The sequence below is a fragment of the Ferrimonas futtsuensis DSM 18154 genome (assembly GCF_000422645.1).
Lineage (GTDB): Bacteria > Pseudomonadota > Gammaproteobacteria > Enterobacterales > Shewanellaceae > Ferrimonas > Ferrimonas futtsuensis.
This window is the reverse complement of the sequence record NZ_AUGL01000009.1, coordinates 169873-218137: the sequence shown is the minus strand read 5'-3', so window position 1 is coordinate 218137 and position 48265 is coordinate 169873. Positions and strand designations below refer to the sequence as shown.

Annotated in this window: 49 protein-coding genes (1 of these 49 cut by a window edge); 35 read left to right on the top strand and 14 right to left on the bottom strand. The window is 58.3% G+C overall.

Annotated elements, in window-relative coordinates; translation table 11 throughout:
- The 18 genes from G505_RS23025 to G505_RS0108195 form a co-directional block, all read left to right on the top strand.
- Positions 1-335: hypothetical protein (locus G505_RS23025; protein WP_028109141.1), on the top strand; the 335-nt coding region annotated here is incomplete at its 5' end.
- Between the two features lie 483 nt (positions 336-818).
- The gene (locus tag G505_RS0108285) at positions 819-1052 is read left to right on the top strand and encodes a hypothetical protein (RefSeq protein ID WP_157509124.1); all 234 of its coding nucleotides are present in this window, start codon (positions 819-821) and stop codon (positions 1050-1052) included.
- A gap of 421 nt (positions 1053-1473) precedes the next feature.
- The gene (locus tag G505_RS0108275; protein ID WP_028109137.1) at positions 1474-1773 is read left to right on the top strand and encodes a hypothetical protein; all 300 of its coding nucleotides are present in this window, start codon (positions 1474-1476) and stop codon (positions 1771-1773) included.
- Positions 1774-1890: 117 nt separating this feature from the next.
- Positions 1891-2268: a hypothetical protein gene (locus G505_RS0108270; RefSeq protein ID WP_028109136.1), complete on the top strand. Its 378-nt coding sequence runs from the start codon at positions 1891-1893 to the stop codon at positions 2266-2268.
- 103 nt (positions 2269-2371) lie between these two features.
- Positions 2372-2737, top strand: a complete 366-nt coding sequence (locus G505_RS0108265) for a hypothetical protein (RefSeq protein WP_157509122.1) — start codon at positions 2372-2374, stop codon at positions 2735-2737.
- A 495-nt stretch (positions 2738-3232) separates the two neighbouring features.
- Entirely contained in the window at positions 3233-3700 is a 468-nt protein-coding gene (locus G505_RS0108260; RefSeq protein ID WP_028109134.1) for a hypothetical protein, read from the top strand.
- Positions 3701-4328: 628 nt separating this feature from the next.
- The gene (locus G505_RS0108255; RefSeq protein ID WP_028109133.1) at positions 4329-4694 is read left to right on the top strand and encodes a hypothetical protein; all 366 of its coding nucleotides are present in this window, start codon (positions 4329-4331) and stop codon (positions 4692-4694) included.
- A gap of 104 nt (positions 4695-4798) precedes the next feature.
- Positions 4799-5101, top strand: coding sequence for a hypothetical protein (locus tag G505_RS0108250; RefSeq protein ID WP_028109132.1), 303 nt, complete (start codon positions 4799-4801; stop codon positions 5099-5101).
- Between the two features lie 81 nt (positions 5102-5182).
- Entirely contained in the window at positions 5183-5623 is a 441-nt protein-coding gene (locus G505_RS0108245) for an energy transducer TonB (RefSeq protein ID WP_169628202.1), read from the top strand.
- 75 nt (positions 5624-5698) lie between these two features.
- Positions 5699-6130, top strand: coding sequence for a hypothetical protein (locus tag G505_RS0108240; RefSeq protein ID WP_028109130.1), 432 nt, complete (start codon positions 5699-5701; stop codon positions 6128-6130).
- 54 nt (positions 6131-6184) lie between these two features.
- Complete coding sequence (locus tag G505_RS0108235; RefSeq protein ID WP_028109129.1) at positions 6185-6427, top strand: hypothetical protein; 243 nt, start codon at positions 6185-6187, stop codon at positions 6425-6427.
- Positions 6428-6477: 50 nt separating this feature from the next.
- Positions 6478-6861 carry a hypothetical protein gene (locus tag G505_RS0108230; protein ID WP_028109128.1) on the top strand — a complete coding sequence of 128 codons (384 nt, stop codon included), beginning with the start codon at positions 6478-6480 and terminating at the stop codon, positions 6859-6861.
- 34 nt (positions 6862-6895) lie between these two features.
- Entirely contained in the window at positions 6896-7360 is a 465-nt protein-coding gene (locus tag G505_RS0108225; RefSeq protein ID WP_211219945.1) for a GNAT family N-acetyltransferase, read from the top strand.
- Between the two features lie 269 nt (positions 7361-7629).
- The gene (locus tag G505_RS0108215) at positions 7630-7845 is read left to right on the top strand and encodes a hypothetical protein (RefSeq protein ID WP_028109125.1); all 216 of its coding nucleotides are present in this window, start codon (positions 7630-7632) and stop codon (positions 7843-7845) included.
- A 135-nt stretch (positions 7846-7980) separates the two neighbouring features.
- Positions 7981-8616 carry a hypothetical protein gene (locus G505_RS23245; RefSeq protein ID WP_028109124.1) on the top strand — a complete coding sequence of 212 codons (636 nt, stop codon included), beginning with the start codon at positions 7981-7983 and terminating at the stop codon, positions 8614-8616.
- Between the two features lie 37 nt (positions 8617-8653).
- Positions 8654-9661, top strand: a complete 1008-nt coding sequence (locus tag G505_RS0108205) for a serine hydrolase domain-containing protein (RefSeq protein WP_157509117.1) — start codon at positions 8654-8656, stop codon at positions 9659-9661.
- 61 nt (positions 9662-9722) lie between these two features.
- The gene (locus G505_RS0108200; RefSeq protein ID WP_028109122.1) at positions 9723-10082 is read left to right on the top strand and encodes a hypothetical protein; all 360 of its coding nucleotides are present in this window, start codon (positions 9723-9725) and stop codon (positions 10080-10082) included.
- Complete coding sequence (locus G505_RS0108195) at positions 10069-10593, top strand: GrpB family protein (RefSeq protein WP_028109121.1); 525 nt, start codon at positions 10069-10071, stop codon at positions 10591-10593. Before G505_RS0108200 ends, G505_RS0108195 begins: the two co-directional genes overlap by 14 nt.
- 19 nt (positions 10594-10612) lie before the next feature.
- Here G505_RS0108195 and ppk2 read toward each other — a convergent pair whose 3' ends face one another.
- Positions 10613-11440 carry a polyphosphate kinase 2 gene (ppk2, locus tag G505_RS0108190; protein ID WP_028109120.1) on the bottom strand — a complete coding sequence of 276 codons (828 nt, stop codon included), beginning with the start codon at positions 11438-11440 and terminating at the stop codon, positions 10613-10615.
- 163 nt (positions 11441-11603) lie between these two features.
- On the opposite strand from ppk2, the gene G505_RS0108185 reads away from it, so the two are divergent.
- Positions 11604-12362 carry a TIGR01458 family HAD-type hydrolase gene (locus G505_RS0108185; protein ID WP_028109119.1) on the top strand — a complete coding sequence of 253 codons (759 nt, stop codon included), beginning with the start codon at positions 11604-11606 and terminating at the stop codon, positions 12360-12362.
- A gap of 55 nt (positions 12363-12417) precedes the next feature.
- Here the strand turns inward: G505_RS0108185 and G505_RS0108180 are convergent, their stop codons facing one another.
- Entirely contained in the window at positions 12418-12903 is a 486-nt protein-coding gene (locus G505_RS0108180) for a DUF1097 domain-containing protein (RefSeq protein ID WP_028109118.1), read from the bottom strand.
- Between the two features lie 315 nt (positions 12904-13218).
- Here G505_RS0108180 and G505_RS0108175 point away from each other — a divergent pair, with 315 nt between their 5' ends.
- The 3 genes from G505_RS0108175 to G505_RS20990 are packed head-to-tail and all read left to right on the top strand — an operon-like array spanning position 13219 to position 15092.
- Positions 13219-14277: a hypothetical protein gene (locus G505_RS0108175; RefSeq protein ID WP_157509115.1), complete on the top strand. Its 1059-nt coding sequence runs from the start codon at positions 13219-13221 to the stop codon at positions 14275-14277.
- Between the two features lie 16 nt (positions 14278-14293).
- On the top strand, positions 14294-14701 hold the full coding sequence (locus G505_RS0108170; RefSeq protein WP_028109116.1) for a hypothetical protein: 408 nt from the start codon (positions 14294-14296) through the stop codon (positions 14699-14701).
- Positions 14702-14717: 16 nt separating this feature from the next.
- Complete coding sequence (locus G505_RS20990) at positions 14718-15092, top strand: hypothetical protein (protein ID WP_051215995.1); 375 nt, start codon at positions 14718-14720, stop codon at positions 15090-15092.
- Here G505_RS20990 and G505_RS0108160 read toward each other — a convergent pair.
- Positions 15089-15790, bottom strand: a complete 702-nt coding sequence (locus G505_RS0108160; RefSeq protein ID WP_028109115.1) for a pseudouridine synthase — start codon at positions 15788-15790, stop codon at positions 15089-15091. The genes G505_RS20990 and G505_RS0108160 overlap by 4 nt on opposite strands.
- Before the next feature lie 155 nt (positions 15791-15945).
- Here G505_RS0108160 and G505_RS22400 point away from each other — a divergent pair, with 155 nt between their 5' ends.
- Positions 15946-17487, top strand: a complete 1542-nt coding sequence (locus G505_RS22400) for a hypothetical protein (protein ID WP_028109114.1) — start codon at positions 15946-15948, stop codon at positions 17485-17487.
- 107 nt (positions 17488-17594) lie between these two features.
- Here G505_RS22400 and G505_RS20980 read toward each other — a convergent pair whose 3' ends face one another.
- The 6 genes from G505_RS20980 to G505_RS0108125 all read right to left on the bottom strand — a co-directional run bounded on the left by G505_RS20980 (position 17595) and on the right by G505_RS0108125 (position 25233).
- Complete coding sequence (locus G505_RS20980) at positions 17595-18107, bottom strand: GNAT family N-acetyltransferase (protein ID WP_051215994.1); 513 nt, start codon at positions 18105-18107, stop codon at positions 17595-17597.
- Between the two features lie 39 nt (positions 18108-18146).
- A complete protein-coding gene (locus G505_RS22395) occupies positions 18147-18905 on the bottom strand; it encodes a helix-turn-helix transcriptional regulator (protein ID WP_028109113.1) in 759 nt (252 codons plus the stop codon).
- A 153-nt stretch (positions 18906-19058) separates the two neighbouring features.
- Positions 19059-22238: an efflux RND transporter permease subunit gene (locus tag G505_RS0108140; protein ID WP_028109112.1), complete on the bottom strand. Its 3180-nt coding sequence runs from the start codon at positions 22236-22238 to the stop codon at positions 19059-19061.
- 11 nt (positions 22239-22249) lie between these two features.
- Entirely contained in the window at positions 22250-23497 is a 1248-nt protein-coding gene (locus G505_RS20970) for an efflux RND transporter periplasmic adaptor subunit (RefSeq protein ID WP_169628201.1), read from the bottom strand.
- Positions 23498-23514: 17 nt separating this feature from the next.
- A complete protein-coding gene (locus G505_RS0108130) occupies positions 23515-24732 on the bottom strand; it encodes a TolC family protein (protein WP_028109111.1) in 1218 nt (405 codons plus the stop codon).
- Between the two features lie 162 nt (positions 24733-24894).
- Complete coding sequence (locus tag G505_RS0108125; RefSeq protein WP_028109110.1) at positions 24895-25233, bottom strand: hypothetical protein; 339 nt, start codon at positions 25231-25233, stop codon at positions 24895-24897.
- Positions 25234-25420: 187 nt separating this feature from the next.
- Here G505_RS0108125 and G505_RS0108120 point away from each other — a divergent pair, with 187 nt between their 5' ends.
- The 5 genes from G505_RS0108120 (at position 25421) to G505_RS0108100 (ending at position 36043) form a co-directional block, all read left to right on the top strand.
- The gene (locus G505_RS0108120) at positions 25421-26206 is read left to right on the top strand and encodes an efflux RND transporter periplasmic adaptor subunit (RefSeq protein WP_028109109.1); all 786 of its coding nucleotides are present in this window, start codon (positions 25421-25423) and stop codon (positions 26204-26206) included.
- Complete coding sequence (locus G505_RS0108115; protein WP_028109108.1) at positions 26203-29187, top strand: efflux RND transporter permease subunit; 2985 nt, start codon at positions 26203-26205, stop codon at positions 29185-29187. Before G505_RS0108120 ends, G505_RS0108115 begins: the two co-directional genes overlap by 4 nt.
- Before the next feature lie 113 nt (positions 29188-29300).
- A complete protein-coding gene (locus G505_RS0108110; protein ID WP_028109107.1) occupies positions 29301-30326 on the top strand; it encodes a DUF2860 family protein in 1026 nt (341 codons plus the stop codon).
- Positions 30327-30334: 8 nt separating this feature from the next.
- Complete coding sequence (locus G505_RS22390) at positions 30335-35026, top strand: response regulator (RefSeq protein ID WP_084643913.1); 4692 nt, start codon at positions 30335-30337, stop codon at positions 35024-35026.
- Positions 35027-36043 (top strand): response regulator, encoded by a 1017-nt coding sequence (locus G505_RS0108100; RefSeq protein ID WP_028109106.1) that lies wholly within the window; start codon positions 35027-35029, stop codon positions 36041-36043.
- On the opposite strand, the gene G505_RS0108095 is transcribed toward G505_RS0108100, so the two are convergent.
- The gene (locus G505_RS0108095) at positions 36033-37292 is read right to left on the bottom strand and encodes a sensor histidine kinase (RefSeq protein ID WP_028109105.1); all 1260 of its coding nucleotides are present in this window, start codon (positions 37290-37292) and stop codon (positions 36033-36035) included. The two genes, G505_RS0108100 and G505_RS0108095, sit on opposite strands and share 11 nt — an antisense overlap.
- On the bottom strand, positions 37289-37981 hold the full coding sequence (locus tag G505_RS0108090) for a response regulator transcription factor (RefSeq protein ID WP_035385183.1): 693 nt from the start codon (positions 37979-37981) through the stop codon (positions 37289-37291). Before G505_RS0108090 ends, G505_RS0108095 begins: the two co-directional genes overlap by 4 nt.
- Positions 37982-38130: 149 nt before the next feature.
- Between G505_RS0108090 and G505_RS20960 the strand changes: the two genes are divergently transcribed.
- From G505_RS20960 to G505_RS0108075, 3 genes are read left to right on the top strand one after another with little or no spacing between them, the layout of a single operon-like run.
- Positions 38131-39135 (top strand): glycosyltransferase family 2 protein, encoded by a 1005-nt coding sequence (locus G505_RS20960; protein ID WP_051215991.1) that lies wholly within the window; start codon positions 38131-38133, stop codon positions 39133-39135.
- Positions 39132-40526 carry an ArnT family glycosyltransferase gene (locus G505_RS0108080; protein WP_051215990.1) on the top strand — a complete coding sequence of 465 codons (1395 nt, stop codon included), beginning with the start codon at positions 39132-39134 and terminating at the stop codon, positions 40524-40526. The genes G505_RS20960 and G505_RS0108080 overlap by 4 nt, the downstream gene beginning before the upstream one ends.
- On the top strand, positions 40510-40917 hold the full coding sequence (locus G505_RS0108075) for a GtrA family protein (RefSeq protein ID WP_028109102.1): 408 nt from the start codon (positions 40510-40512) through the stop codon (positions 40915-40917). The genes G505_RS0108080 and G505_RS0108075 overlap by 17 nt, the downstream gene beginning before the upstream one ends.
- Here G505_RS0108075 and G505_RS0108070 read toward each other — a convergent pair.
- Complete coding sequence (locus G505_RS0108070; RefSeq protein ID WP_245568347.1) at positions 40892-41401, bottom strand: GNAT family N-acetyltransferase; 510 nt, start codon at positions 41399-41401, stop codon at positions 40892-40894. The two genes, G505_RS0108075 and G505_RS0108070, sit on opposite strands and share 26 nt — an antisense overlap.
- 136 nt (positions 41402-41537) lie before the next feature.
- On the opposite strand from G505_RS0108070, the gene G505_RS0108065 reads away from it, so the two are divergent.
- The 4 genes from G505_RS0108065 (at position 41538) to G505_RS20955 (ending at position 46706) form a co-directional block, all read left to right on the top strand.
- Positions 41538-42041 (top strand): GNAT family N-acetyltransferase, encoded by a 504-nt coding sequence (locus G505_RS0108065; RefSeq protein ID WP_035385182.1) that lies wholly within the window; start codon positions 41538-41540, stop codon positions 42039-42041.
- 24 nt (positions 42042-42065) lie between these two features.
- On the top strand, positions 42066-43775 hold the full coding sequence (ggt, locus tag G505_RS0108060) for a gamma-glutamyltransferase (protein WP_035385181.1): 1710 nt from the start codon (positions 42066-42068) through the stop codon (positions 43773-43775).
- A 524-nt stretch (positions 43776-44299) separates the two neighbouring features.
- Positions 44300-44668 carry a diacylglycerol kinase gene (locus G505_RS0108055; protein ID WP_028109098.1) on the top strand — a complete coding sequence of 123 codons (369 nt, stop codon included), beginning with the start codon at positions 44300-44302 and terminating at the stop codon, positions 44666-44668.
- 25 nt (positions 44669-44693) lie between these two features.
- A complete protein-coding gene (locus tag G505_RS20955; protein ID WP_084643912.1) occupies positions 44694-46706 on the top strand; it encodes an LTA synthase family protein in 2013 nt (670 codons plus the stop codon).
- 44 nt (positions 46707-46750) lie between these two features.
- On the opposite strand, the gene G505_RS0108045 is transcribed toward G505_RS20955, so the two are convergent.
- Positions 46751-47548 carry a DUF364 domain-containing protein gene (locus G505_RS0108045; protein WP_028109097.1) on the bottom strand — a complete coding sequence of 266 codons (798 nt, stop codon included), beginning with the start codon at positions 47546-47548 and terminating at the stop codon, positions 46751-46753.
- A gap of 246 nt (positions 47549-47794) precedes the next feature.
- On the bottom strand, positions 47795-48265 hold the 3' portion of the coding sequence (locus G505_RS0108040) for a zinc-dependent alcohol dehydrogenase family protein (RefSeq protein ID WP_028109096.1). 516 nt of this gene lie beyond the right edge of the window; the window shows 471 of its 987 coding nt (coding positions 517-987); its start codon lies off the right edge, out of view — the gene reads right to left on this strand; it ends in the stop codon at positions 47795-47797.

Genomic DNA, 48265 nt, shown 5'->3' with positions numbered 1-48265 from the left:
TGTATTCAGGTGAGTTGATGAAGAACTTCCTAGCTCTGGTGAATGTACTCGCAGTAACTGGTTTGTTGGCGTGGCCTGTAGGGATGTATGCCACTATTTTTATGTTCGATGCACCAGGTTCTATGAGTAATCCGATCACCATTTTGCTTGCGTTATCGACTATCTTTTATCCAGCTCCGGTAATCATTGGAAATATGGCATTTTGGGCAAATAAGGCTAACAACTCACCTTATGAGCTTTCGAAAATGACTATGCTGAGTGCTTCTGGTTACTTAGTGATAATAATTTCCACAGTATTATTGAATGTTATCTGTGCAGGTATGTACGGCTGTTGAATACATAACAAGTCACTGTAGGCGGATTTCAGCCAGCCCGGCTGCGCTCGTGCCTCGCGGAGTATAGCCGGGCAGTCTGCTCCCGCTAAGTGGAGCGTTATAGTTTTTCGGAGGCGTGAGTCGTGACAGCCATCCAGGGTTACTCGCTTATCATTGCATCTGATGTGAGTGAAGAAAGAGACGGTATAGGACTTGAACTCTATAGCGGCAAGGAACTTGTACTTGAGATTTTCAGAGATGACAGGCGACGTGACACAACAATGTCTATCTATCGGGAGTCACTCCCTTTAGAGGTTGTCGAGAGATGCATCATGGTTTTCAAGAAAGAGATTCCGAACAGCTATCAGGGTTAGGCGATTAGAAACTATAACAAGCGCCTGAACACACGGACGCAAAACGCTTGGCTTGCGCTCGTACCTCGCGGATTGTAGCCAAGCATGGTTTTTGCGCCGCTTAGGCGGGGCGTTAGATGTCGAGAGGAATATGGATCGTAAATCCTTGTCCAGAAGAGCTTTAAAGTACGCGGCAATTTCAACAATGGTCATGTTTATCTTTGTTCTCTTGAAAGTGTTGATAAATGGTGCAGTAGGAACTTTTGTAGAAGTCGTTATTCGCACACTAACGAGTCTAATAGCGATTTTTCTAACAATGTGGATGGTGTTTATTGTCTACTTATTCTTTAATCCTGATGCAGATAAGCCTGGCTCTGACATCTAACAAGACACTGTAGGCGGATTTCAGCCAGCCCGGCTGCGCTCGTGCCTCGCGGAGTATAGCCGGGCAGCCTGCTCCCGCTAAGTGGAGCGTTATGTTTCACAGGGTGTTGATATGAGTAGAAGCATTCACAAAACGGTAAGAGGAGTCTTTCGTGGCAAGTCGAAGACAACCGTGGATGAGATGTTTGCCGAAAACGACTCTGATGTCGAAGATCTCATGAAGAAGCGCACATACAAGCGTGAGGAGATATTGCGCCGTAAGGAGTGCAGGCAACCTCAATTTCCTGAAGGTACCGAGTAACCTCTGGAACATAACAAGTGCCTTAAGAGACGGACGCAAAATGCTTGGCTTGTGCTCGTACCTCGCAGATTGTAGCCAAGCACCGTTTTGCGCCGCTTAGGCGGGGCGTTAGGAGTATCAAGTGGAAAACAAGCAAGCGAAGCAGAATGTTAAGGCTGATTACGTCAAGATTCTATGGAAAGCAAAATTGGCTAGCCTCGTGATGATCTTGCTGTCTTTTCCTCGCTTGATTTTGGGCTTCACTGACCTTGATGCATTTCTGGGAATGAGTTACGAAACGGCATTGTTACCGATGATCTTGGGTTTTGTGGCTTACATCATTTTCGCCAAGAAAGTATGGCGTTGCCCGGCCTGCAATCAATTCCCTGGTGGAGGGTGGACCAGGGTTGAGTGCAAGGAATGTAAGGTGGCTCTGAAGTAGAGAACTCCTAACAATTGCCTCAAAACACGGACGCAAAACGCTTGGCTTGCGCTCGTACCTCGCTGATTGTAGCCAAGCATTGTTTTGCGCCGCTTAGGCGGGGCGTTATGTGTACTTATGAGTAGACTGAAGAAACCATTAGTAATAGATAATTTCTACGAGTTGTTATCACTCCATCGTGTGATAGTAGAGGCGAGATTCAATCAGAAACCGCGTGACTTGGATGTTAGGCGTGGTTCGCATGTGGTTGACTTGGCCAATAGAGTTGTCGCCTTGCTCAAAGAAAGTGATGATGAAACAGACTGGGATGAGTGGCTGTTTGCGGATGAGCACCCATACATAGTAGAAACTATAACTAAACGAATCACTGAAGATTACGATGGTATCTGGGCAGAGCTTGAACTTGAAGATAAACCGGACTTTATCAACTATCTGGCAGCGCCATTTAAACCTTCTGAAGAGCTAGTTCAAAGGTTAGTCGATGAAAACACATAACAAGCCGCTACAGGCGGATCGCGATCGTTTGGTTGACTGTTGCTCGTGCCTCGCTGATTTTAGCCAACCAAACTGCTTCCGCTGAGCGGAGCGTTATATTTCTATGGTTGATTTGAAGAGAACACTGCTAGTACTAGCCTCTGAATCGTACATTCAAACAAGCCTTTTTCCTGACTTTGCCTGTAAAGGTGATGAAATGGTGAACGAGTTTGGCGAAGCTTGGGACAGCGCTGATAGGTCTACTTTGAACAAAAAGGCGCTGTTTGCTTTGGAGAAGTTAGATAAATACTTGAGTGACTATAGTGGCGAAAGTTATCGGGAGCATTATACAGATAACGAAATGCTCGGAACTTCAGAGGTGTGGAACAACATCCGGAGTTTAGCGAAAGAATCCTTGTCTGCGTTAAATTGGCCTTATGAAGTACCCAAACAATTTAATGTGATCTACTTAGTAGAAGATGAAATATAACAAGGCGCTGCAGGCGGATTTCAACCAGGCTGGCTCTTGCTCGTGCCTCACAGATTGTAGCCAGCCAAGTTGCTCCCGCTGAGTGGAGCGTTATATTACAAGAGAAGGAGTCAAAATCTTGTTGTTTGAAATAATGTTTCTAGGTGTAGCATTATGGACTTTTCATAAGTTGGAGAAACCACTTTATTCGGTGGCAATTCATGTCGTACCGTTGGCTTTACTTGGTTTTATCTCTGATGCTTCAACCTCTGATGTTGCCTTCGGTAGCTTGATATTGACATGTTTCTCGTTTGGCTACTTTATGCTCTTATCGCACTTGCCATATGGAAAGACCTACTTTACAGCTATGGGAATAGGATTCCTCTTATTTATATTTGTAATATAACAAGTCACTGTAGGCGGATTTCAGTCAGCCCGGCTGCGATCGTGCCTCGCGTAGTATAGTCGGGCAGTCTGCTCCCGCTAAGTAGAGCGTTACGTGTCACGGAAGCATCGATGAAGAAATATAAGTTTGAGTTATTCGCTGACTACTTTCAGGTCTATATCATGGATGCTGAAGCGGATGACGATACTTCGGAAATATGGACTGATGAGGCGCTCGATCTGAAACTAGGAGTATTACCAAATACTCTCGCAGTTGGAACGTTCCGCAATGTTGATGTTCCTGTTGAAGTCGAGATCTACGAAAGTGAGCCCGATATAAATATCCAAGAGTGGGATCATGCATCAAAAGGTTACTTCACTATCAAGTCTGGTAGTTGTGCAGTGTTCGGTTGCACAGACTATCTACCTGATGCTGAAAAGATAGAAATCAAACCGGGTGCCTATGCCGCACTTTCATTAGCCAAAGGCCTCGATTCAATAACCGAGGGATGGGAGGCCGCGGATGATATCTATAGGGTCATTCTTTGGCCTTCATCAATTAAAGAGTACATGGCACTAAAGATCCATGAAAACACGTAACAAGTTTAGGCAGCAATCACGCACAAAAACATGTGCGCTGGGACACCCAACACTCCGTTTGCTTTGTGTTGTCGCTCTGCTGAAAATTAACACAAAGCAAACTACGTGTTAGGCGTCGCTGCTAAAGGCGTTAAGTGCATTTTTGGTGGCAGCCCTTATTGCTATGCAAACTTATATTTAAGGTGCTGATTATCCATGTGCCATTTAAAAAGAGTTTTGCTTGTTATTTCTATATGGCTAGGTGTTTCTGTACAGTCATTTTCTCGTGGTTTCTGTATGTCTGAAGAGTGTCGTCAAATAGCAAGCACTATTTCTGGCGGCAGTACTTTTGCTAGAGATACTGGCATTTGTATTTTTAGTGCTATACATGATGATCAAAATTAACGAATCTCGAAAAAGTGATTAGGCAAAAGCACTTAACAATGCAATGTAGGCGGATTTCAGCCAGCCCGGCTCAGCTCGTGCTTCGCAAGTGTAGCCGGGATCATTAAACCACTACACAACGAGGTCATACCTTAGTGAGGCGATACAGTTTGAGTCCAAACAGAGGTACCGTTTTGAGATTGAGATGGTGTTTGTTCCTTAACTTCTCATTCAGAATAGAGTGTTTCTCTTTTCCTGGGGGCTTATGAAGAAAGTCATTTTCATCGCTGCTCTGATTACTGGATTTTATCTTTTGGGGAATCGTCCAGACGAGCGGTTAAGCGATGCCCAGTTGGCTGGTATTGAGGCTGAGGCCCTGGTGTTGATGCAGACTAGCGACGAGTTGCCAGGCATGCCTATCACCCCCATACCCAAGACAATGTCTGAGTTGGAACCTGAATCCGTCTTTGTAACCGACGAGGGGGTGTACATCGAGTTGTCTAGCTTTTGGGTTACTTCAGAAGGGGTGTTTGTTGTTCGGCCCGGTGCTGAGTCAGTCATCGAAGAGTGGGTTGATCCTCACTTTGAGTTGATAAAGGGACGGGTATACCGCTTTTCCATTGCCGGGTAAGTGTTCAGTTCTTCTAGAGTACTTATCTATCCCAGATACATTGCCAATAGTGTAGTGGCATCGATTAATCTGCGTACCGCAGTCATTCTTTTAAGGAGTATGGAATGAGAAAAGAGTTTAGTTTCAAGGTGAAGGGCCATGATATCAGGGTAACCAACTCATGGTTGCGTGGGGCCAAACTCTATGTGGATGGAGACCTGAGAGACTGCGATAGAAGCTTTATCGCCACTGGCAAGACAGCCCTGATGTCTGCCAACCTCGGGGACGAAGGGGTTCTGGAGGTCTTCCCACTTTCAGGGCTGTTCTCTGTGGAGTTGGATGTTTACCTGATAAAGCAGGAGGTCAGGTTGCAGGTGTACAGCTCTCATGAACGCCTGAGCCTGACCGAAAAGAGGCTGGCTCAATAGCCGGCAGAGAGCAACTTTAGCTCTTGGTATGAGGCAGTGGCCGATTGGTTACTGGCATTGAGTTTTGACATGGAGATGTTGATGAAGTTTTTACTTTTTGCCTTGGCGGCAATGATGAGCTTTGGTGCCGGTGCAGCAAATACTCAAATTTTTCTTGATGTTCAGGTGTCTGATCTGGCGCCCGAGCAAGGCGCCAAATGGATGCGGGATCCGCAGGAGGAAGTGTTGTTCCCCATTGAACTGGCCCGTCTTAAGGGGCGTGGTTGTGCTGTGCTCTCCTTTGATATCTCAGCAGAGGGCAAGGCCGAGAACATCGAGATTGTCGAGTCGATTCCAAAGCGGGAGCTTGGCATCCACGGCAGAAAGATGGTGCGCAGGTGGGAATGGCTTCCCGTCTCCGAGGCAGAGCCAATGGTGGAAAACAAGCGGCTGGTAAGGCTGGACTTCTGCATGGGTGAAGAGTCGGCAGAACAGGTTGAGCAGTACTGTAAACAGCAAACCAAGCTTGATTGCAGACTGTAAGTCACATCAGTAACCGCTTGAGGGCAATCCGTAAGCGGTTCGCACATAGTCCCATATATTTACGCTGAGATCGCTATGAAGACACTTATTCCTATTCTGTTCCTGTTTGTTTCGTTCTCTGGTATCGCCAGCCCGTTAAACACCATTGAGGATACCAAGACGCTGTCCGAAAATATGGTGAAGCACTTCCTAAAAAATGAGTTCGACCAAGGCTTGGCTTTGGTGAAGCCTCTTTGGCCTCTGCCTGAAGTCGAAATTGACGGCCTGGCTAATCAGATTCGTACCCAGTGGCCTATTGTCGAACAGCGCTTTGGTCAGCCTACCGGGTATGAGCACGTACGCACCGAAAAGATTGGCGATTCTTTCGTCAGACATTATTACCTGCACAAGTTTCAAAACCACGCCATCTATTGGCAGGTGAGCTTCTATCGTCCCAATGATAAATGGGTGGTAAACGGTGTCACCTTCAAAGATATGCTGGAGCCGCTGTATCAGGTGGTGGAGTAAGGCCGATCAACAGTCTGTGTTTTTTGCCAATCCTGTAGTCGCAAAAGAGGTGTTATGTGGGATAAAACCATTCCCAAACGAGCGCTCAGAATTTCATGTCTGTTCACTGTGCTCGTCTCATTGATTGCGTTGACCAGAACGGTCATTGGCCCATCCGTCGAGCCTGCCGCTGAGCTGATCACCCGGTTTGCTGTGTTGGTGCCGTTGTTGCTTCTGATATTCTGGGCCTTCTTTTGTATCTATCTCTACTTGAGTCCTGAGGCGGATGGCTTTCTGAACCGCCGTGGGCACCATTAAGCTGCTTTGAGGCAGGGGAGCAATGGGGCGTCGAGTGAGGAGGAATCGTCATGATCAAACTCTATTCCTACTATTTTGAAACCCTGCTGTTTAAGTTCTCCATTGGGCCTGAACAGGGGGCGGACACCCCCGCCTGGGCAGAGGAGGCACCGTTTCCGCCACTGTCCCCCAGGGAGGCGATAGCGGCTTCCGGGCAGGCGCTGGCCGAGATGCTCGCTGATTTCCCTTACGCCGAGCCAAGCTTCAGTGCCTGTGCCCTGAAGCGCTCTGGCCCCAATGGCTGGTGGTACTACCATGTCAGCTGGATGGTGTGGCCCCCAGAGTGCGACGGCGGTGATCGCAGCGAGATTCACCTTCCGGTGATGCTCAACGGCCAGGTTCCGCCCTATCAGGTGTTTGATTTTGAAAACCGCTTTGAAGCATGGTCAGATTGAATTTCTGCCCGTGCTCAGCGAGGTATCCGTTGAAATGAGCAAATTGGACTTGCAGTTCAGGCCCGCCGAGAAGGGCGATCTGGAGTCGCTGGTCGCTCTGCTGGCCGATGACGCCCTGGGGCAACAACGAGAGCACAACGTACATCCCCTGCCTGAGAGTTACCTCAAGGCATTTGAGGCGATAGAGAGGGACGACAATAACCTGCTTCTGGTGGCCACCTGTCAGGGACAGTTGGTGGGGATGCTGCAGCTTACCTTTATTCCCTGTCTGACGCATCGGGGCAGTTGGCGCTGTCTGGTGGAGGGGGTGCGCATCGCCTCTGAGTATCGGGGCAAAGGCTGCGGCGAGCAGATGTTTGAACATGCCATCGTACGGGCGCGTCGGCAGGGGTGTGCCATGGTGCAGTTGACCAGTGATAAGCAGCGGCCGGATGCCATTCGCTTCTACGAGAAGTTGGGATTTGTCGCCAGTCACGAAGGCTTTAAGCTCTCTCTTTGAGCTGGCTTAATGGATTAAGAGAACCATGGAACGGAGGGGCAAAACCAAGGCTGGAGGCTCCTTCAGATACCATCACTGGGGCTATATTGCCCTGTTGATGCAGGGTTACCTGTTGTCCCGCACTCATGCTGGCAGCCGGGCAGGTCGGTGGCTGGTGATTGGGGTAATGGGTCTGATGATTGGTGTTACTGCCAATGCTTGGCTACAGTCACTGATATGATCAAGATTACTGTGGTCTCGCTTCAACTGATTGAATTCAGGATGAATCAATGAAATATCTAGTGCTGTTGCCCAGTCTGTTGTTGGCGGGATGTTCCTCTCAGCCTTTTGAACAGCAAACCCAGGATATGGTGTTAGAGATGGTGACCGGCAAGTCATACTCTCGCAATGCTGGCAGCTGTCAGATCATCAAACATGAGTGTGGAGAGGGTAACTACACCGAGTGGGTGCAGGAAAATGGTCAGCTGGCCTGTGCCTGCAACTGAGTCGTGCTCTGTGACACCGCTGCAGAGGTAAGCGCTTCGCCAGGAAGCTGGAATGACATCAGTGGTTTGGTTCTGGCTAAGAGGCTGCCACAATGACCCTAACCAAAGGTGAATTCCAAGGAACAGGAGAGAAAAGTGAAGGCAATCATTACTTACAGCTCCCTTAAGGAAGCCCTGGCGGACCTGGATAACGGTGGCCGCTTCTACAACATCCTTACCGAGGCCGATGATGGGGTGGTGGAGCAGGCCGAGCTGGCTAAGGTGGCCGGGGTGTTCAGCGATTCCCAGACCATGTTTCTCTATCTGGACATGGCGCTCTCCGAACTGGCACCGGAGGAGGTGGTTGCACTGCGGCGCAGTCTCAGTGAGGAACTGCAGCAAGACTATCAGACGCATAAACCCCATAAATATACTCCGGTGCAGGCCAAAGTGGAGGGTCGGGCCGGAGAGCCCGCCATCATCGGCGGCGTACCCAGGCTGGTGAAGTCCATGGAGAATTTCGGCGGCATGATTCTGGTGCCCATTGCCGCCGGTACGGTGAACACCTTTACCATGATCCCCATAGTCGACCAGTACGATGTTTATCAGGTTCGGGACACTCAGAGTGAGCGGGAGTTCGTAGTGGCTCATGCTCACAGTGAAGAGAAGCTGCCGGAAACTTACACCCTGTTCGGCGGGATTCTCAAAGAGATGCACAACGAAGAGGGCAATAGCGACTCCCTGTTTCTGGAAGCGGTCTATTTTGCCAACCACCAAACCCTGAGTGCCTGATGTGTTAATTGCTCGACTACGATATCGGGCCAGGCGCTTGTCCTGGCTTTTGCTGCTGGTGACCACCGGCAGCCATGCCTCCTCCTGGCTGAGCAGCCGGCCTTTTCATCTTGTGATGCAAACGGAAATTGAGCGCCCCTTTGCTGCCGAAGTGCTGATCAGCCCTACAGGGGCGACTGGACTGATGCTTGCCTCTTCCAACAACGCCAGCCAGCAATTTGTCATCGGCTCATTGAGCAAGCAGATCACCGCCGCATTGCTGCTGCGTCAGGTGGAGCAGGGCAGGGTAAGCCTGACCGATCGCCCAGAGCAGTACCTGCCTGAGCTGCCCGAAGAGTGGCAGGGACGCCTCACCCTGGGACAGATGCTCAATCACACCAGTGGCATTATCGCCCTGAGCAAGCCTTTGGCCGAGCAGCCCGGGCAGTTCCGTTATTCCAACCTGGGATACGATCTGCTGGGGCAGATCATCGAGAAAGTTGGTAAGCGCCCCTATGCCGATCAGGCGATGGCGCTGTTTCGTCTGTGTGAGATGAACCACAGCTTTGCGCCGGATCAGCGGCGCCCGCTGAGCACAGCTGCCAACCTGGCGCCCGGACAGACAGAGCGGCAGGATGGCACCCTGGTGGCGGTGGCGCACTCACTGCCGCGGGCGTCGGTGCCCAGTGGCGGAATCGTATCCAGTGCGCCGGACCTGGCAGCCTGGAATCGCTGCCTGTATCAGTCGGACAGGGTGCTGGCAGAGAATGGGCACATGCTGATTCCCACTTCCACCCGTCAGCACCGTTGGGGCAAGCTGGGCTATGCAGCCGGGCTTCAGGTGGCTGAGACCGACGCGGGCCTCGAGTACAGCCACAGTGGCTATGTGCCAGGGTACATCGCCACCATGAGTTACTACCCGCAGCATCAGGTGACCCTGGTGATCCTGGAGAATGTCTCCTGGTACCCGGGAAACATGCCGCGGGTCTTCGGTATTCATGACCGGCTTCGCAACGAGCTGATTCGTCAGCTGGCCAACAAATTCATATCTGAGGAGCAGGGCTGAGGCAATTGAGTGCTTTAGACACCCCCTGTACCGAGATTTTCCCCTTGGAGCATTAGTATCTATGAGTCGTCTCTATCGAGTGGCTGAAGCGCTGCTCTGTGGTCAAGGCTATCTGCTGGTAGCATGGCTCTATCTGCATATCGTGCTTTCGCCCACGCTGTTATGCCTTCTTCTGTTGCTGCTTGGTGCCTCTGTGGTCGAGCAGCTTCCCTCTATGACCCTGGTGTATGGGGTGGGCGGCGCCGGTGCCTTGGCGGGGTTGTTTTGGGCCGAGCGTATTCGGCGGACTCTGGGCATCATCAATTTTCATGCCTATCTGCTTTCTACTCCGGAGATCGATGGTTGGCGTGATGGTCAGGGACGGAAACTGACCCGGTCATCTTGGTCACATCGCGCTAAGGGGCAGCATGGTCAGCCGTGAGATCATCGTCGTGCCCTATTGCCGGGCCTGGCCGGTGCAGTTTCAGCAGGAAGCTGACAGCATCACCGCGCTTCTGAGGTTGGGTGGGGCCAGGTTGCACCACATTGGCAGTACGGCTGTCCCCGCACTGGCGGCCAAGCCGGTGATCGACATGCTGATGCAGGTGTCCTCTCTTACCGAGCTGGATGAAGTCAGCCACAGGCTGGAGGCGTTGGGATATCTGGCGAAAGGGGAGTTTGGCATTAGCGGACGGCGCTACTTTCAAAAAGGCGGAGCACAGCGCAGTCACCACCTGCACTGCTATCAAGTTGGCAGCCCCGACATTCGTCGTCACCTGGCGTTTCGGGACTACCTGCGGGCTCACCCGGATGTCGCCAGAGAGTATGGCGACATCAAGTTGGAGGGGGCGGCGATGTGCCAACACGACATCCAGCGTTACATGAGCCATAAGAACGACTTTATCCAGCACCATGAAGCCCTGGCGCTCATCTGGTATGGCACGGCCAACTGAGGCTGCCCCGGCTTGACCGTCAGAACGGCTCCTTGATGAAGGGGTAGTCGGCAATGGATGCCTTATCGTCATACTCTCCGTTGAGTAGGCGTTTACCCAGTTTCACCTTGTCTCTGTCCACCTCTTCATAGGGGAACTGGCTGAGGAAGTGGGAGATGCAGTTGAGCCGGGCGCGTTTCTTGTCGTCCGAACGAACGATGTGCCAGGGGGCGTGCTTGTTGTGGGTGGCGGCGAACATGGCGTCGCGGGCTCGGGAGTACTCATACCAGCGATGGTAGGACTCCAGGTCCATCGGGCTCAGCTTCCAGGTTTTTCTGGGGTCCTTGATGCGGGCCTTAAAGCGACGCTCCTGCTCCTCCATGCTGATCTCAAACCAGTATTTGATGAGGATGATCCCCGAGTCGGCGATGGCGCGCTCGAATATGGGGGTGTACTTCAGGAAGGTTTCGTATTGCTCCTGGGTGCAGAACTCCATCACCCGCTCCACCCCGGCCCGGTTGTACCAGCTGCGGTCAAACAGCACCACCTCGCCGGCGGCGGGGAAGTGAGGAACATAGCGCTGGGCAAACCACTCGCTCTTCTCCCGCTCGGTGGGGGCGGGCAGGGCCACCACCCTGAATACCCTGGGGCTGACCCTGTCGGTGAAGCGTTTGATCGCTCCGCCTTTGCCTGCCGCGTCGCGCCCCTCAAACACCACCACCACCTTAAGCCCCTTCTCCTTAATCCAGTACTGAAGCTTCACCAGCTCGGCGTGCAACTGGTACAGCTCCTCTTCGTACTCCTCCCGGCTCATCTTGGGTTTGGGCTCATTATTCGGGGCTTTGCTGGTCGCTTTCTCTGTGGCCATGTTTGCTATCCTTTTCCTGTCTGGGCACTCGCAGCGCTTTCCTACGCCAACCTATTGAGATTAAACCTTAATCAGTTCATTTTTCCACCCCTCTCCGTTTTTGCTTCTGGCCGGCGCTTATACTCATAGAAGGATTTGCCGAGGTAGCTCCGGGGAGGAGTTCATGGTTAGGGGGCTGTTTTTTGACATCAGCGGCGTGCTGTACGACGGCCATCAGGCCATCGACGGTGCCGTGGCGGCGGTGGCCCGGGCTCAGGCCAGCAGCCTGGAGGTGCGCTTTCTCACCAACACCTCTCGCAAGACCCGGATGAAGGTGTTTGACGACCTGACCAAGCTGGGCTTCGACCTGACGCTGAATCAGATCATTACCGCTCCTTCAGCCGCCAAGGCGATGATTCTGGACAGGGGCTGGCGGCCTTTGTGTCTGGTTCACGAGCGGGTGATGGAAGAGTTCAGTGACCTGCCTCAAGATGATCCCAACGCCGTATTGCTGGCGGACGCAGCAGAGGGGTTCACTTATCAGGCCCTGAACCGGGCGTTTCGCCTGTGTCTCGAGGGCGCCCCGCTTATTGGTATAGGTATGAACCGCTATTTCAAACTCGATGGTCAGATGCATCTGGATGCGGGACCCTTTATACGAGCCCTGGAGTATGCGGCGGGCACCCAGGCCCTGATTGTCGGTAAACCTGCTCCCGCTTTCTTCTTGCAAGGGGTCTCGGAAGCGGGGTTGTTGCCCGGGGAAGTGATGATGGTGGGAGACGATGTTCAGGGGGATGTGGAGGGGGCCATGGGGGCGGGCCTGTTGGCTTGCCTGGTTCAGACCGGCAAGTACCGCGACGGCGATGAAGACCGCTCTGATCTGACGTTTCCCTGTGTCCCTTCTGTGGTCGACGCGGTGGATTTGGCACTCAAGCCGGCATAACAAAAAAAGAGGCCGCACGGGGCGGCCTGAAGATGAGAGTCAGGAGAGTTTATAGTTATTTGGATTCTGCTGTTTCGAGTTCAGCACGGCCCTGGTTCACTTTCTGGTGTAACCAGAGGCCAGTAGATTTCATCAGGAAGCCAAACAGGCCGCCGACCAGCAGGGCAGGCACCACGGCCATCCAGTCGCCGCCAGCGGCAAAGGTGGCGCAGCAGCCGACAAAGGTGCCGGGGATGTAACCCAACCAGCTCTGCTTGGCTTGAACACACATCAGGGTGGCAACCACACCAGTAATCACATAACCCACCACTTCGGCTCCTGCGATTGTGGAGAGCTGAATGATCACCATGGCCCAGAACACACCACTCATATTGGTGATCATGCTGGTTGCCAGCCCTTTGACGCCATCCTGGGGGGAGGCGAAGTAGCTGGTACAGCCAAGAAAGCCAGCCCAGGTCAGCAGACCCAGGGTCACGGATACCCAGCCCCATAGGGCAGACAGGATCCCGGTTGTGATTGCGATGGCCACCAATACAGACATGAAAGTTCACTACCTTTATCTAGGAAAGGTAACGCAGTGTAGCGAACCAGGTTCCATTTGCTAGTGATCACGATCACATTAAGCCGCCTTTGTAGCGTTTTTTTGATCCAAGTATTGATGCTTGTGTGACTTTGGTGAAAAAAAATTACATAGGGCGCAGAGGCTTATGAAGTGGCGCCATCTCAATCAGGCCGCGGAATTCTGAAGCCGGGGGAGAGCGCCGATGTGTGAAGCCGGATCGGAAACAAAATCCCCGCCAATGTTAAAATGCTGTTAGTTAATCAAGGGGTTAAAGAGGAATCTATGAGGCTACTTTTGACACTGCTGCTGTCTCTGTTGGTCACCAGCATGGCAGGAACTGCGTCGGCAGCTGATGATGGCATGGCGCCCTTGGAGAAGCCGACAACCCAGGTATTCAACAATAAGCGTAAGTTCAATAAAGAACAGGTGATCTACAAAAATACCTTCTGGCGCTGCAGTCGCTATCGTTCCGATGGCAGTTGTGTGTCGGTGGAGAAGGTGCCCGAGGATGAGGTGACCTTCTTCGATGACTTAAAAAAGACCAACGAGACATCCCAGAAGACTTACGAGACACCCCAAAAGACCAACGAGACATCCAAAAGGGGCAACTACAAGATTGAGAACCCGGATGACGCTCCTTGTGCCTGTGTTTTCAATAATAAGCGAATGTGGAACCCCGAAAAGATCATCTGGAACGACCAATATTGGCGTTGTGTCCACTATCGGGAAGATGGCACCTGCAGCGGCGTGGAAGTGATTCCTCCGAAAGAGTTAGAGCAGATGGAGCTAAAAGAGCAAGCCAGAAAAGCCAAGGAGCTGGCCAGCCAGGACAAACCCATTCCCGGCGTATTCCATAAGAAGAACCGTATATGGACGCCCGAGAAGGTGAGGTTTAAGGAGAAGGAGTGGCAGTGTTCCTCTTATAGCGAAGATGGTCTCTGCCTTGGAGTGGAGGAGGTGGTTGAACAGCCTGAACCGGAATCCGTCTCTTTAGAGTTTGATGGCATCGATTTTGCCAAGTTAAGCCCCTCTTTTAGCTGTGAGGCGTTTGGCGAGCGTCAGATGCGTGAAAAATTGACCCTGGCTGAGTTCGACCGGTTCCTGGCCATGGCCAAAGAGCGCGAGATGTGGAATGAGACTGACATCCAGGCGATCCGGTCAGACAAGATCATGATAGGGATGAGCCCCTGCGGTGTCATGTCCCTGATGGGGTACCCCAAAATGGCGGGTGGTGATGCGATGGGGGGATATGCAGAGGGCTGGTCAGAGTATCACTATAAGGGTGAAGTGATCATTGCGAACTTCCTCGATTACACGATGACAGAATTCCGGGTTGTGGGGAATGTGCAGTGATTGAAGGGGCTGTGCTGTGAGCCATCGAGTGGTGGCCAGGGCTCTGGTGCCGTGTGATTGCGGCAACGACGGGTTGATTCGGGTGGACCTGCTGGATCATGGGGTGAGCCTGGATTGCTACTGCCTGGGCAGCGAAGAGCAGATAAGCCGTGCCTTTCCCCTGGAGCAGGAGCGCCGCGCCCGCCTGACCCTGTGGCACGGTGAGGTGTTGCCGACAGAGGCGCGGGAACGCGCCCTCGGGCCGCACATCACCGGGGTCTATCTGGGTGCCAGGCTGAACAGTGACGGTGATGTGGAGTACCTCATCGATTCCGTCATACCGGTAAAAACCGACAACGAGCTGGGTGATTTCCAGATTCCCGCCGCCGAAGGGGACTGGGTTCAGTGTCGGGGTCAATGGGTGATCGATCCCTGTGAATATTGAATCGGTAAGAAGCGCCGTGCTTGGCCTGGTTTTGTTGAGCTCACCGTCGGTGCTGGCGGACTGGTCCTGCTCCAATGACTTTGAGTCCGGCTGCAGCGGTGACGGCTGTGTACTGCTCCAGGGAGAGGATTTTACCCCCCTTAGCATCAGTGTGTCGGATGCCGGTGAACTGACTGTGTGCGCCTACACAGGTTGCTGGGAGGGGCAGGGCAGGGTGCTGGCGCGCTCTCCATTTCTGGTGGTGTTGGGGGAACAGCTCAAGTGGAACCATCCTGGTCAGGATAATCCGGTGGATCTGCTGCTCAGCATCAATCTTGTTAAGAGCACGGGGGCGCTGAGCTCCCCTCATTTTGATCAGCCTCTCTACTGCAAGGGCCGCCCTGGTCCTTAGACTCCCTCTATCTCCTGTCGGGACAGGGGCCGGCACTGGCCCTCGGCCAGTTGCGGCTCCAGGGCGATGTTGCCCATCCGCTCCCGGTGCAGGGCCACCACAGGGTTGTGGTACAGGGCGAACATACGCTTTACCTGGTGGTGCATCCCCTCGTAGATGGTCAGCCTGGCCTGGTTGCTTGAGAGCTGTTGCAGCTGGGCCGGCGCCGTTGTCACGCCCTCTCTCTCAAACCAGACTCCCTTGGCAAAGCGGTCCCTGGCCTCACCGGGGATGGGCTGCTCCGTGGTCACCAGATAGGTTTTAGGGATCTTCTGCTCCGGACGGGTCAACGCCTTGGACCAGGCGCCGTCGTTGGTCAGCAGCAGCAGGCCGGTGGTGGCCCGGTCCAGGCGTCCCGCCAGGTGAACATCGCTGGTGTCCAGTTGCGGATATTGGGCCTTAACCAGGTCGATGGCGGTGGTGTGTTGCCTGTCCTTGGTGGCACTGAGCACGCCGGCCGGTTTGTGCATCAGCAGGTAGAGCGGGGTGTCGTGGGGCAGCAGCCTGCCGTCAACCCGGATGCGGCTGAAGCGGTTGATCACAACCTCCCCCTGAGCGCAGGGGCTATTGTCCAGGGCAACCTGACCACTCTCCAGCCAGAGTTTCACCTGCTTGTTGCTTACTCTCAGGGTTTTACTGAGGTATCTGTCCAGTCGCATCGTTGACTCCAAATCGTGGCGGACAATGGTACACCCAAGGGAAAAAACGCCCAAATGGATTGATCGGGATCAGGGTTGATTGACCTATCCCCCGGACGGGGGATGAACCTGTTTTTCCTTGCGAGTATCAATGGGGTGACTAGCAGGAGGTAAGTATGAAAAAACAACATGGATTCAACCAATTTCTGATACTGGCCGCCGCCGCAGCCCTGATGGGCGGATGTGGCAGCGATTCCGATTCCGACCCCAAGCCCCCGATTGAGCCCGATGTGCTGACCGGTGTGTTTGTGGACAGCCCGGTTGGCGGGCTGACCTTTGCCACCGACACTCAGGGCGGCACCACCAATGCTGCCGGTGAGTTCCTGTACGTTGCCGGGGAGCAGGTGCAGTTTAGCCTGGGGGGAACCCAGTTCCCGGCGGTGGCCGGTGGCGAGCAGGTAACCCCGCTCGACCTGTTTGATACGGATGACCCCACCACCCAGGCGGTGGTGAATACCCTGAGGTTACTGCAATCTCTGGATGAAGACGGCAACCCGGACAACGGCATCAGCATCCCAGCAGCGGTGGTCACCGCCCTGGGTGAGGTGACCATTGATGTCACCGGCGACCAGTTTGAGACTCAGATGACCGGCGCCATGGAGACGGCGGGTCTGGATGTTGCAGATCTGGTCAGCGAAGAGGAGGCCCTCGACCACTTCGATGAAACCGTTAACCCGGGCTTTAGCGACATGGACCTGAACGGCAACTGGGTCTCCATGGAGTGGCTGACGCCGAGATACGGCTTCTTCAACGCCGACTACATGGACTACCGCCTGGCCAACTGGGCCATCGCCGACGCCACCCTGACCGTGGATGAGTTCACCTTGAGTGGTGAGAAGTACGATCAGGAGAGCTACGCCGTCGCCATCGATGCCCAGGGTAAGATTCAGTTTGAGGACGATGAGGAGCTGGCGCAGATGGACACCGGCGAGCAGATGCTGCTCTGGTATGCCGGTGAAGAGGAGCGCCAGCGCATCGCCGTGGCCCTGAAGCGGGCCGAGTCCTATGAACTGGCCGACCTTCAGGGCGAATGGTTCGTCGGCAGCCTGTATACCCCGGCCCACAAGGTCGGCGACCCTGCCCAATATGGTTTCGGTGTCTATCACCTGAACATCGACGACAAGGGCGCGGTGGACTTCCGCGATCTGGGCGGCACCGATAACAATGCGACCGATCAGTTCACCATGGGGCTGGATGCCACCGGCCGGGTGCTGGATGAGGAGGAAGGTTACATCCAACTGTCCGCCAATAAGGACGTCATCATGCAGGTGGCGGTCTGGGACGATGTCGAGCAGGAACTGATGCTGGGGGTGAAGCAACCTGAACAGCTGACCCTGGCGGGCCTGGAAGGCCGCTGGTACAGCGTCACCCTCAATGTGCCCGCGTCCGAGAACGACGCCTACGCCTTCAACTACAGCCTGGATGAGGTGGTGTTTGACGCCGAAGGCAACAGCAGCTGGCATCAGAAGGCCACGGACGATCCACAAGCGGACCTGGAAGTTGTCGACACCATGAAACTGACCCTGGCCGACGGCATGATCAAGGATGAGTACAACGGCTACTGGCTGGTGAACGCCTCCTACGATGTGGCCATCAACCTCTATCCCGAGGAAGACGGTGCCTATGTGTATGCCCTGCTGGTGCGCATGGAAAAATAGTTGCGTAGTCTGCTAGTACCAAAGGGTGTCGGGCCTTGTGCCCCTCGCCCTTTTTTTACCTCTTTTCCCTGGAGAGTGTGGTGAATTAGCGGGCGCCAGTGGGCTTGTTACCGCTTAACGTCCGGGGCGAAAAGCTCATAGGTGACCCAGTTGACCCCACCCTCGGTAAAACAGCCGCAGCGGGTCATGCCCAGCTTGCGGATCACTCCGTGGGAGGCCCGGTTGTCCTCCATGGCCCGGGCCACGACCCTGTCCAGTTGGTATCGTCCGAAGGCCAGTTTCAGGGCGGCAAGGGAGGACTCCAACGCGTAGCCCTGGCGCCAGTGCTTGCGCATAAACCGGAAGCCGATGTCCACCTCACCGCCGCGCTCAGCCCTTCGAAGGCCACAAAACCCCAGGTATTCCCCTGTCTCTTTCAGGTACACGGACCAGCGACCAAAGCCATTGAGCTGGTATTGCGTGTAGTCCTCGATGAATCTTGCGACCTGTTCGCGAGTGTCAAAGGGTCGGTCACCCGTGTAGGTCAGCACATCCGGGTCGCTGTTCAACTCGAGGAAGCCGTCCACATCCCCCAATGAAAATCGTTTGAGGATCAGCCTGTCGGTTTCCCACTCGATCATCGCCATCTTCCCTGTTGAGTTTGCTCTTCAGGGGATCACTTAACCGCAACTCATGGCTGGATTCAAGGGGGACCTGGCGAAGCTTTTTTCGCGCAACTGGCTGAGGAGATGGTTCTGGTGGCGGCTGCCGGTTTTGTGCAGCAGGGATTTGACCTGGCTCTTCACCGTCTCCTTGCTGACGCCCCGGTGACGGGCGATCTCGCTGCCGTCCATCCCCTGAGCCAGCAGTTGCAGCACCTGGCATTCGGCGTGGGTGAGCCCTTCGGGCAGGGTGGCAAAGTTCAGCTGAGGGTTGAGTTTGGGAGCCAGTCTCAGCTGTGCCCAGGGCAGCAGGGCGGCGCCCACACACTGCAGGGTGTGCTCGATCCCCTTGGGAAACGGCGTACGCCGACGATGGCAGGAGAGACCCAACTGACGGCCATTAATGAGGGGCAGCAGCAGTCCCATGGAGTAGCGGTAATCAAAGTGGGGGGCGAAGCGCTCCAGGAAGCCGTCCTCCTCCGCCCTGGGGCGGGGCAGCAGCTCCTGCAGGCAGACCGCATGACCAAACTGGTTCTGCTCGATGTAGGTGTGCAGGTAGCGGTCCTCCCGGCTGTGACTGGCCATAAAGGCCAGGGAGCGTTGGGACAGGCCGGCGGCAAAGCTTTGCGGTTGACCCGTACTGGGGTCCACCAGGAACAGCAGGCTGCTGTCCGCCTGCAGCAGCTGGGTCAGCCTGTTCAGGGCGTGACTGAGCGCGGCATCATCCTCTGCCTGACACAGTTCTTTGATCCAGTAATAGAGAGGCTGCCAATCCATAGATTCTCCGCAATTCATCCGACCAGTCTTTCATGCCCCTCAAGTGTAAATGACAGAGGTTGAGTGATTTTTGACCTGAATCAGGGTGTTAACCAGTTGTTGCGGAGGAGGGCAGGCACCGCCTGACGGCGGCGCCTGATTGGTAGAGCCTCATTAGGGCTGTTTAGCGGCGAACCTCTGGTACAGGGTGGGCAGCACCAGCAGGGTCAGGGCGGTGGAGCTGACCAGGCCGCCGATGATCACCATCGCCAGGGGACGCTGCACTTCCGAGCCGATGCCGGTGGAGAGGATCACCGGCAACAGGCCCAGGGCCGAGGTCAGGGCGGTCATTAGCACCGGACGCAGCCGGCTTATCGCCCCTTCGAAGGCGGCCTGGGCCACGCTCTCGCCACTGGCGACTCTCTGGTTGATGGCATCCACCAGCACCACCCCATTGAGCACCGCCACCCCGAACAGGGTGATGAAGCCGATGGAGCTGGGCACCGACAGGTAGGTACCGGTGAGGTAAAGCGCCAGGACCCCACCGATCAGTGCCAGGGGCACATTGGCCATGATCAGCATCGCCTGGCTGATGGAGCCGAAGCTGAAGTAGAGCAGCAGGGCGATCAGCGCCACCGACAGGGGCACCACGATGGCCAGCCGTTGCTGGGCACGCTGCTGGCTCTCGTACTGGCCCCCCACCTTGACCCCATAACCGGCAGGCAGTTGGGCATTGTCGGCGACGGTCTGGTAGATGTCGGCCACCACCGAGCCCATGTCCCGGCCAGCAACGTTGGCCTGGATCACCACCCGTCGCTGGACGTCATCACGGCGGATGTTGGGCGGGGCGCTCTCCATGCCAATTTCAGCCACGTCGCCCAGGCGTACCTGGCTGCCGTCCGGGGCGTAGAGCAGCAGATCGGCCAGTTTCTCCGGGCTGTTGCGGAACCGTTCGGCGAAACGCAGCTGGATGTCATAGCGGGCGTTGCCGTCGATCACCTGGCCCGCCTCGCGGCCGCCGATGCCGTCGGACACCAGTTGCAGCACGCTGTCGACGCTGATGCCGTAGCGGGCCAGCCTGGCCCGGTCGGGGCGCACCACCAGTTGCAGCTCTCCCTGGATCTGCTCCATGGCGACTCCCACGGCACCGTCCACCTGTTTCACCAGCTCCTCGATCTCCTTGCCCTTGGCGGCCAGGATGTCCAGGTCCGGACCAAACAGCTTGATGGCCAGTTGCGCACGGACACCGGAGAGCAGCTCATCCACCCGGGTGGCGATGGGCTGGCTGAAGGTAAACAGCAGCCCGGGAAACTGGGACAGCCTCTCCTCCATCCTGCGTTGCAGTTCGAAGCGGTCGCTGGCCGAGGTCCACAGCTCCATGGGCTTCAGGCCGACGTAGATCTCGATGTTGCTGATGGGCTCGGGGTCGCCCCCCAGCTCGGCGGCACCAATCCGGCTGAGGGCGTACTCCACCTCGGGGAAATCCAGCAGGATCTGTTCCAGCTTCGGGGCCACCGCCAGGCTGGTCTCCAGGTTGGCGGTGGGCGCCAGGGTCACCCGGATGTTGATGGTGCCCTCCTCAAGTTCAGGCACGAATTCGGTGCCCAGCTGTGGCACCAGGCTGAGGGTGGCACCAAAGGCCAGCAGGGCAGCGATGATCACCGCCCTGGGGCGGTGGATGATCTTCGCCAGCAGTTTGCGGTAGCCGCGCTCCAGTGGGGTGACCACCGGGCTGGGGCGGAAGCTGACGCCTCGCTTGAACATCATGGTGGCCAGGGCGGGCACCACCAGCAGCGCCACCGCCAGTGCGGTCAGCATCGCCAGGATGATGCTCACGGCCATCGGCTGGAACATCTTGCCTTCCACCCCTTGCAGGGTGAACAGCGGCGCGAACACCACGATGATGATGCTGGTGGCGAAGAACACCGGGCTGGCGACCTCCTGGGCGGCGGCCTTGATGCGCATGGCGATGCCCTGGCTGTCGTCACCGGCGTGGTGAGGGTCGGTTTCGCCGCTGCGGGCGCGGGCGTCATCCAGGTGGCGGCGGTCTGGTTGACTCAGGTGCTTGAAGATGTTCTCCACCATCACCACCGAGCCGTCCACCAGCATGCCGATGGCCACCGCCAGTCCCCCCAGGGACATCAGGTTGGCCGACATGTTGAAGTAGGCCATGATCATCAGGGCGATGCCGATGGCCACCGGAATGGAGAGCAGTACCAGCAGGGTGGCACGTAAGTTCAGCAGAAACAGCGCCAGGATGACGATGATCAGGCCAAAGGCGATCATCAGGGCATCGGTTACCGTCTTTACCGCCTTGGCCACCAGATCGGCGTTGTCGTAGTAGGGCTCGAAGGTGACCCCCTCGGGCAGCGCCTGCTGGATCAGGGGAACCCTCAGCTTGATGTCATCGATGGTGGCTTTGGTGTTGGCCCCCATCCGCTTGAGCACCACCCCGGAGACCACCTCGCCCAGGGGCTGGGGACTTCCTTGATCATCCCGGCGGGTCATGGAGACGGCGCCGACGCGGATCTCGGAGCCGTAGTTCACTTCGGCGACGTGGCCTATGGTCACCGGGGTGCCGTCGACCGCTTTCAGTGGCAGCTGCCGAATCGCTTGCAGCCCCCCGTCTCCGGCAGGAATAAAACCGTAACCACGGACCACGAACTGCTCCTGCCCCCGGGGCATGAACCATCCGCCGGTGTTGCGGTTGTTGGCCTGCAGGGTCTGTTGGACGTCGTCCAGGGTCAGCCGATAGGACTGCATCTTGGTGGGGTCGAGCCGCACCTGGTATTGGCGCACTTCGCCGCCGAAGGAGAGCACCGAGGTGACCCCATCCACCGGCATCAGCATCAGCTTGACCAGGTAGTCGTTGAGACCGCGCAGCGCCATGGCGTCATAGCCACTGCCGGGCTCGGCGCGCAGCAGGTATTGGTACACCTGACCCAGGCCGGAGGTATTGGGCCCCATCTCCGGCGTGCCCACGCCCTGGGGAATGTTCTCCTGGGCCGCCTGCAGCTGTTCAAACACCTGCTGGCGGGCAAAGTAGATGTCGGTGCCCTCCTCGAACACCACGGTCACCATGGAGAGGCCGGTGCGCGACAGGGAGCGCACTTCGGTCACTCCGGGCAGGGAGTACATGGAGGCTTCGATGGGGTAGGTGATCAACTGCTCCACCTCTTCCGAAGCCAGGCCCTCCGCCTGGGTGTTGACCGTGACCTGAACATTGGTGACGTCCGGAAAGGCATCCAGGTTGAGCCTGGGCAGCATGAAGGCCGCCGCCACCAGGGTGGTCAGCAGCAGTAGCAAAATAATCAGCCGGTTACGAACCGCTGATGCGATGATTGAGTTCAGCATGCGCGGTCCCGTCAGTGGTTGTGGATCTCAAAGCCCGATTTGGCCTGTTCCGAGGCCAGGAAGAAGGCGCCTTGCACCGCGACCTGGCTGCCGGGTGTGATGCCGCTGATCAGATTCATCCCCTCCTGGCTGCTGAGCACCTGTACCTCGGTGGCGGCGTAACGTTCGCCGTCATAGAGGTAGACCATCCAGTCCCCGTCCGGGCTGCGGGCCAGGGCGGTATCCGGCAGTACGATGCCACGGCGCTGGCTCTGGCTGAGGTAGGCGGTGGCAAACTGGCCGGCATGCAGGCGGTGGTCCGGGTTGGCCAGCACCAGGCGCACCGATTCGGTGCGGGTAGTGGGATCCAGCTGGTGATCTCGGCCAATCACCCGGGCTTGCACCAGTTGGTCTCCCACCCTCAGGGTGACGCGTTTGCCCAGGGTAACCAGGGCTGACTGGCTGGGGGTCACCTGAGCCTTGGCCCACAGGGTGTGCTCATTGGCCAACACCATCAGGGTGGTCAGCGCCGGCTGGTTTTGCTGCATCACCGAGTTGTCCTGCTGAACCGTGCCGTCGTGGGGGGCGAGCAGGATGAATTGGCCAAGTCGGCTCTCCTGTTGGTCCAGGGCGTCGATCTGGGGCTGGGTCATTCCCAGGGCCAGCAGATCCTGCAGGCTGGTTTCCAGATCGATTCGGGCCTGCTGGTAGCGGCTGGCTGAGACTGCCTGTTTCCCCAGGGATTTGACCCGGCGCCATTCGGCCAGGGCCAGAAGGTGTCTGCCCTGGGTGTCGGCGATGGCGCTGGAGGCCAGGGTCAGCAGTTCGGTCCCCTGCTTAACCTCCTGGCCAGGAGCCACATGGCGGGCGATCACCCGGGCATCCACCGGCAACGACAGGGCACTGGTCTGATTGGGGTTGGTCAGCAGCTGGGCGGGCAGAGGATGCTGAAAGTCCAGGCTGGTTTCCAACACCGTGGCCACTTCGATGCCGGCGATGGCGCTTTGGGCTGGGCTGAGCAGCAGCCCCTCCTCCTCGTGCGCTTCACCCTCCTCATGGTCGTGGTCATTGTCGTCGGACTCATGGCCATGGTCGCGGGCCTCGGCCTGATGTTCATGCCCCTCTTCGGCAATGCCGTGGTCGTGGTCATCCAGGTTCAGTTCGATGTGGGGCTGACCCTCAGCGGCCTGATGATCATGGTCATCGCTGGCCAGGACAGGTGGCTGGGCAAAGGCCAGCAGCAGGGCGGCCATCAGGGGAGTCATTGTTCTGTTTTTCATGGTGCTGTTCCTCGAATTCATTGGGCCTGGTCAACCAGCCAGGTTTCCAGGTCGCCGCGCTGGGCCATCATCTCGATCCACAGGGTGCTTTGCTGCGCCGCCAGTTGGGCGCCGGTGACCCGGGTGTCGGTCAGTTGCTGCTGAGATTGCAGGTATTGGCTGGTGGGCATCTCGCCGCCACGCCACAGGGTCTGCAGCAACGCCTGACTGCTTTGCAGCGAGTCCTGGGTCAGCGTCTGCCATCGGTGATAGCTCCGGCTGACCGACTGGTAGCGCTCGGCCAGTGAGGCCAGGGTGATCTCCAGGGTGCGCGACGCGTCGAGGTACTGTCTTTCGGCCACCACGATCGCCTGACTGGCCTGGGCTATCTCGCCCCGGTAGCGGTTGCGAATGTTCAGTGGCACAGAGACCCCCAATTGCAGGCTGCTGTCATCACCATCGGTTTTGGCGCCCAGGGAGAGGGTTGGATCCGGGTTGCCTTCCGTGCGGGCCAGCGCCAGCCCGGTTCGGGCAGCCAGCACCTTCTGGTAGGCGCCTCTTAGGGCAGGCAGCTCCGGGGTGACGTCGAGGGAGGGTTGCTGAAAGCTCGCCGACCAGGCGGGCAGGGCCTGCTGCGGGTTGCCACCGGCGAGCCTGACTTCGGCCTTGGCCTGGGCCAGGGCCTGCAGGGCATCGGCATGACTGCCTGCCACCCGGGCCAACTCCAGGGTGATCAGCTGCCGGTCCAGTGGCGCCAGTTCACCCACCTGAACCATGCGCTCGGCCAGGCTCAGCATGCTTTGGGTGCGCTGTTGCTGTTCGGTGGCGTAGCTGACCAGGGTCTGGGCCTGGTGCAGGTTGATCCAGCCGCTGAGCAGCCTGGCCAGGGCCTGGTTGCGACTCTGGCGATATTGGGCCTGGGCCTCGAGGGCGGAGAGTTGAGCCACTCGGCGGCGATAGCCCCGTTTGTCTGACCAGTCGATGGTCTGAGACACCCCCAGGGTGAACTCCTCTTTGGCGCCGGACGCGCCAATGCTCTCTACATCGAGGGAGAGATCCGGGTTGTAGAGGGCCTGACTGGCGGTCTCCACCGCCAGGTTAGACAGTGTAAGCTCGGCCTGCTGAGCCTGAATGTCGGGCAAAGCCTCGAGGCTGTCCAGGGCCTGTTGGGCAAACGTGGACCAGGGGGTGGCCTGTACGCCTTGGGCGGCGCACAGGCCCACTGCCATCAGGGCAGTGCGGGCAATAATGTGCATAGGGATAAGATCCTGCGACAAATTGATGATCAAATTGACTTAAAGGCCAGTCGCAGAGGGGCTCGAAGAGAGCGTAAATGGAATGCATCCACGGCATCACAGACGCGGTGGTCGGTGATGGAGATCGACAATCAGGGAGCGGCTGCGCTGGCAGAGGCAGGATCAGGCGATGGGGGGTCTGAGCAGCTCGCCGGGCTGAGGTTCGGGGCAACCCCGAAGGTAGAGGTAATGCTGGGATTGAGGCGCGTTGTCAGGGTTTGTCGGGGTCACGGCGATGGCCAGATGGCCAGCATGGCAGTGATGGTGCAGGCAGGTTTCCCCGTCTGAGTGACTGTGCTCCTGAGTCTCATCGTGATGGCTGTCGTGGTTGTGAGTGCCACTGTCGAAGTGAAATTCAATGCTTTGCAGATCCGCACCGATGTGCGCATGACGACCCTCCAGCACCGCGTTGGCGGTCTGGCTGAGCAGGGTCAGTACCATGAGCAGGATCAGTCGTTTCATTCGGTCGCAAAGGTCCGGTGCCAGTTGAGAGCTTGGAATCCTAACAGCAAACAAGGTTCCCGCCCTAGAGAAAAATTTATGGCTTTTGTCAACGGGTTCAAACAACCAGAGTCGGCAGGCCATTGACGTTTTTTCAACGCCCCCTGAGAGAGACTGACCCTGTGAACTCATAACAGGGGACAGCAAGATGCGTATTCCTAGGGGCGCCATAGGGGCCGTCCTTTTATCCCTGGCGGCTTTTGCCAGCCAGGGCGCCGACTATCTGGTGGGAGAGGTGAAAGCCTACCGTCAGGTGGTGGTCAGTGCCCAGAGTGAAGGGGTGGTGGAGAGTTACCGGGCGGAGATTGGTGACAGGGTTGAGGCAGGTGAGCCGTTAGTGGGGTTGAATCCCGAAGATGCCGAGCTGGCCCTGGCCATGGCCAAGGCGCAGTTGGCGCTCTCTCAAGCAGAGCGCGACAGCCAGAGACGCCAACTCCAGCGCATGAGTGAGCTGGCGGGCAAGCAATCCCTGGCCGAGAGTGAGCTGGACGAACAGCAGCGTAAGTTCAGCGTCAGCGCCGCCCAGGTCCAGGTTGACCGCAGTCTAGTGGCTCAGGCGCAAATGTCCTTTGACAAGACCCGTTTGACCGCGCCTTTTGCCGCCCATGTCGGCGCCCGTTTCGTGGAGCAAGGCCAATGGGTCAGCGCTGGAGATCCCCTGTTTGAATTGGTGCAGATGGACAGGGTCAAGGTGCAGCTGGTGCTGATTGAACAGGACTCTCTGTCCTTGTCGGTGGGCACCCCGATGCGGGTATTCATTCCGGCTCTGGCGCGCAGCGTCGGGGCCAGGGTCAGCCGCATCTCGCCGTCGCTCACCATTGACGGCAAGGGGTATCTGGCGGAGCTGGATCTGGATAACGCCGAACTGAGCATTCAGCCAGGATACCGCGCCGAGGTCTACCTAGACGCCGTCGCTGCGGAGTCCGGTCAATGACGGCGTTGTTGAATTGGTTTTGTGGTCGCCGGTTGGCGGCCAACCTGATGAGTCTCTGCCTGGTGATTCTGGGCATACTGGCTCTCTACCGTCTGCCCCTGGCAGAGAAACCGCGCATCGACCTTGGCAAGGTGACGGTCACCACCCAGTACCCCGGCGCCTCCGCCGAGGATGTGGAGGCCAACGTCACCGGTAAGCTGGAGAAGGAGTTGTTGTCGGTGGCTGGCACCCGCAAGTTCACCTCCCGCTCTGCGTCTGGGTCCTCCAACATCTACATCGAGCTGGAGCCGTCGGTGAAAGATGTGGCCTCGGTGTATCAGGACATCCGTGATGCGGTCAACCGGGTCACCAACCTGCCGGCAGGGGTGACCGATGCGCCTCTGGTTCGGGTGGCCAAGTCCTCCAACCTGGACTTTATGGTGGTGGGGATCAGCGCCGACAAGCCCTATGACGAGCTGCGGGAGCAGGCGCGCCTGCTGGAGCTGAAGTTGCGCCGGGTTCAGGGGATCAGTGAGGTACACCTCATCGATCTGCGCGACCGGGAGTTCTGGATTGAGCTGGAGCCTGAACAGCTTAAGCGTCATCAGCTGACCCTGATTGATGTGGCCGACGCCATCGCCAAGCGCAACGTGCTGATCACCGGTGGTGCGGTGCAGACGGCCCAGGGCGAGCTGGAGCTGATCACCTCGGCTCAGATGCTCCAGCCCGATGAACTGGCGGACCTTCAGCTCAAAAGCGTGCCCCAGGTGACCCTCAAGGACGTCAGCGGTGGCATCTCCCAGGGGTTTGAGCGGCGCTCCAGCATCGCCACCATCAATGGCCAGGTGGCCATCGGCTTTGATCTGCGCGCCACCGAGGAGGCGGATGTGCTGACCACCTCGGATGCGGTGCGCGCTGTGCTGGCCAGCGAAGGTCAGAGAATTGGAGAGGAGTACCAACTGAGCGTGGGCTTCGACATCGCTGAAGAGATCCGTGCCCGCTTTGACATCGTCAAATGGAATGGGCTCAGCGGTCTGGCCCTGGTGGTGGTGGTGCTCTCCCTCTGCCTGAATCGCAGTGTGGCGCCCTGGGTGGCGTTTTCCATCCCCTTCTGCCTGCTGGGCACCATGACGGTTCTGCTGCTCTCTGGCCAGATCCTGGACAGCTACACCATGGCGGCGCTGATCCTGATCATTGGCATCATCGTCGATGACGCTGTGGTGGTCAGTGAGCGCATATCCGCCCGACGAGAGGCGGGGGAGGGGGTAGCCGAGGCTATAAGCAAAGGGGTTCAGGAGGTGTATCCCGCCATCGTGGTCAGCATACTGACCACGGTGCTGGCGTTTCTGCCCATGCTGTTTCTGCCGGGGCAGATGGGCAAGATGCTCTATGTGTTGCCCTTGACCATTACCGTGGCCCTGGCGTTCTCCTTTATCGATGCGCTGATTGTCATCCCGGCCCATATGAGGACGGTGCTGGCCAAGCCGCAACCTTCCCCCCGGCCTGTGGGGCAGTCATTCACACCGATCATCGCCTGGGCCCTCAATCACAGTCGGGCCCTGTTGGCCACCGTGGTGTTGGGTTCTCTGGCGGCGGCCTGGGGTTTGCAGAAACAGCTCCCCATGCTGTTTTTCCCCACAGACGGCGCCTATCTGGTGGAGATCTCCGCCCAGATGAGTGGCAATCAGACCCTGGAGCAGAGCTGGTCCAACGCTCAGGCCATCGACCGGATGCTGGCCGCTACCGAAGAGGTGGTGAGCTGGTATGGCGAGATAGGGGAGAGTGAAGCCAGCTGGACCGTCAGTCTGACACCGGCGGGCCACCGCAAGGTGACCGCCGGCGAGGTGGTCAGGGGTTGGCAGACCCTGACTCAGGCCCTGCCGGGAATTCTCGAAGTGGAGTACGACGTCGACAGCGGTGGCCCTCCTGGGGCGCGCCCGGTGGATCTGCAGATAGCCGGTGGCAGTGATGAGGCTCGTCAGGCTCAGGCCGAGGCCATAGTTCAATGGCTGGAGCAGCAGCCCGGGGTGATCGCGCCTCACCTGTCCATGGCGGATGAGGTGGCGCAGATGAAAGCGGATCCGGTGTACCCCTGGTTAAGCCGCTATGGGGTGGATACTCAGTCTCTGGGCAGGACCATACGTTTGGCCATCGAGGGGGAGCGGGTCACGCGGGTATTCAAGGAGGATGAGGAGATCTTCTATCGGGTGGTGCTGGAACCCGACGATCGGGAGATTTCCGAGATGAACCACCTCTATCTTCGGGGGGACAGCGGTGAACTGGTGCCACTGGATCGCCTGGTGCGTTGGCACTCCGCCAGCAGAGACGAAGTGATCAACCACTACAACGGCGAGCGAGCAATTCGGGTATCCGCCAGCCTTGATCCCAACATCACCGATCCCATCGCCACCGAAGACGCGCTGATGGCCGCCTTCGCTGGCAGAGGAGAGCCGTCGGTCTCCATCTACAGTGCCGGTCAGGCCAGGGAGACCCGGGAGTCGATGACCGGACTGGCCGTTGCCATGGCCCTGGCGCTGCTGGCCATCGCCATGCTGATGGCCCTGCTGTTTGACCGTCTGGGAGAAGCCCTGGTTGGCTTGGCGGTGGTTCCGGCGGCGGTGGCCGCTTCTCTGTTGGTGCTCTGGAGTCACGGCAAACCTCTGAGCTTCTTTGCGGCGGTGGGGATCATCGGCATGACCGGGGTGGTGGTCAATAACGCCCTGGTGCTGCTCTATCACTATCACGGCATGGTGTTCTCCGCCGACCCAAGGGAGCGCAGAAAACAACTGCTTGAGGGCGCAGCCAGTCGCATCCGCCCGATGATGGTGACCACCCTGACCACGGTGGCGGGCCTGTTGCCCCTGGCCTATGGCTTTGGTGGCTATGACAACCTGATGTCGCCCATCTCTCTGGTGATCGGCTGGGGGGTGCTGCTGTCGGCGCCTTTGGTCCTGCTGCTGGTGCCGGCGGGGTACAACGCACTGCTCATTCGTCGCAATTAACGAGTGACGCGGTCTGCGGGCCGCGTCATTTTTTCAATCTGAAGCAATGGCTTCCTGTGCGCTGGCTATACTCAAACCAGGGTCGATATTCACTTCATCCTGGAGCCTTTGCCATGCCCGCTCGCCTGATTTTGCTCTCCGGTCTTCTCCTTGCCTCGCCAGTATACGCCAGCGATCCCCTGTCCATGCCAGACCTGCCCGGTTGGAGCGGTTACATCGGCGCTGGGGCGGTCTATTACGATGTTGGCTCGAATTTCATTACCGGCAACCGGTTTGTCGATCTCAACAACGAGCAGAGCCAGGGGCTGGACAGGGCGCCACAGTCCGATTCCGTCACCTCGCCCGACATTCTGCTGGACCTGCGTTACACCTTCGAGGGACTGAAAACCCAGTTGTTTGTGGGAAATTTGGTGCAGGACATGGTGCGGCTGGACCTGACCCACCAGATTGGGATACGCCACAGTCTGGATGACTGGGGCATACTCTCCGCCGGCTATGTGATCTCCGCTTTGCCCACCGAAGTGTGGGAGGATCCCTTCCTCGACGAAGGCAGCAGGAAGCGGACCGATCGGGACTCCCAGGGCGTTCGACTGGGGTGGAGCGCCATTGCCGGGTCAACCCTGGGGCTAAGCTACACCTACCGCCGCATCGACGTGGATAACGACAGGGCGGGAGAGGAGCTGCGCATCAACGGTGAACTGACCATGGAGGAGCAGACCCAGCTTCGCCGCGATGGAGACCATCACCGCTTTGAATTCAATGCCTTGTGGAAGCTCAGTGACAACCAGAGCCTGATCCCTGCCCTGCTGTTTACCCAGCGCAGCATCGATGGCCCGGCCAACGAGGGGCAGAGCAAGGGGATGCAGCTCACTTATCTGTATGAGGGCGCCAACTACAGCGCCGCCGTAACCGGCTATTACAGCGATCGTGATTACGACGCGGACAACCCGGTCTTTGATGAGCCGCCGGATGCCGACGAGTACGGATTGGGCGCCAACCTGTTCTGGCACAAACCTATGGGATTGAATCAATGGGATATTAGATTGGGATTGCTCTATTTTGAATCCGATGCGAGAGTAGAGTTCTACGACTCTGATCTTTTCGGTGCCAGTCTGACACTCTTGTACCGATTCCGCTGAGGGCCGGCATGGAAGTAATGGTACGACTCTGTCTGATGATTCTCTGTGTCTGGCTGCCGTCCGCGTATGCGGTGCCAGAAACCAATGGGCGGGTGGCCCTGACCATGGCGGAGCGCGCCTGGTTGGCGCAAAACCCCGTCGTCACCGTGGCGGTGGAGGACTGGCCTCCCATCACCTTTGAGCAGCCCAATGGCCAGGCCGGGGGACTCTCCGCCGGCTTTCTCGATATCATTGCCAAGAGAACCGGTCTGAGGTTTCGCTACGAATCCAGGCCCTGGCTGGCGATCCTTCAAGGTGTCAAGGATGAGGAGCTGGACATCATTCCGGCTTTGTTCCACCTGCCTGAGCGAGAGACCTACGGCATCTTCACCAACTCCTACTTTATGGTGAAGGAGTTTCTCTATGTGAAGTCGGGCAATACCCAGATCAGCAGCTTCGAGGATCTGAGGGGCAAGCGTCTGGCCCTGATTCGGGGTTATACCAGCTGGAACCGGGTGGAGGCCGCCTTTCCCGATATTGAACTGGTGCCCGCCGACACCCTGATAGAGGCGATCAACCTGGTGCTCAACGGCGAGGCCGATGCCACCTTCGAGGCTCAGGTTGCGGTGGAGCACACTCTCAATGCCTCTCTGATTGGTGGCCTCAAAGGGATGCCTCAAAACGCCTTCGAGGATATCCCGCTGCGGATGCTTGTCCGAAAAAGTGCGCCGGAGCTGGCCTCGATACTGCAAAAGGGACTGGATACCGTCAGCGCCGAGGAGAAGCGGGCGATCATGGGACGCTGGCTGCATTCCGCGGCCGGCGATGTGGAGCCCGAGTTCGCCACCTACGAGAGCCTGCGTTGGCTCACTGCCTTGCTGGTGGCGATCATCACCGCCCTGTTTGTCATGGGCAAACTGATGCAGCGTTTTGCCCACTCGGAGCGGGCCGAACTGCAGTTTGGCAGCCCCAGGTTCAGTTATCTGGTGGTCACCGGTCTGGCGGTGTTCGTTACCTTCGTCATCGCCATGAGCCTGCTGATGATGGATTACAACCGGCGGGTGCTGGAGGAGCGCAACCAGATCTCCATGGAGGTGATCGCCACTTCGGTGCTCGAAAGCCTGGAATCCATGGTGGAGGGGCGCAAGCAGGCACTCGCCCTGGTGGCGCAAAAGCCGGACTTCATCGGTTTGGTGGAGAGCCTGCTGGAGATCCCCCGCCATCCGCAGCTGTTGATCAATTCCGATGAGCAGCAGGCGCTGCGCCGCGAACTGGCTTCCCTCAACTCCATACTGGGTGACCTGGGTTTCTTCGTCATTGCCCCCGATGGCACCACCCTGGCTTCGGCGCGGGATATGGCCATAGGTGAGCGCAACCTGATAGCGGCTGCCCGTCCCGGGGAGTTTATCCAACTGCTGTCCGGACAGAGCCTGTTTATCCCGCCTTTGCCCTCTGACATTGCCGATACCGGCTTCACCATGTTTGTGGCCATTCCCGTGTTCAACCGCTATGGCAAGGTGATCGCCGTGCTGGCGGAGCGGTTGGACCCCCATAAGGATTTCAATGCCATCATTGGGGCCGGACGGGTCGGAGAGACAGGGGAAACCTATGCGCTGGATCGCAAAGGGCTGCTGCTCTCCAGCAGCCGCTTCGAAGATATCCTGGTGCAGATTGGACAGATTCCGGCTGGGGTGCCGAGCGTCCGGGCCATCGAGGTGCGCGACCCGGGCGGAGATCTGACTCAGGGCTTCATCCCGGAGTCAGGCCAGCGGCCCCTGACCAAGATGGCCCAGTCCATCTCATTGGGGCAGAGTGGCTCCTCACTGGAGCCCTACCGGGACTATCGTGGTGTGCCAGTGGTGGGGGTGTGGGAGTGGAGTGAACTCCTGGGGATCGGCCTGGCCACCGAGATGGATGAGACCGAAGCGATGCTCTCCTATACCACGCTCAAGTCGACTCTCTCTCTGGTGCTGGGCGTAACCCTGTTTTTTGCCGTGGTGGCGATCCTCTTCACCCTGAGTCTGGGCAAGAACGCCAACCGTCGACTGTCTCGGGCCAAGGCCTCTCTCGACAAGCGGGTGCGTCAGCGCACTCTGGAACTCTCCCTTTCCGAAGAGAAGGTTCGGTTGCTGCTGGGATCCGTCGGTCAGGGGATCATTGGGACCGATGTGGAGGGGCGGATAAATTTCGTCAATCCGGCGGCGCTGGCGATGCTGGGGTACCAGGAGGAGGCGATGGTGGGCCGGGCCCTGGAGCCGCTGCTGATGCTGGAACCTGACCGGGATGGGCCTCCCAGGCCAAGTTCTCTGGAGCTGACCCTGAGCCGTGGATCCAAGGAGCAGTTGGATGATGTGCTGCTCAAGCGGCGCAGCGGTCAGAGCTTCTCCGCAGAGTATGCCACCCATCCTGTGGTCAAAGAGGAGGAGATCGTCGGGGCGGTCGTGGTCTTCAGCGACATCACCCAGCGTAAAACCATGGCCCGGGATCTGGCCCAGGCCAAGCAGGAGGCGGAGCAGGCCTCGGAGGCCAAGAGTGAGTTTCTGGCCAACATGAGCCATGAGATCCGCACGCCGATGAACGCCATCATCGGCATGTCCTACCTGGCACTGGAGACCAACCTGGATCGCAAACAGCGCTCCTTCATCGACAAGGTCCACCGCTCCGCCAAGGCGCTGCTGGGGATCATCAACGACATCCTCGATTTCTCCAAGATTGAAGCGGGCAAGATGACCCTGGAGCAGACCCCCTTCTACCTGGATGACGTGCTGAGCAACCTGAGCAATCTCATCGCCCTGAAAGCGGAGGAGAAGGGGCTGGAATTGCTGTTTAACGTAGAGTCCGACGTGCCCCAGGCCCTGATTGGCGATCCCTTGCGCCTGGGGCAGATCCTCACCAACCTGGGCAATAACGCCATCAAGTTTACCGAGAAGGGGGAGATAGTTATCTCCATTCGGTTGCAGGAGCGCCACAACAACCGGGCTCAGTTGCTGTTCAGTGTCCGCGATACCGGCATCGGCATGAACCGGGAGCAGCGTCAGAGGCTGTTCCGGGCCTTCAGTCAGGCGGACAGTTCCACCACCCGCAAGTACGGCGGCACCGGGCTGGGGTTGACCATCAGCAAAACCCTGACTGAGCTGATGGGGGGAGAGATCTGGGTGGAGAGCAAACCCGGAGAGGGCAGTGCCTTTAACTTTACCGCCTGGGTGGAGATGCAGGAGAACGCCGAGCCTCGCACCCAGTTTGACGCCGAGCGGCTCTCGCAGCTGACGGCGCTGGTGGTGGATGATAACCCCTCTGCCCGGACGATTTTGGTGAGCATGCTGGAGAATTTTGGTATTCACACCGACAGTGCGGAAGGCGGGGAGCGAGGTCTGGCCTTGCTGCCCTCGGGACGCTATGACCTGCTGTTTATCGACTGGAAGATGCCCGACCTGGACGGGTTTGGCTGCCTTCGTGCCATGCGTAACTTCAAGCTGGAGCGGGAGCCCAAGGTGATCATGGTGACCGCCTACGGCCGGGAGGAGGCGATGCAGGAAGGGATGGACAATGGCCAACTGCTTCACGGGGTGCTGAGCAAACCCATTACGCCCTCGACCCTGCTCGATGCCATCGGTGAAGCCCGAGGCGAAGCCGTGGTGCGCACCAATCGCAAGTTGGATAAGCGCAGCATGATGAAACGTTCCCTGAGCCAGTTGCAGGGGGCCCATCTGCTGCTGGTTGAGGACAACGAGTTCAATCAGGACCTGGCCAGGGAGCTGCTGGAGCAAAATGGTTTGACGGTTGAGGTGGCCGGAGATGGCCAGCAGGCGGTAGACCGTCTCAACCGGGGCCAGGAGTACGATGCTGTGTTGATGGACGTGCAGATGCCGGTGATGGATGGTTACCAGGCCACCCAGGCGATTCGGGCCATGCCAAAGATGGCGGCTCTGCCCATCATCGCCATGACGGCCAATGTGATGAGCCGGGACATCGATAGGGCCCGCGAGGTGGGCATGAATGACCACATTGGCAAGCCCATCGACGTGGAGGAGATGTTTGCCACCCTGGCCCGCTGGGTGGACAAGGGAGAGTCTGAGGTGGTCCTGAAGGAGGAGGTGGCACTGGAGAGGCTGGAGGCCTTGTCTCCCCACATACAGGTTGACCATCTGACGGCCGTCACCCAGGGAAACTACGGTTTGATAGACAAGCTGCTGCGCCATTTTGCCGCCGATCATCTGGCGTTTGCCGAGAGCTTTGCCCTGAGGCTGAAGACCGGCAATCAGGATGCCACCCGGCTGGCTCATACCCTCAAGGGGGTGGCGGGCAACCTGGGGGCCAGTGAGGTGTACCAGGCTGCAGAAGCCCTGGAGAGCGCCTGCCAGATCCCCAAAAGCGACGCAGAGCTGATGGTGATGGCCGAGGAGGTGGAGAAACAACTGCAGCCAGTGCGTCTTGCCATTGCGGGTTATTTGGGTCCGGAGGCTCAGGGGCCGACTACAATGAAGGAGTGCGATCCCCAGGCCCGCCTGCAGCAACTGGAGTCTTTGCGGCGGCTGCTTCTGGATGATGACACCGAGGCGGTTGAGCTCTTGGATGAGCTTCTGGCCCACGCCCGGGAACCTGGGATTCGCCGGCGGCTGGGAAAAATTGCCCAGGCGGTGGAGCAGTTTGATTTCCAGCAGGCACTGACCCTGCTTGATCAACTGGCGGAATCACAGGGGTGGACCCTTAAGGAGGGCTAGGTGCAGAACGCAGCAATCTTGGTGGTGGACGATAACCCGGAGAACATCAATTTGCTGAGTACCGTGTTGCGCCACGACTACAAGGTGAAGGCCGCCACCTCAGGAGCACGGGCGCTGGAGATCGCCTCCAGACAGCCTCGTCCCGACATGATCCTGCTGGATGTGATGATGCCGGAGATGGATGGGTATGAGGTGTGTGAACGTCTCAAGGCGGATCCCACCACCGCCTACATACCGGTGATCTTCGTCACCGCCAAGATCGCCGTGGAGGATGAGACCCGGGGGCTGAACATCGGCGCCGTGGATTACATCACCAAACCCATCAATCCCACCCTGGTGAAAGCCCGGGTCAAGACCCACCTTGCCCTGTCCGATCAAAACCGGGAGCTGTCCCGCCAGGTAGCGCAAAAGACCGAGGAGCTGGCCCATACCCGCCTTAGGGTGATCCAGACCCTGGGCCGGGCGGCGGAGTACAAGGACAATGAAACCGGCATGCACGTCATCCGCATGAGCTACTACTCCAAGTTGATTGCTCAGCAACTGGATGTGAGCGAAGAGTGGATAGACCTGCTGTTTAACGCCTCACCCATGCATGACATCGGCAAAATCGGCATCGTCGACGCCATCTTGAAAAAGCCGGGCCGGCTTGAGGGGGAGGAGTGGGTGGAGATGAAACGCCACTCAGAGTATGGCGCCGATATCCTCAGCGGCCACGACTCCGAACTGCTGACTATGGCCAGGGAGATCGCCCTGGCTCATCATGAGAAGTGGGATGGCACCGGCTACCCGAAGGGACTGAAAGGGGGGGAGATCCCCCTGTCGGCGCGCATCGTGGCCATTGCCGATGTGTTCGATGCCCTGACTTCGGAGCGCCCCTACAAACCGGCCTGGAGCGTGGAGGAGGCGGTCGCCTTCATCGACAAACACGCCAACATCCACTTTGACCCGGCCCTGGTGGACATTTTTCATCAGTGCCTGCCCCAGATCCTGGAAGTCAGGGAGCAGTTCAGTGGGTAAAACGGATGCGGGCAACGCATCCCTGTGTGTCCCGGTTCTTTAGTTCAAACTGCCATCGGTATCGCTGGCACAGATCCTCAACAATCAACAGGCCCAGGCCATGGCCGCCGCATTCGATGCCGTCGAGTCCCGGTCCCTGGTCCAGTATGGTCAGGCTGTGGTCGTCCATGGCGACCCGCACTTCGCCCTTGCCGGTGGCGGCGATGGCGTTGCGCAGCAGGTTGCCGACGATCATCTTCACCACCGCAGGTTCGGCCTCTATCTGAGGCGTACCGCTGACCGCCAGGGTCAGCCCCACCTCTTTGTTGTCGGCTCCGCTCTGTTCGAGATCGACGATCCCCTGAAGTTCATCGGTGCTCAAAGGCCGTGGCTCCACGGAGTGCTCACTCTTTTCGTAGCGCACCAGAGAGAGCAGGGCGTCCACCATGGTCTGCATCTCCTCGGTCGCCCCCAGGATGCGTTGCCTCTGTCGGTCGACAAACTCGGGCTTGGTGGAGTGTGCCAGCAGGTTGGCGGCGCCGCGGACTATGGTCAACGGCGTACGCAGTTCATGGCTGGCGTAGCGGGCAAAGGCCTGCTCCCGGCGAATCAGGCTGTCCAGCTCCTCTCTGTGTTGATTAAAGGCATCGGTAAGCTGGACGAACTCCTGGGCGGCGGAGTCCGCCATATAGAGGGGGGTGCGGGTATCGCTTTTTAGGTTGGCCAACTGATCCCCCAGCTCCTTCACCGGCTGAATCAGCCGCACCGAAAGCAGGTAGACCACCACGCCGACGATCATCATGATGCCCACGGCGGCGCTGCCGATCATCAGGTTCAGCAGCACGGTTTCCCTGTCGGAGACCTCCACCGCCTCGGTCTCGGCCACCAGCACCAGAGGCTGGTTTTTTCCACGCTTTTGAAACTCGGTCACCAAAACATAGACCGAGCCCAGTTCCAGGTGCAGCTCTTCAATGATGAAGTGTTGTCCCAGCAGGTGTTTCGGCACAAATTCGGGGACATCCGCCGGATTGTCGTAGGCATAGGTGATGCGGTCAATCTCTAACGGGCCCGATGCACCAGTGAGGTAGCGGGCCACCGCCACCTCCTTGGAGATCATCAGCGAGCGTTCGTTGACTCCGTCCTCACCCCAATGCAGGGCGGTGTTGAACAGGGCCACCATTGCCATGCCGATGGCGATGGCCAGAGCACCAAACACCAGCAGCAGCCGGGCGGTCATGGTGCGAACATTGGAGAGGCGGCGGCGAATCACGGATTGAGCTCCAGCCTGAAGCCCACCTTGGGCACGGTGACCAGCATCGGCTGGGCGAAGGGCTTATCCAGCTGATTACGCAACTGATACACATGACTGCGCAACACATCGTTGCTGGGGGGCTGATCGCCCCAGATGGCGTCGGTCAGCTGGTCGCGGCTGACCACGTCCGGAGCGGCCTGAGCCAGCACCGACAGGATCTTGAAGGTGGTGGGGTTGAGTGACAGCTTCTGCCCCTGGCGCCAGGCCTGGCGGGTCTTGGTGTCGATCTCCAACTCGCCCACCTGTACCTTGCCGCTGGCCATGGTGCCGCGGTAGCGGCTGATCAGCGCCAGCAGCCGGGCTTCGAGAATCTCCAGGTCGAAAGGTTTGGTCAGGTAGTCGTCGGTGCCCTGCTTAAAACCGTGCAGGGTGTCCTGGCGGTTGTCCAGGGCGGTGAGCATCAGTACCGGGGTGTCCCTGCCCTGGTTGCGAAGGGCCTGACACACTTCGAAACCGTCCATGCGTGGCAGCATCAGGTCCAGGATGATGGCGTCGAAACTGCTTTCCAGGGCCAGCTTGAGTCCCAACTCGCCGTTGTCGGCGTAGTCCAGCTCCACCTCTTTGGCTTCGAAAAAATCAAAGAGGATACCGGCGATCTCGCGATTGTCCTCAACCAGCAGCAGTTTGGTGTGTTTCAGGCTGTCCATCAGTTACCCGGATCTCAATCAGTATGGCCATTATGATGCCCTCCTTGTGAAGAAAATGTCGATGACAAGATTTTCACGGCCGGTATTGAATACTGCGCTCCATTGGCGGGCCGGTGCCCGTGCACAGCGTTTTATTTGGAAGGTGACCCATGCTGAAAACCAATCCTCAGCCCCATCGCAGAGAGCGTCCCATTACCCTGTCGGTGATCATTCCCGTCTTCAATGAAGGCGAGGGCCTGGCGCTGACCCATCAGAGGGTCACCCGGGTGCTGGATGCGCTGCCGGACCGGTGTGAAATCATCTATGTCGATGACGGCAGCAAGGATGACAGCTGGTGCTTGGTGCAGAGCCTCCCCGGCTCATCCAGCGACCATGTGGGGTTGAGCCTCAGCCGCAACTTTGGCAAGGAGGCGGCCATGAGCGCCGGTTTGTCCCATGTGCGGGGCCAGGCGGTGATCCTGCTGGATGCGGATCTGCAGGATCCGCCGGAGCTGATTCCCCGGATGCTGGACGCCTGGCGGGAAGGGGCGGATGTGGTCAACATGAAGCGTCGGGCCCGCCTGGGGGAGAGCTGGTTCAAGAAGCTGACGGCCGGGGCCTTCTACAAGGTGATGAACTGGGCTTCCGACGTGCCCATTCCGGAGAACGTGGGCGACTTCAGGCTGATGAGTCGTCAGGTGGTGGACCACATCAATCAGTTGCCGGAACGCAATCGCTATATGAAGGGACTGTTTGCCTGGCCCGGTTTCAAGCAGGTCACCCTGGAGTTCGACCGGGACCCCAGGGCCGTCGGCGTAACCAAGTGGAACTACGGCAAACTGTTCGGCTTTGCCATGGACGGCATCGCCTCCTTCAGCATACGGCCGCTGCGACTGGCCACCTGGTGTGGTTTGCTGACCGCTTTCAGCGCCTTTGTCTACGGCATGGCAGTGGTGGTCAAAACCCTGGTCTTTGGCGAAGTGGTCAGTGGCTACCCGTCGATGATGGTGGTGCAGCTGTTGCTCGGCGGCATCCAGCTGTTGGCCCTGGGCCTGATCGGTGAGTATCTGGGGCGGGTGGTGATGGAGGTGAAACAGCGTCCTCAATACCTGATCCGCGAAGCGTCTCACAATGATGGCGTGGATACCCTGGTGGCCCTGGAGGCCCGCCGATGATCGCGCGCGCGCTTCGTTCGCCCCTGGGGTGGGTGTTGTTCCTCGCCCTGGCGGTCCGTCTGATCTCCCTCGGTGCCTACCCGCTGATGGATACCACCGAAGCACGCTACGGCAACATGGCCCGGTTGATGGTGGACACCGGCAACTGGCTGACGCCGCAGTTTGATCTCGGCGTACCTTTCTGGGGCAAGCCGCCGCTTCACACCTGGATGAGCGCCGGGTCGGCCGCCACCCTGGGGATGAGTGAGTTTGCCCTGAGGTTGCCCCACTGGCTGGCGGGAGTGGCGGTACTGGCCTTGATGGCCCTGTTCGCCAGACGACAGGGACTCAGCGGCCTGGTGTGTGCCATGGTGCTGGCCACTTGCGTGATCTTTGCCATCGCTGCGGGCGCAGTCATGACCGACATTGCCCTGACCCTGGGGATGACCCTGGCCATGGTGGGCTTCTATCTTGGTTGGCAGGGGCGTTACCGCGCCGGCTACCTGGGTTTTGTTGGCCTGGCGGTGGGACTGCTGGCCAAGGGCCCCCTGGTGATCGTGCTGGTTGGCCTGGCCGTGGTGCCCTTTCTTATCTGGCAGCATCGCCTCAGTTTTCTCCAGGTGCTGTGGCAGCGCTTTCCCCTGGTGGGCGGTACGGTGGCCATGTTGGTGATCGCCGCGCCCTGGTACCTGGCTGCGGAGCAGGCCACGCCCGGCTTTCTGAACTATTTCCTGGTGGGCGAACACTTCCTGCGCTTTGTGGAGAGCGGCTGGCAAGGGGATCTCTATGGCAGTGCCCATGATCAGCCCAGGGGCACCATCTGGGTATACTGGCTGATGTCGGCGCTGCCCTGGTCCCTGGTGCTGCCGGGGTTGTGGTGGCGCAGAGGCCGCCGTGCTCTGACCCCGCTGCAGGTGTTTGCGTTGTGCTGGATGGTGTCGCCCATGGCGCTGTTTACCTTCGCCGGAAACATCCTGCCTGCCTATGTGTTGCCCGGTGTGCCGGCCCTGGCCCTGCTGGTGGCCAGCCTGGCAGAGGAGAAGGACCGGCGCTGGTTGTCCGCCACCGGCATGGTGCTTCCGCTGCTGCTTGGTGTGGCCACCCTGGTTATGCACGTCAAGGTGGGGGAGGAGCGCAGCGACAAGGCGCTGTTGGCCCAGGCTCCGGGCTGGGATCAGCCCCTCTATTATCTGGGTAAGCGCACCTTCTCCGGGCAATACTACTCCGGCGGCCGCGCCGAGCTGGTGGCCGATGCCGATGAACTGGCACTCAAGTCCGGGGACTACTTCCTGGTGCTGCCGTCAGGGCGCAACTGGCGGGATCTTGGGCTGGAGAACCGCCACTGCGTGCAGTTGGCTTCTGCCCGAAAGCGCAGCTTGCTGGAGTGCCGGGCCAATGTCGCACTGGATTAAGTTTGCCCTGGTGGGGGGCACAGGGTTTGTGGTGGATATGATGGTATTCACCTCCCTGCACCTGGCTGGGCTGGCCCCGATGGAGGCCAGGGGATTGGCATTTTTGGCGGCGGCGTCCACCACCTGGGCGGGCAATCGCTGCTTTACCTTCCGCGATCGCAGCCAGGGCAGGGCGGGGCGGCAGTGGTTCCGGGCCCTGACGGCCGCTTTGACGTCGGCCCTGCCCAACTTCGCCCTGTTCTGGCTCACCCTCAAGCTGGTGGGCGAGAGCTGGCCAGGGCCGCAGCTGGCCCTGGTAGCAGGCATCGCCGCAGGCACGGTGTCCAATTACCTGCTTAGCAGCCGTTGGGTGTTTGCCGAAACCACTAGCGTGCGGCCCGGTAAAGCATGACATGCTCCCCGGCGCCGAGTTCCACGGTGCCGTCCGCCTCCATCCCCAGCTTCTGAAGCACTCGTCGTGACGCCAGGTTGTGCTCCGAGACGATGCCGACCACGGTGGGCAGGGCCAGGGTCTCCCTGGCGTGGTGCATCACCGCCTGGCAGGCTTCGGTGGCCAGACCCAGGCCAAAGTAGGCTTCACTGATGGCGTAGCCGATGTCCGGATAGGGCAGCTCCTCCCGCTTTACCAGACCGGCGATGCCCACGTCTGCGCCACTCTGGGTCAGGCTCAGGTGATACATACCATAGCCATGCTGCTGATAGCTGGCGATGGGGCCTGACTCCATATGATGGCGTGCCTGCTCCAGAGTCCGCACCCCCTTGTCGTGAATCCCGTCGATAAACGCCTGCTCGTTCAGGAGCTTCAGGTAGAAAGGTGCGTCATCTAGGGTCAGTTCGCGAATGGTCAGTCGTTCTGTGGTCAGCGGTAGCATCATCTGTCTCTGGCTTGGGCAAAGATTCAGGGTAGCCACCCAGCTCCCACTTTGGCAAGGGGGGAAAAACGTCTGTTATTCTGGTGTGAATTCGATACTATGAGCGATCCGACTTTGGGACAGCAAAGGGAGAGCAGTGATGATAGAGACGGAACGTGTATTGCTCAGGCCCTTTGAGTGTGAGGACGCCGAAGCCGTGTTTGCCCTAAGCGCAGACCCAAGGGTAACCCGCTATACAGGTGACGGTGACCGGGTGAAGACGCTGGAGGACGCCAGTGAGATCATCGCCAAGGTGTTCTTTCAGGATTACGCCACCTATGGTTATGGCCGTTGGGCCGTGGTGTGGAAGGAGACCGGCCAGGTCATCGGTTTCTGCGGGCTTAAGTATTTGCCCGAGGTGAAGCAGACCGACTTCGGTTATCGCTTCATTCCTGAATTCTGGGGCAAGGGGATCGCCACCGAGTGTGGCCGGGCCATGCTCGATTACGCCAGCAAGCACTGGGACACAGGTCCTGTGGTGGCCATGACCGACCCTGAAAACGATGCCTCTCACCGGGTGCTGCTGAAGCTGGGCTTCGAGCAGGACGGCATGGTGGAGTACTGGGGCGAGCAAGTCAGATTTTATAAGCAAGGAAACTCCTAAGTGAGCACCACTGGAAAACCTTTGATGGCGGCGCTGGTTGCGCTGTCGTTGTTCATCGGTGCCTCCCCGGCACGGGCCAATCAACCCTCCATCTACAGCCACATGGACATCACCCACCCGGTCTGGGCTGAGCACGGCATGGTGGCCAGCCAGGAGCGGCTGGCCAGTGAGGTGGGGGTGGCGATCCTTCGCCAGGGCGGCAATGCCGTCGATGCCGCCGTCGCCGTGGGCTTTGCCCTGGCGGTGACTCTGCCCAGAGCCGGCAACCTGGGTGGCGGCGGTTTCATGGTGGTCCACCTGGCCGAATCCGACAAGGACATCGCCATCGACTATCGTGAGATGGCCCCAGGCCTGGCGCACAGGGACATGTTCCTCAACGAAGAGGGGGACGCGGTGTCCGACCTGTCCCGCTTCCACGGGCTGGCGGTTGGGGTGCCCGGCACGGTTCGCGGACTGGAACTGGCCCTGTCCAAGTACGGCACCATGAGCCTGAAGCAGGTGATGGCCCCGGCCATCGCGCTGGCACAGAAGGGGATCAAGGTGACCCCGGATCTGGCCAACAGCCTCGAGGGTTTGCAAAAGCGCCTGGGTCGCTGGCCCAGTACCCAGAAGGTATTCTATAAGGCCGATGGTGGCCTGTATGCTCCCGGCGACTTGCTGGTGCAGCAAGATTTGGCCGATTCGCTCAAGCGCATCGCCGACAACGGCAGTGACGGCTTCTACAAAGGGGAGACCGCGCGTCTCATCGCCAAGGCGGTACAACAGGCCGGTGGGGTGATGAGTGAGGCGGACCTGGCCAATTACCGGGCGGTGGAGCGTCAGCCGGTGCGCGGTGAATATCGCGGATATGAGGTGATCTCCATGCCGCCGCCCTCCTCTGGTGGTGTGCACATCATTCAGATGCTCAACATGCTGGCGCATCAGCCCATCGGAGAGATGGGCGCCGGCAGTGCTCAGAGCATCCATTGGATGGCGGAAACCATGCGCCGTGCCTACGCCGATCGCAGCGAGTACCTGGGGGACCCGGATTTCACCAAGGTGCCCGTGGCCGGCCTGACCGATCCCGCCTATGCGGCGCAATTGCTCAAGGGGATTGATCCGAAAAAAGCCACTCCGTCGAGCGAGATCAAGCCGGGCAACCCCATCCCCTATGAGAGCGACCAGACCACCCACTACTCCGTGGTGGACAAGTGGGGCAATGCGGTATCCAACACCTACACCCTGAACTTCAGCTATGGCTCCGGCCTGGTGGCCGCGGGCACAGGCATCCTGCTTAACAACGAGATGGACGACTTCTCCGCCAAGCCTGGGTCCCCCAATGGCTATGGCCTGATTGGGGGAGAGGCCAACGAAGTTCAGCCCGGTAAGCGCCCCCTGAGCTCCATGAGCCCAACCATAGTGATGAAGGAGGGCAAGCCTTTCCTGGTGACCGGCAGTCCCGGGGGCTCACGGATCATCAGCACCACCCTGCAGGTGATCATGAATGTGGTGGATCACGGCATGAATGTGGCGGAGGCGACCGCGGCATCCCGGGTGCACCATCAGTGGTACCCGGATGAGATTCGTGCAGAGAAGAGCATCAACCCGGACACCAAGCGGATACTGGAGTCCATGGGGCACAAGGTGAAGGTGAAGTCCTCCATGGGCAGCACCCAGTCCATCATGGTCACGGATGAGGGGCTGATGGGCGCCTCCGATCCCAGACGGATGGGCGCGGCCACCCTGGGTTACTAGGGCGTGTTGACCTTTGCTGTGTGTTTTTTCGCCAGCACCCGGCCATTAAGGTCTCGATGTGTCGAAATTACGCCCTAAGCAGAGAAAAGGCCTCCATCCGAGGCCTTTTTTGATCGCTGGCTGTTGTGTTTGTCCCCGATGGCCCGATGAGCTGGTTACGGTCTGTAAATGGTTGTAATCAGGTTCAAATCTTTGCTTACCGTCGGTGGGGAACTTTGACCAGAGATCTCACTCTTTGATGGGATGTGAAGCTAAACACGCTTCTGGTTGCTAATTGGTTGTTTTTCTGGAACAGAGCATTCGGTGCGGGCACACTCTGGCTCGCAAGGATTGCACCACCACGTGACTGACCGTCGCGAACAAGATATTTCACGCAGCAGAAGGCTTCCAATCATAGGGAGCCTTTTGTTTTTTTATGGGCTTTCAACTCGTTTCAGCCCGTGTTCGGTGACAGCCGTTTACAAAATTTCCATCTCACCTTTGTTACAACTCCGCCTTGAGACAACGCAATCTAGGGCAGCAGTGTGAAATCCAATCAAACCGGTTTTGTAAGACTTATCTATGCAACTCGTTACTCCTGGCTGGGCCTCAAAGCCGCCTGGATCAGCGAGGCAGCATTCCGACAGGAACTGGTGGGTTTTCTGGTGCTGATGCCTCTGGCTCTGTGGTTGCCTGTCAGCGGACTTGAGAAGCTGTTGCTGATCGGTTCGCTGGTGGCGGTGATCATCGTTGAGCTGCTCAACTCTGCCGTCGAGGCGGTGGTTGATCGCATCGGAGACGAATTCCACCCCCTTTCAGGTCAGGCGAAAGACATGGGCTCGGCGGCTGTGCTGCTGGCCCTGCTGATGGCCACAGCCACCTGGGTCTACGTGTTGTTCTCCAACTACTTATAAAAAACAATAACTTTTGGATGGCAATATGTTTGATAATCTGCGCCGGCGGACGGGATTACTGTATCCCATAGTTTCCGCAATGGGGGTGGCGCTACTGGTGATGACCCTGTCACGGGCCGGCCTGGCCCTGTGGCAATCGGATCGAGTAACCGCAGCTGAGGGGTGGAGCACCCTGTTTCTCAGCGGCTTGCGGGTGGACCTGTCTGCCCTGAGCTACCTGTTTATCCTTCCTGCACTTGTTACCGTGCTCTTTGCCGGTAGTGGCACTGTCGGTCGGCGCATCCTTCAGTGTTTGCGACTGTTTCTGGTGGTGGCGCTCTGGTTTGTGGTGTTTATGGAGCTGGCGACCCCCAGCTTTATCCTGGAGTACGATGTTCGGCCCAACCGCCTCTTCTACGAATACCTCAACTATCCTCAGGAGGTGTTTGGCATGCTCTGGAGCGGCTATAAGCTTGAGCTTTTCATTGGCTTTGTGGTCAGCAACCTGACCCTGTGGCTTGCCTGGGTCTGGAGTGGCAACTGGATTGAAAACCTCAAAACGCCTCGTTGGTACTGGCGGCCCCTGCTGGCCCTGTTGGTGGTGATCATCGGTGTCGGCGGCGCCCGTTCCTCCCTGGGGCATCGGCCCCTCAATCCGGCCCTGGTGGCCTACACTACCGACCCCTTGATGAACGATCTGGTGCTCAACTCCGCCTACTCCATGGCGTTTGCGTTGAAGCAGGCGGAATCGGAAGACAGCGCCTTTGATTATTACCCCAATATGGGGCGTCAGGAGATCATCCGCCGGGTCCGCGCTGCCGTCAGCCTGGATTCGTCCGAATTTGTCTCGGGCGCCTTTCCCACCCTGGCCAACCACCGGGCCAGCTTTCGGGGGAAGCCAAAGAATCTGGTGATCCTGCTTCAGGAGAGCCTGGGGGCTCGCTATGTGGGGGGGCTGGGCGGCCTGCCACTGACCCCGAACCTGGACAAGCTGATTGAACAGGGTTGGAATTTCAACCGCATGTATGCCACCGGCACTCGTTCGGTACGAGGCATTGAGGCGGTGACCACCGGGTTCTCTCCGACACCGGCCCGTGCGGTGGTCAAACTCAATGACAGCCAGCGCAACTTCTTCTCCATCGCCGATCTGCTGCGCAGCCACGGCTACCACACCCAGTTCATCTATGGCGGCGAAAGTCATTTCGATAACATGAAGAGCTTCTTCCTGGGGAACGGCTTCGTGGATATGCAGGACTTTCCCACCTTCGAGCCCCTGAACTTTAAAGGCGCCTGGGGGGCGTCGGATGAGGATCTCTACATCAAGGCGCACCAACAGTTCACCAAGCTGCACGATGAGGGGAAGCCCTTCTTCAGCCTGGTGTTCACCTCATCCAACCACAGCCCCTTCGATTATCCCAAAGGACGCATTCAGCCCTACAACCAGCCAGATCAGACCCGGGAAAATGCCGCCAAGTACTCCGATTGGGCGCTGGGGCAGTTTATGACCAAAGCGCGGGAGTCTGAGTATTGGAAGGACACCCTGTTCCTGGTGGTGGCGGACCACGATTCGCGCACCTATGGGGACAAGCTGGTGCCCATCAGCCATTTCCGTATTCCGGCGGTGATTGTTGGAGAGGGCATTGAGCCCAGGCAGGATGACCGCCTGGCCAGCCAGGTGGATCTGGCGCCCACTCTGTTGTCGTTGATGGGCATCAGCGATCAGCACCCGATGATTGGTCATGATCTGACCCGAGAGGTGCCACGGCAGAAGCTCAGGGCAATGATGCAGTTCTATAAGAACTTTGCCTGGATGAACGAGGACAACGAGGTGGTGATCTACACCCCGGAGAGACAGGCGATGGGTTTTCGCTATGACCCTGAGACCAGCTGCCTCACCCCTATGGCACTGCCCAGGGAGATGGAGCGAACCGCCCTGGCCAACGCGCTGTGGGGTTCTTTGGCCTATTACCAGGGCTTGTACCCCGGAGTAGAGAAGCAGGCCAGGGTAGCCAGGCAGGAGTCCGGTGCCAAATTGCCCCAGGGGCTAGCCGCTCCCTAGGATCACACATAAGCGGAAGGGGCGCCTACAGCGCCCCTTTGCGGTTATTGATACTGACTGTTATGCAGTGAGTAACGAAGAGCGGAGCTTTTCCACTTCTCTCCCGCTTTCCACCGTTTCAGGAACGCCTCGCCATCCAAGATGACCCGGCCGCCCACAGAGGTGACCCCCAGCTCGAACAGCACCTCAGGCAGCAGGCCGACGGAAGGGCCAATCAGCGCCACCTCATCGGCGTCTTGTACCAGTGGCAGCAGAGTGTTGAGGGTGTGGTTGATCACCGTGGTGCCGGTGATCAGTATCTTATTGCAGTGTGTCAGGGCCTGAGGATCCGTGGTGACCAGTAGCTTCTCCTCTTCACGGGCCAGCTCTTGTTTGAGTTCAATCACCGTCACTGCAATTCCCTGCGCCTTGAGAGAGTCGATAAGGGGAGGGAAGAAGCCCACCATACCCACTCTGTCGTCAGGGGTCAGTTTCAGCAGGTCCAGCGTGTCCTGTGCTTTGCTGTACTCGAATCCACGCTCTTTGAGCAGCTTCTGACTGATGGCATTCAACGCACCCGAGCCCAGGACTTGTTGCCAGGGGGAGGGCTCAAGATACAGTTTCGCCAGTTCGGTGACTGGCTGACCCAGGAATTGCTGATAGAGGGTGTCATCCTGAAGCCGTTCCAGGGCTCCCCCCAACTTGGTGTAGGTCAGGCCTAGGGTGCCGTCGTCCAGCTCAATGGCACCAAACTTGGCGTTTGGGTTGCTGTCGAGCCCCTCATTCATAATATGAATGGCCTTGACCCTGGGAGTGTCGTTGCTGTGCAGTGCGCCAATGATGCGCTGATAGACAGAGTTCATGGTGTCAATCACTGGTGAATTTGCCCCAGTATACTCCGGCGCGGAGGGGGGAAGTGAGAGCTAGGACAGGTTTAACCCAGCGAACTGCTCGGATAATCAGGGAGATCCTTTTCGAGTGAGCACCTCGTTGGGTTTGCCCGGGGTCGGAATACCGCGCTATTGTGCGCAGTGATCCTGATGACGGCGGTTGCTGCCGATGGTCTTAGTGGCGCTCGGGGAGGGGCCACGGTTGCGGCCCCTCAAGGGTTAGATCTCGATGACCACCTTGCCCTTGGACTGACCGCTGGCCAGACGAGCGTGTGCTTGCCCCACCTGGGCCAGGGTAAAGCTGGGCTCATCGATGACGGGCGTCAGTTTGCCCGCCTCGGCGATCTCGGCCAATTTGGCCAGGATCTCGCCATGTACTTCCCGCTGGACGTCATGGAGCATGGGGATCAGCATGAAGACTACGTGCAGAGACAGCCCCTTGAAGTGGGCGGTGGACAGGTCCATCTCCACCAGGCTGACGGTGGATGCCACCTGGCCATTGAGCCTGGACGCCTGGAAGGAGTTCTCCATATTGGCGCCGCCGACGGAGTCGAACACCACATCAAAGCCAACACCGTTGGTGTGTTTGGCGACATAATCGGCGACGGGTTCCTGAATGTAGTCGATGGGAGTGGCGCCCAGTTTTTCAACCAGAGCCAGCTTATCGGCACCTGTGGCTGTGGCATACAC

Bases quoted from the DNA above. Each gene is read 5' to 3' on its own strand.
- G505_RS0108285 (WP_157509124.1), top strand. From the start codon at position 819: ATGGATCGTAAATCCTTGTCCAGAAGAGCTTTAAAGTACGCGGCAATT.
- G505_RS0108270 (WP_028109136.1), top strand. From the start codon at position 1,891: ATGAGTAGACTGAAGAAACCATTAGTAATAGATAATTTCTACGAGTTG.
- G505_RS0108265 (WP_157509122.1), top strand. From the start codon at position 2,372: ATGGTTGATTTGAAGAGAACACTGCTAGTACTAGCCTCTGAATCGTAC.
- G505_RS0108260 (WP_028109134.1), top strand. From the start codon at position 3,233: ATGAAGAAATATAAGTTTGAGTTATTCGCTGACTACTTTCAGGTCTAT.
- G505_RS0108255 (WP_028109133.1), top strand. From the start codon at position 4,329: ATGAAGAAAGTCATTTTCATCGCTGCTCTGATTACTGGATTTTATCTT.
- G505_RS0108250 (WP_028109132.1), top strand. From the start codon at position 4,799: ATGAGAAAAGAGTTTAGTTTCAAGGTGAAGGGCCATGATATCAGGGTA.
- G505_RS0108245 (WP_169628202.1), top strand. From the start codon at position 5,183: ATGAAGTTTTTACTTTTTGCCTTGGCGGCAATGATGAGCTTTGGTGCC.
- G505_RS0108240 (WP_028109130.1), top strand. From the start codon at position 5,699: ATGAAGACACTTATTCCTATTCTGTTCCTGTTTGTTTCGTTCTCTGGT.
- G505_RS0108235 (WP_028109129.1), top strand. From the start codon at position 6,185: ATGTGGGATAAAACCATTCCCAAACGAGCGCTCAGAATTTCATGTCTG.
- G505_RS0108230 (WP_028109128.1), top strand. From the start codon at position 6,478: ATGATCAAACTCTATTCCTACTATTTTGAAACCCTGCTGTTTAAGTTC.
- G505_RS0108225 (WP_211219945.1), top strand. From the start codon at position 6,896: ATGAGCAAATTGGACTTGCAGTTCAGGCCCGCCGAGAAGGGCGATCTG.
- G505_RS0108215 (WP_028109125.1), top strand. From the start codon at position 7,630: ATGAAATATCTAGTGCTGTTGCCCAGTCTGTTGTTGGCGGGATGTTCC.
- G505_RS0108200 (WP_028109122.1), top strand. From the start codon at position 9,723: ATGAGTCGTCTCTATCGAGTGGCTGAAGCGCTGCTCTGTGGTCAAGGC.
- G505_RS0108195 (WP_028109121.1), top strand. From the start codon at position 10,069: ATGGTCAGCCGTGAGATCATCGTCGTGCCCTATTGCCGGGCCTGGCCG.
- ppk2 (WP_028109120.1), bottom strand. From the start codon at position 11,440: ATGGCCACAGAGAAAGCGACCAGCAAAGCCCCGAATAATGAGCCCAAA.
- G505_RS0108185 (WP_028109119.1), top strand. From the start codon at position 11,604: ATGGTTAGGGGGCTGTTTTTTGACATCAGCGGCGTGCTGTACGACGGC.
- G505_RS0108180 (WP_028109118.1), bottom strand. From the start codon at position 12,903: ATGTCTGTATTGGTGGCCATCGCAATCACAACCGGGATCCTGTCTGCC.
- G505_RS0108160 (WP_028109115.1), bottom strand. From the start codon at position 15,790: ATGCGACTGGACAGATACCTCAGTAAAACCCTGAGAGTAAGCAACAAG.
- G505_RS22400 (WP_028109114.1), top strand. From the start codon at position 15,946: ATGAAAAAACAACATGGATTCAACCAATTTCTGATACTGGCCGCCGCC.
- G505_RS20980 (WP_051215994.1), bottom strand. From the start codon at position 18,107: ATGATCGAGTGGGAAACCGACAGGCTGATCCTCAAACGATTTTCATTG.
- G505_RS22395 (WP_028109113.1), bottom strand. From the start codon at position 18,905: ATGGATTGGCAGCCTCTCTATTACTGGATCAAAGAACTGTGTCAGGCA.
- G505_RS0108140 (WP_028109112.1), bottom strand. From the start codon at position 22,238: ATGCTGAACTCAATCATCGCATCAGCGGTTCGTAACCGGCTGATTATT.
- G505_RS20970 (WP_169628201.1), bottom strand. From the start codon at position 23,497: ATGAAAAACAGAACAATGACTCCCCTGATGGCCGCCCTGCTGCTGGCC.
- G505_RS0108130 (WP_028109111.1), bottom strand. From the start codon at position 24,732: ATGCACATTATTGCCCGCACTGCCCTGATGGCAGTGGGCCTGTGCGCC.
- G505_RS0108125 (WP_028109110.1), bottom strand. From the start codon at position 25,233: ATGAAACGACTGATCCTGCTCATGGTACTGACCCTGCTCAGCCAGACC.
- G505_RS0108120 (WP_028109109.1), top strand. From the start codon at position 25,421: ATGCGTATTCCTAGGGGCGCCATAGGGGCCGTCCTTTTATCCCTGGCG.
- G505_RS0108115 (WP_028109108.1), top strand. From the start codon at position 26,203: ATGACGGCGTTGTTGAATTGGTTTTGTGGTCGCCGGTTGGCGGCCAAC.
- G505_RS0108110 (WP_028109107.1), top strand. From the start codon at position 29,301: ATGCCCGCTCGCCTGATTTTGCTCTCCGGTCTTCTCCTTGCCTCGCCA.
- G505_RS22390 (WP_084643913.1), top strand. From the start codon at position 30,335: ATGGAAGTAATGGTACGACTCTGTCTGATGATTCTCTGTGTCTGGCTG.
- G505_RS0108090 (WP_035385183.1), bottom strand. From the start codon at position 37,981: ATGGACAGCCTGAAACACACCAAACTGCTGCTGGTTGAGGACAATCGC.
- G505_RS20960 (WP_051215991.1), top strand. From the start codon at position 38,131: ATGCTGAAAACCAATCCTCAGCCCCATCGCAGAGAGCGTCCCATTACC.
- G505_RS0108080 (WP_051215990.1), top strand. From the start codon at position 39,132: ATGATCGCGCGCGCGCTTCGTTCGCCCCTGGGGTGGGTGTTGTTCCTC.
- G505_RS0108075 (WP_028109102.1), top strand. From the start codon at position 40,510: ATGTCGCACTGGATTAAGTTTGCCCTGGTGGGGGGCACAGGGTTTGTG.
- G505_RS0108070 (WP_245568347.1), bottom strand. From the start codon at position 41,401: ATGATGCTACCGCTGACCACAGAACGACTGACCATTCGCGAACTGACC.
- G505_RS0108065 (WP_035385182.1), top strand. From the start codon at position 41,538: ATGATAGAGACGGAACGTGTATTGCTCAGGCCCTTTGAGTGTGAGGAC.
- ggt (WP_035385181.1), top strand. From the start codon at position 42,066: ATGGCGGCGCTGGTTGCGCTGTCGTTGTTCATCGGTGCCTCCCCGGCA.
- G505_RS20955 (WP_084643912.1), top strand. From the start codon at position 44,694: ATGTTTGATAATCTGCGCCGGCGGACGGGATTACTGTATCCCATAGTT.
- G505_RS0108045 (WP_028109097.1), bottom strand. From the start codon at position 47,548: ATGAACTCTGTCTATCAGCGCATCATTGGCGCACTGCACAGCAACGAC.